Annotated in this window: 43 protein-coding genes and 3 pseudogenes (2 of these 46 only partly in view); 26 read left to right on the forward strand and 20 right to left on the reverse strand. The window is 62.1% G+C overall.

Annotated features, from left to right (window positions below; genetic code table 11):
* Positions 1–2,024 carry the 5' portion of a helix-turn-helix domain-containing protein gene (locus V5B40_RS02105; protein ID WP_332352925.1) on the reverse strand. Its footprint begins 70 nt before the window's first position, so 2,024 of the gene's 2,094 nt are visible here — the first part of the coding sequence; it begins with the start codon at positions 2,022–2,024; its stop codon lies off the left edge, out of view.
* Positions 2,025–2,370: 346 nt separating this feature from the next.
* Between V5B40_RS02105 and V5B40_RS02110 the strand changes: the two are divergent.
* A pseudogene (locus V5B40_RS02110) lies at positions 2,371–2,946 on the forward strand (AAA family ATPase); the annotation flags it as partial.
* A gap of 217 nt (positions 2,947–3,163) precedes the next feature.
* Here the strand turns inward: V5B40_RS02110 and V5B40_RS02115 are convergent.
* The 3 genes from V5B40_RS02115 to V5B40_RS02125 are packed head-to-tail and all read right to left on the reverse strand — an operon-like array spanning position 3,164 to position 5,462.
* Positions 3,164–4,453, reverse strand: coding sequence for a recombinase zinc beta ribbon domain-containing protein (locus V5B40_RS02115; RefSeq protein ID WP_332352927.1), 1,290 nt, complete (start codon positions 4,451–4,453; stop codon positions 3,164–3,166).
* Positions 4,454–4,480: 27 nt separating this feature from the next.
* Complete coding sequence (locus V5B40_RS02120; protein ID WP_332352929.1) at positions 4,481–5,305, reverse strand: recombinase family protein; 825 nt, start codon at positions 5,303–5,305, stop codon at positions 4,481–4,483.
* Entirely contained in the window at positions 5,286–5,462 is a 177-nt protein-coding gene (locus V5B40_RS02125) for a hypothetical protein (protein WP_332352931.1), read from the reverse strand. The genes V5B40_RS02120 and V5B40_RS02125 overlap by 20 nt, the downstream gene beginning before the upstream one ends.
* Before the next feature lie 351 nt (positions 5,463–5,813).
* Here V5B40_RS02125 and V5B40_RS02130 point away from each other — a divergent pair, with 351 nt between their 5' ends.
* Positions 5,814–6,113 carry a hypothetical protein gene (locus tag V5B40_RS02130; RefSeq protein WP_332352933.1) on the forward strand — a complete coding sequence of 100 codons (300 nt, stop codon included), beginning with the start codon at positions 5,814–5,816 and terminating at the stop codon, positions 6,111–6,113.
* A gap of 78 nt (positions 6,114–6,191) precedes the next feature.
* Here V5B40_RS02130 and V5B40_RS02135 read toward each other — a convergent pair whose 3' ends face one another.
* On the reverse strand, positions 6,192–7,481 hold the full coding sequence (locus V5B40_RS02135; protein WP_332352934.1) for an IS1380 family transposase: 1,290 nt from the start codon (positions 7,479–7,481) through the stop codon (positions 6,192–6,194).
* Between the two features lie 1,167 nt (positions 7,482–8,648).
* Between V5B40_RS02135 and V5B40_RS02140 the strand changes: the two genes are divergently transcribed.
* The 22 genes and pseudogenes from V5B40_RS02140 (at position 8,649) to V5B40_RS02230 (ending at position 32,248) form a co-directional block, all read left to right on the forward strand.
* Positions 8,649–9,707: a Gfo/Idh/MocA family protein gene (locus V5B40_RS02140; protein WP_332352936.1), complete on the forward strand. Its 1,059-nt coding sequence runs from the start codon at positions 8,649–8,651 to the stop codon at positions 9,705–9,707.
* A gap of 1 nt (position 9,708) precedes the next feature.
* On the forward strand, positions 9,709–10,284 hold the full coding sequence (locus tag V5B40_RS02145) for an acyltransferase (protein ID WP_332352938.1): 576 nt from the start codon (positions 9,709–9,711) through the stop codon (positions 10,282–10,284).
* A 261-nt stretch (positions 10,285–10,545) separates the two neighbouring features.
* Entirely contained in the window at positions 10,546–11,640 is a 1,095-nt protein-coding gene (locus V5B40_RS02150) for a DegT/DnrJ/EryC1/StrS family aminotransferase (protein WP_332353239.1), read from the forward strand.
* A gap of 120 nt (positions 11,641–11,760) precedes the next feature.
* The gene (locus V5B40_RS02155) at positions 11,761–13,257 is read left to right on the forward strand and encodes a lipid II flippase MurJ (protein WP_332352940.1); all 1,497 of its coding nucleotides are present in this window, start codon (positions 11,761–11,763) and stop codon (positions 13,255–13,257) included.
* On the forward strand, positions 13,257–14,207 hold the full coding sequence (locus tag V5B40_RS02160; RefSeq protein WP_332352942.1) for a D-glucuronyl C5-epimerase family protein: 951 nt from the start codon (positions 13,257–13,259) through the stop codon (positions 14,205–14,207). Before V5B40_RS02155 ends, V5B40_RS02160 begins: the two co-directional genes overlap by 1 nt.
* A gap of 9 nt (positions 14,208–14,216) precedes the next feature.
* Entirely contained in the window at positions 14,217–15,737 is a 1,521-nt protein-coding gene (locus V5B40_RS02165) for an O-antigen ligase family protein (protein WP_332352944.1), read from the forward strand.
* 4 nt (positions 15,738–15,741) lie between these two features.
* On the forward strand, positions 15,742–17,631 hold the full coding sequence (asnB, locus tag V5B40_RS02170; protein WP_332352946.1) for an asparagine synthase (glutamine-hydrolyzing): 1,890 nt from the start codon (positions 15,742–15,744) through the stop codon (positions 17,629–17,631).
* Positions 17,621–18,664 (forward strand): class I SAM-dependent methyltransferase, encoded by a 1,044-nt coding sequence (locus tag V5B40_RS02175; protein WP_332352948.1) that lies wholly within the window; start codon positions 17,621–17,623, stop codon positions 18,662–18,664. Before asnB ends, V5B40_RS02175 begins: the two co-directional genes overlap by 11 nt.
* A 130-nt stretch (positions 18,665–18,794) precedes the next feature.
* Positions 18,795–20,504 (forward strand): murein biosynthesis integral membrane protein MurJ, encoded by a 1,710-nt coding sequence (gene murJ / locus V5B40_RS02180; protein ID WP_332352950.1) that lies wholly within the window; start codon positions 18,795–18,797, stop codon positions 20,502–20,504.
* 72 nt (positions 20,505–20,576) lie between these two features.
* The gene (gene wecB, locus V5B40_RS02185) at positions 20,577–21,668 is read left to right on the forward strand and encodes a non-hydrolyzing UDP-N-acetylglucosamine 2-epimerase (protein ID WP_332353240.1); all 1,092 of its coding nucleotides are present in this window, start codon (positions 20,577–20,579) and stop codon (positions 21,666–21,668) included.
* Entirely contained in the window at positions 21,668–22,972 is a 1,305-nt protein-coding gene (locus V5B40_RS02190; protein WP_332352953.1) for a glycosyltransferase family 4 protein, read from the forward strand. The genes wecB and V5B40_RS02190 overlap by 1 nt, the downstream gene beginning before the upstream one ends.
* On the forward strand, positions 22,969–23,925 hold the full coding sequence (locus V5B40_RS02195) for a UDP-glucose 4-epimerase family protein (protein WP_332352955.1): 957 nt from the start codon (positions 22,969–22,971) through the stop codon (positions 23,923–23,925). The genes V5B40_RS02190 and V5B40_RS02195 overlap by 4 nt, the downstream gene beginning before the upstream one ends.
* A 53-nt stretch (positions 23,926–23,978) precedes the next feature.
* Positions 23,979–24,542, forward strand: coding sequence for a sugar transferase (locus tag V5B40_RS02200; RefSeq protein WP_332352957.1), 564 nt, complete (start codon positions 23,979–23,981; stop codon positions 24,540–24,542).
* 127 nt (positions 24,543–24,669) lie between these two features.
* Positions 24,670–26,607: a polysaccharide biosynthesis protein gene (locus V5B40_RS02205; RefSeq protein ID WP_332352959.1), complete on the forward strand. Its 1,938-nt coding sequence runs from the start codon at positions 24,670–24,672 to the stop codon at positions 26,605–26,607.
* A complete protein-coding gene (gene metG / locus V5B40_RS02210; RefSeq protein ID WP_332352960.1) occupies positions 26,604–28,709 on the forward strand; it encodes a methionine--tRNA ligase in 2,106 nt (701 codons plus the stop codon). Before V5B40_RS02205 ends, metG begins: the two co-directional genes overlap by 4 nt.
* Positions 28,710–28,715: 6 nt before the next feature.
* Complete coding sequence (locus V5B40_RS02215; RefSeq protein ID WP_332352961.1) at positions 28,716–28,967, forward strand: hypothetical protein; 252 nt, start codon at positions 28,716–28,718, stop codon at positions 28,965–28,967.
* Positions 28,968–29,073: 106 nt separating this feature from the next.
* Positions 29,074–30,357 (forward strand): acyltransferase family protein, encoded by a 1,284-nt coding sequence (locus V5B40_RS02220; RefSeq protein WP_332352962.1) that lies wholly within the window; start codon positions 29,074–29,076, stop codon positions 30,355–30,357.
* Positions 30,321–30,620: an SGNH hydrolase domain-containing protein gene (locus V5B40_RS25085; RefSeq protein WP_434735811.1), complete on the forward strand. Its 300-nt coding sequence runs from the start codon at positions 30,321–30,323 to the stop codon at positions 30,618–30,620. The genes V5B40_RS02220 and V5B40_RS25085 overlap by 37 nt, the downstream gene beginning before the upstream one ends.
* The gene (locus V5B40_RS25090) at positions 30,601–30,954 is read left to right on the forward strand and encodes a hypothetical protein (protein ID WP_434735812.1); all 354 of its coding nucleotides are present in this window, start codon (positions 30,601–30,603) and stop codon (positions 30,952–30,954) included. The genes V5B40_RS25085 and V5B40_RS25090 overlap by 20 nt, the downstream gene beginning before the upstream one ends.
* A pseudogene (locus V5B40_RS25095) lies at positions 30,842–31,174 on the forward strand (hypothetical protein); the annotation flags it as partial. The gene V5B40_RS25090 and the pseudogene V5B40_RS25095, both read left to right, overlap by 113 nt.
* Before the next feature lie 26 nt (positions 31,175–31,200).
* On the forward strand, positions 31,201–31,956 hold the full coding sequence (locus V5B40_RS02225; RefSeq protein ID WP_332352964.1) for an AzlC family ABC transporter permease: 756 nt from the start codon (positions 31,201–31,203) through the stop codon (positions 31,954–31,956).
* Positions 31,946–32,248 carry an AzlD family protein gene (locus V5B40_RS02230; RefSeq protein ID WP_332352965.1) on the forward strand — a complete coding sequence of 101 codons (303 nt, stop codon included), beginning with the start codon at positions 31,946–31,948 and terminating at the stop codon, positions 32,246–32,248. Before V5B40_RS02225 ends, V5B40_RS02230 begins: the two co-directional genes overlap by 11 nt.
* A 165-nt stretch (positions 32,249–32,413) precedes the next feature.
* Here V5B40_RS02230 and V5B40_RS02235 read toward each other — a convergent pair whose 3' ends face one another.
* The 11 genes and pseudogenes from V5B40_RS02235 to hyfB form a co-directional block, all read right to left on the reverse strand.
* Positions 32,414–33,880 carry a complex I subunit 4 family protein gene (locus V5B40_RS02235; protein ID WP_332353241.1) on the reverse strand — a complete coding sequence of 489 codons (1,467 nt, stop codon included), beginning with the start codon at positions 33,878–33,880 and terminating at the stop codon, positions 32,414–32,416.
* 25 nt (positions 33,881–33,905) lie between these two features.
* The gene (locus tag V5B40_RS02240; RefSeq protein ID WP_332352967.1) at positions 33,906–35,411 is read right to left on the reverse strand and encodes a complex I subunit 4 family protein; all 1,506 of its coding nucleotides are present in this window, start codon (positions 35,409–35,411) and stop codon (positions 33,906–33,908) included.
* Positions 35,408–36,964 (reverse strand): proton-conducting transporter transmembrane domain-containing protein, encoded by a 1,557-nt coding sequence (locus V5B40_RS02245; RefSeq protein WP_332352969.1) that lies wholly within the window; start codon positions 36,962–36,964, stop codon positions 35,408–35,410. The genes V5B40_RS02240 and V5B40_RS02245 overlap by 4 nt, the downstream gene beginning before the upstream one ends.
* Positions 36,961–40,260, reverse strand: a complete 3,300-nt coding sequence (locus V5B40_RS02250; RefSeq protein ID WP_332352971.1) for a DUF2309 domain-containing protein — start codon at positions 40,258–40,260, stop codon at positions 36,961–36,963. The genes V5B40_RS02245 and V5B40_RS02250 overlap by 4 nt, the downstream gene beginning before the upstream one ends.
* An 11-nt stretch (positions 40,261–40,271) precedes the next feature.
* Positions 40,272–41,813: a complex I subunit 4 family protein gene (locus tag V5B40_RS02255; RefSeq protein ID WP_332353242.1), complete on the reverse strand. Its 1,542-nt coding sequence runs from the start codon at positions 41,811–41,813 to the stop codon at positions 40,272–40,274.
* A 187-nt stretch (positions 41,814–42,000) separates the two neighbouring features.
* Positions 42,001–42,525, reverse strand: coding sequence for an NADH-quinone oxidoreductase subunit B family protein (locus tag V5B40_RS02260; RefSeq protein ID WP_332352973.1), 525 nt, complete (start codon positions 42,523–42,525; stop codon positions 42,001–42,003).
* The gene (locus tag V5B40_RS02265) at positions 42,525–44,087 is read right to left on the reverse strand and encodes an NADH-quinone oxidoreductase subunit C (RefSeq protein WP_332352975.1); all 1,563 of its coding nucleotides are present in this window, start codon (positions 44,085–44,087) and stop codon (positions 42,525–42,527) included. Before V5B40_RS02265 ends, V5B40_RS02260 begins: the two co-directional genes overlap by 1 nt.
* A gap of 4 nt (positions 44,088–44,091) precedes the next feature.
* Positions 44,092–45,549 (reverse strand): hydrogenase 4 subunit F, encoded by a 1,458-nt coding sequence (locus tag V5B40_RS02270; RefSeq protein WP_332352978.1) that lies wholly within the window; start codon positions 45,547–45,549, stop codon positions 44,092–44,094.
* Between the two features lies 1 nt (position 45,550).
* Positions 45,551–46,210, reverse strand: a complete 660-nt coding sequence (locus V5B40_RS02275; protein ID WP_332352980.1) for a formate hydrogenlyase — start codon at positions 46,208–46,210, stop codon at positions 45,551–45,553.
* A 1-nt stretch (position 46,211) separates the two neighbouring features.
* Positions 46,212–47,159: a respiratory chain complex I subunit 1 family protein gene (locus V5B40_RS02280; protein ID WP_332352982.1), complete on the reverse strand. Its 948-nt coding sequence runs from the start codon at positions 47,157–47,159 to the stop codon at positions 46,212–46,214.
* Positions 47,156–49,188: pseudogene (hyfB, locus tag V5B40_RS02285) on the reverse strand (hydrogenase 4 subunit B). Before hyfB ends, V5B40_RS02280 begins: the two are co-directional and overlap by 4 nt.
* A 323-nt stretch (positions 49,189–49,511) precedes the next feature.
* Between hyfB and V5B40_RS02290 the strand changes: the two are divergent.
* Together V5B40_RS02290 and V5B40_RS02295 are read left to right on the forward strand one after the other, a co-directional pair.
* Positions 49,512–49,712 (forward strand): CopG family transcriptional regulator, encoded by a 201-nt coding sequence (locus V5B40_RS02290; RefSeq protein WP_332352984.1) that lies wholly within the window; start codon positions 49,512–49,514, stop codon positions 49,710–49,712.
* 4 nt (positions 49,713–49,716) lie between these two features.
* On the forward strand, positions 49,717–50,010 hold the full coding sequence (locus V5B40_RS02295; protein ID WP_332352986.1) for an acylphosphatase: 294 nt from the start codon (positions 49,717–49,719) through the stop codon (positions 50,008–50,010).
* A gap of 18 nt (positions 50,011–50,028) precedes the next feature.
* Here V5B40_RS02295 and pbpC read toward each other — a convergent pair whose 3' ends face one another.
* From pbpC to V5B40_RS02315, 4 genes are all read right to left on the reverse strand, one after another.
* Positions 50,029–52,314: a penicillin-binding protein 1C gene (gene pbpC / locus V5B40_RS02300; protein WP_332352988.1), complete on the reverse strand. Its 2,286-nt coding sequence runs from the start codon at positions 52,312–52,314 to the stop codon at positions 50,029–50,031.
* A 96-nt stretch (positions 52,315–52,410) separates the two neighbouring features.
* Positions 52,411–52,707 (reverse strand): type II toxin-antitoxin system RelE/ParE family toxin, encoded by a 297-nt coding sequence (locus V5B40_RS02305; protein WP_332352990.1) that lies wholly within the window; start codon positions 52,705–52,707, stop codon positions 52,411–52,413.
* 10 nt (positions 52,708–52,717) lie between these two features.
* Positions 52,718–53,002 carry a CopG family transcriptional regulator gene (locus tag V5B40_RS02310; RefSeq protein WP_332352992.1) on the reverse strand — a complete coding sequence of 95 codons (285 nt, stop codon included), beginning with the start codon at positions 53,000–53,002 and terminating at the stop codon, positions 52,718–52,720.
* An 84-nt stretch (positions 53,003–53,086) separates the two neighbouring features.
* Positions 53,087–57,671 carry the 3' portion of an MG2 domain-containing protein gene (locus tag V5B40_RS02315; RefSeq protein ID WP_332352994.1) on the reverse strand. It continues 578 nt past the right edge of the window, so 4,585 of the gene's 5,163 nt are visible here — the last part of the coding sequence; its start codon lies beyond the right edge, outside the window; it ends in the stop codon at positions 53,087–53,089.

Raw genomic sequence — 57,671 nt, forward strand, 5'->3', positions numbered from 1 at the left:
AGCTTACGGCACAGCTGTTCTTGGGCATAACGGCGTGCGGGTTGCTGTAGCGGCTCCAGGCGAACGACCACCCAGTGTTCGTCACTGCGTACCCAGCCATGGCAGTTGAAAATCGCATAGAGCAGGTCCACCCGATCGCTATCCTTGGCATAGCTGTCGTCAAGCCAATCGAGAAGCTGGCGGCGCACGTTCCATACGGAACTCGTGACGAAGTCGAAGAGATTCTTGCCCTCGTTATCGATGGCGTTGAAGGAGCGGTAATCGGACAGCCCCGTGACATTGACGCGCTCGGGCAAGCGAGCCTTGTCAGCCTGGAGTTGTTTGAGTTGCGTTTCGCTCACGGCGATGGCCGCAGCAAGCCGCCGATGCCGACTGTTGTGGCGCTCACTTCCGTCCCGATTGAAGCTGGGTTGAGTCTTGGCCTGTTGCTTGTAAAGCTTGGCGAGATGGCCCTGGGTGCTCGCAATCTGCTGCGCAAGCCCTTTGATCTGGGGATTGGCGATGTCCTGTTTGTCGCTCTCGGCCAAGCCGAAACCCGGATGGTAATGATAGGGATGACGCCCCTTGAGGTGTTTGAAAGTGTTCTCCGAGGCGCCCCAGCGACTGAGCATCGCGGTCAGCACCTCTTGCGGCGACCACTGAAGGTCAGCGTCCCAGCAGAGCACGCTGATGCGGTGATTGGTACGCAAATTCCACAACACCACCCGACGCAGGTCGAACGTATGCGCCAGCTCGGCCATGCCGGTGTCGGGATCGGGATCGGGATCGGGATCGGGATCGGGATCGGTTTTAGGTGGGTAGAGGCACGCCTTGGTCTCTTCGAGCAGGCGATAATCCGTGCCGTTCATCGACACGCTGTGCGTGAAGTCTGCGGCCGGCAAGGCCCTGAGCCGCGCAGGATTGGCGTTCTTCTCCCAAGTGATGAAGGGGGTGCGGCGGCGCACGAGTTCGCTGAAAAAGCCCAGCCCATCGCCCTCACGGTCGAAGACCTGTACCGGCGGGGTTCCCAGGGACTGTTGTCGCGCATACTCGCCAAGCTTCAGAATCTGAGCGCGCAGGTCTCCCTTGCCCTCCTGAATGTCGAAATAGACGATGCGCCCCTGTTCGTCACAAGTGACCAGATTGGTCTGTCCGGGCATCGGCATCCGCCGCTGTGTATTCCAGGCCGCATGCACCTTGTCCTGTCCGGTATAAGGCAAGAGATGACCGTCCGTAAACCACAGCCGGGTGGCGACCAGGCCGCAGCGGATCTGATCGGCAAAAAACGCCTTCAACAGCGCCTCGGCCCGCGACTTGCCGGCGACGTCATGGAACCAGGACCACAGCGTGTCGAGAGCGGGTAGCCGCCCCAAGCCCAGGAGCCGTCCCGCCTCCTCGCGCCGCTCATGTTTGAGCTGCTCAATGGAGCGGATGTTACGCACCGCCATCAGCACGAACACCTGGAAGATGCGCCAACCGTTGCCGAACAGCTGGGAGAGTCGTTGCATCCACTGCCCTTGGCTCATCAGGACCAGCAAGACAGGGAAAATGCCGGCATAGCGGCTGGCTTCCCAGTCATGGTGTTCCGCATAGGGAAGCTCGATCACTGCGGCGGGAACCTGTTCCGGTGAGGCCTGCTCCGCGACTGTCTGGCGGCTCGGCTGATCGACACGCACGACCTCTTCGAGGGGCGCTTCCTCCAGCGCACACCGCGCCGCGGCTTCGCCATCCCACGCGAGTTCCTCTTGTGTTACTTCCGCGGTCAGCCTCTTCTCGGCACGCCGCAAAGCTTCGAGTTCGCGGGCCTTGGAGCCGGGGCGGCGTTTGTCAACATGCAGCCGACCTTGCCGTTCTTCGCTCACGCTGTGGCTCGGACTATAGCCATGCAGCAGGCCGGTCACCCCAAAGAGCCGATAGCACTCGCGATAGTTGTGCAGCGTCTGGCGACTGAGATTGAGCACCTCGGCCAAGCGCGTCTGGTTCAGCTTCCTCTGTAATAACTCAACCACCAGGAGGCGCCGCTCGGCCTTGTCGGCAAGATTCACCCGTTTGCTCAGACTGCCATGATGATAAAGGTCACCCTGGCTGCGAGGGCCACGCGGAAGGTGCAGACAATAGCCTCTGCCCAAGTCGAAACGGCCTTCCTGCTTAACCGCTGGTTCCAATAACTCGCTCTGCGTCACCCCTCACCCCCAGGTCCCCGCTGCCTGACGCGATTCTAGCATGAGATTTATGCTTATTGCACTTGTTATTGCGTATTTACAATAGGATATAAGCATCGTTGTCCAATAAACGTTTTCCGTTCCCGGCGTGACGAAGGTCCAAAAAACGACGATAAGGCTTTTGAATCACGCGGTTAGCGGGGCGTCTGAGTCGCAATTCCGGGAGGTCTGCTATCGCGAGATGGGCGACATCTTTGCCGTTCCCTTGCGCCCGCATAACCGCTGGGGTGGCTTCAAGGCCTTGCGTGAGGTGTGGTTCGCGCATCTGGAGACAATGCGAAGACGCGCGGTGCTGTTGGTCGACGAGGCGCAGGAGATGAGTCCGCCGGTGCTCTGCGAGCTGCGGCTTCTGGCCAGTGCGCGTTTCGATTCGCAGCCGCTCTTGTGTGTCGTGCTGGCGGGCGATGCGCGCCTGATCGAGAAACTGCGACGCGAGGAGTTGATCCCACTGGGCTCGCGCATTCGCACCCGGCTCGCCACCGAACACGCCAGCCGAGAGGAGTTGCTCGCCTGCCTGACCCATCTGCTTGCCGGCGCCGGCAACGCCAGTTTGATGACTCCGATGCTGCAGCAGACGCTGTGCGATCACGCCGCCGGCAATTACCGCATTCTGACGACACTCGCCGCCGAACTGCTCGCCGCCGCGGCGCAGCGTGACCTTCCCCAACTCGACGAGAAGCTTTATCTGGAGGTCTTTGCCCAACCCGAGAGGCCGGCGCCACGGCGTGCGGTGGCGGGTCGCTGATTTCGAGACTGACGACGTCCTTCGGCACTTCGAATCCCTCGATGGCGCGCCGATCGCTCTATTCGTGGGTGTTGGTAAATCCCTCGAACTGCGGCCGGAAGGGGGTCACGGGGACCGTGGAATAAATGCGGCACGTTTCATCGCCGCGTTTATGCCGCGAAAGCCCCTTGACGCCCTGGAGGGCGCCAACGCTCAAGGCAGTTGTCGGGGATGGGGGTTACATCCCCGACAACTGCCTCACGGCGAGTGCGCGGTCTGGGGCAGAGCCCCAGGATCTGGTCGTCTGCGCCGCTCTTGCCCGACCCTCGTCAATGATCGAGCAGCAATTGATGCGTAGCGCATATCCGCCGCAACCATCACCGTACGTGAACATCGGAACATCAGATCGGCTGACCGCACTCACCCATGGTGCATTGACGCAAGCCTGGGTCGCTGGCATGCGCCGCAGCCGGATCATCCGTAGTACGGTGGTCTGCGTGACGCTCAGGATTGCAGCCACCTCGGAAACGTTCAGTTCGCCACGGGTTTGCCGCTCGCCTTCACGATACACGGCGATCGCGTGATTATTTCGGGTAGCACACACGCGTACAGCGGTCCAGGTTTGACCATGAGGCGTATGTCTCCCCATTCGATTCAGGATCGAGGCGATCATCGAGTCCGGTTGAATCCGGGCCAATGAGCGAATCAGTTCGATCGTGTCGGTATCCATCACATACCGATGTTTGCCCGTACGGTTCTTCTCAAATCGCAGTTCCGTATGATCCCCGCCCTGCCAATGCAGCACCAAGCGAATGGCATTGTCCTCGGAAGTGGCAATGATATCCTTGAGTACCGTACGAAGCAGACGCTTCTTGATTTGCGGCGAACTGCCTGGGTGATCCCACAGGCAAGGCAAGTCCTCAGCCAATGCCAGCAACTCCGCTTTCGTCGCCGCTGTCACCGAGGTAGGCCGCTCGGTCTTTAGCGCGGCGAGATCTTGTTCAATCTGCGCTTGCACTTTCAGCGCTTCATTCCAACGCCGCTCAAGTTCCGCGGCGACCAGACGTTGCGCCGGGTCGACCACATCGTAGCGGCGCTGCGCCCGGTCGACCTCATAGCGCGCCTGTTCGAGCGCAAGCGCCTTTTGATGAACACGTTCATCGCTCGCGCCTTGCACATTCTCGATCGCCTCGATTGCCGCTCCAATCGCGTGCGGCCGCAAGCATCGGAGCACCTGCTCGGCGACCATGCGGTCGACACGCAGTCCGCCGAAAGTGACGCAACAGCTTTGCTCGTGATTGAGAACGCGCGCGGCGCATTGATAGCGAATGACACCTGGAGCTGGGTACTGCGTAGACAGCTTGCTGCCACAATGGCCGCAGCGCAACAGCCCCGAGAGCAAGGCACCGCCGCACTTGACCGATCCACGAACCATGGCGCCGACCCTATTTGCATTGTGAGCAATGACCGCTTGATTGCTTTGATAGTCCGCCCAGCTAATGTAACCCTCATGGTGATCATGAATCAATACCGCCCACTCTTCGCAGCGCAACGGCTATGTGCGGACGATGCGCTTGCGACCCTGCTCGATACGCACGATCGCCTTGCTGTGCCCGTAGGCGTACGCACCGGCGTAAATGGGGTTCTTCAGCAGACTCAACACCACGTGGTGGTAGCGAGCCAGCTTCCAGACGATGTAGCGTGCGTCCCCAGCACCCCGGAATGAGGGCAGGCTGATGTCTTGGCGTTGCAGCCAGAAGTAGAGCTGGCGAACGCTGCCCAGTTCGGCGAATTTGCGAAATACGAGATCGAGTGCGGCCCGCACGCGCTCATCGGGCTCTTTCTCGATGCGATTACCGGGGACGCGTACGTAGCCGACCGGTACCTGGGTGTACAACTCACCACGCTGGGCTTTTTGTTCTATAGCCGCGCGTGCGCGCTGGCGGAAGTTCGCCAGTTCCATCTCGCTGATCGTACCTTTCATTCCCAACAACAGCCGGTCATTGATGTGTGTGGGATCGTAAATGCCATCGGCGTCGATCAACAAGGCGCCAACCAGACTGCAGAATTCCAGCAGCGTATGCCAATCGCGACCATTGCGGGCCAGTCGGGAGGCGTCGATGCTGAATACGGCTCCGACCACGCCATCACAAAGCAAGCCCAACAATCGTTCAAAGCCGCGGCGATGCGTGCCCGAGCCGGAATGGCCCAGATCCTCGTCGATCACCTCAACCTCAATCCATCCGAGTGCGCGGGCACGGTCGGCCAGGCCGTACTGGCGGCGCTGGCTCTCCAGGTTATGCTGAACTTGTTCGGGTGTGGACTGGCGGATGTAGATACAAGCCCGTCGGGCCAGATGTTCAGCGCGGATCTTGTTCATTGACCGCCTCCTCGCCGATGACCTTGGCCAGCGTTTCCATCCAGAGCACCAGCAACTGCCTTGCTGTCTGCTGAACCTGTGGGGGCAGTGCTGGTGTGGGTAATCCTTCGGGTTCCTCGAACAGTTCCCGCTGCCGTATCGCTCCATGCCGCATCATGGTCTCCTTCAGACTCATCAGAAGCAAGCAAGGATAGGCAAGACGCCGTCAGGCGGCAAAGCTCGAGCAGAGCCGCAAGGGGTAGCTGCGCCTCACACACGATCACGGCCTGTGCGGCTGCCGGCTGCGTCATCCACACCGGAAACGATATTGGCATGCCGTTCGCCCGACGGACGATATAGCAGGGCTCGTCGTGCACATAGAACCGTCTGACGACGGGAAAGCGCTCACCGCAAAACGGATGAAAGCGGTAGGTGACTACGACTTCGGCTGGCGAGTGTTGTTGGGCAGAATGTCGCCCACTTCTTCAAACGGATCAAGCACCGTCTGGCACTGGAGCACCTCTCGGGCATGTCCTGGCTGGCCGCACAACAAGACTTCAGCGCTAAAATCCTCTGCGACAACATCAATGCTCTGGCCGTCCACGCCGCCAGTGAATCTCTCGATCCCAACATCTGCGCACGTTACTTCATCAACCGCGGCGACGCCTTCTCTCGTATCACCCAAATTCCGCGATCGCGTATGTGGCGGCGCAGCGACGGCGGATCGAGAGGCTCCGGAGACGTCCGAACGAGCGCGCAGGAAGGCGCGAAGCCACGGCGAACGCCCTCGGGTGTCGTCAGGCGGGCTGGCGAGATCCCTCTGGCATAATCGCGGCCGCTCGGGACGAACGGGACCGCCCGTGCCTCACCGCAGGGGTTTCGTTACCGCCGTGGAGGAAGCGAGGAACTACGGGCTGGGATTCGCCGTAGCGCAGGCGAAGCTGCGGGCGCGGATACGCTGGAACAGGTCGAGGTTCTCGCTGGCGATCTTCAATACCCAGGCGCCGGCATGCCGCACGAGCTTGCCCGGCAGGTGAAACAGGCGCCAGCGTACGGTGGCGACTTGATGGCGCTGCCAACCCTCGCCGAGAGCGGAATGCTTGAAAAGTACGAAGAGATTGTGCGCGATGACGCCGATGCGGAAGAAGGCGGCATTGGCGGCAAACGGCCCACAGGGCATGCGCTCCATGCCAAAGCCAATCTTCAGTTCCTTAATGCCGTTCTCGGACACCTCGCCGCGCTGCCGATACCAGATCAGGGTGTCGGCCGCCGATTCGACCCGGTTGCTGGCAATCACATGGTACTTTGGCGCATCGTCGAACAGTTCGGCCTGGCGCGGGTACTTCACGACAATCAGTCGGAAGGCTTTCTTCGTCTCGCCCATGCTGTGTACGGTCTCGGCGACAGCGCAGTCGGCATACGTTTTCCACGAGGTTTCGGGAATCTCGGCAATGGCCTGCAGGGTGGGTGCGTCCAACCGTCCGCCGATGGCGAAGGTCTTGCCGGTGTCTTCACAGTAATTGAAGAGGTCGGCTTGGTAACCGGCGGAGTCGAGACGAACCTGGGCAATGCGGTGTCCCTTCGGCAAGCGCGTTTCACACGCCTGGATGAATTCGAGGTTCTGCGTCGCCGGGGCGATGTTGCCTTCCCGAAACTCGTCGTAGATCACGACACCCGCTTCGGCCAGGTGACCGATCATCGGCATATAGCCCTGTTCACCTTTGTACGTGAAGTGTGCGGCTTCCTTCTCGGCCACGATCTGCGAGGCGTCTCCGTCCAGCGTGTGCGCCTTGATCCCGATCTGTCGAATGCGCGTCGCCACCGCTCGCCGGTTGATCCGATCCAGTCCGTCCAGTCCCGTGCCGATACCGGTCCGGCGCAACCAGTCCCCCACCGCGTCCGTGCTCGGCAAGACGTCCTGCTTGAGCACCTGGTTCAGCGCCGTGTCGTTCTTGAGCGTACGCAGGTCTTCCAGCGAACGTCCGCCACCTGTGAGCATCAGCACCAGTGGCGTGACAAAGGCATTCGCCGCATAGCCCCGCGCACTGCCTGGCTTGGGCATCTCAGTGGTCAGCCAGCGCTTCAGACCCAGGCCTCCGATGAACTCGCCGAACAGCGCCAGACCGGCATTCGCCGTCAGCCGCTCCTCCGTCGCTTCCACCTTGAACGGAAGCACAGTCTGTGCCAGTTCCCTCATCTTCCTGCCCCCCTGGATCACCCAACCGGTGCTCGTTTCGACACCGATAGTTTACCGGAAAGCCTGCAAATACGGCCCCTCCAAGGGATCTATGCGGTTCGAATCGCGGAATCTGGGTATCAAGCGTACCCTCGGACGCTGGCTCCTCCAGGGTCGAGATGCTCTCGAAAATATCACCTCCGTCTTCGACGAACTCATCAAGAACCTCGTCCGCATAAAACCAGACCGGTCATACCCCAGAAACTTCACTCAAAAGCCCCATCTTTCCCACGCTTACAAAAATGGAGTATGACTATGTTCTGGTAGGTTGAGAGCATTGGCCGTTGAGAGCCCCGTGGGGGCGCTGCCGCTAACGGTCATGACATGTCGAGACACCCCGGATCATGAAAGTCATGACCGCCCCCCCCTCTTCCCCCGGCCCTTCTCCCGCGAGGGGAGAAGGGCGTTTCGTGAGTCGCATACGCGACTTTCACATTAAGAAGTTGCTCGCTCTGCTCGCTCGTGCGACGCTGTGCTTCCTTCACGTTGATCACCATCTTCCGGATGATCAACCCGTTTCGGCCTTCGCCGACATCTTCTTTCGGCCTCGTCTCTCAGTGCAGACGCGCGCCTCGTTCAGGCTCATTCCGCGGTGGACCGGGCGGTCACTCTACATACACCTGCCACATGGTACAATCGCAGATGCCAAATGTACTAGGAGTGCCGCAACCGCATAGCTTGTTTCTCCCGGACTTTGAGAATTGAATTCATGGCCCCGTCAGTTTCGGAGTGCATGTCTGGCGGTGAGGCCGGCATAGATGTGGCGCGCAGTTCAGTTCGCGTTTCCAGTGTCGCCTTCAGGGAAACTATCCGGTTATTCGCAACAGCAAGGCGGTCTGGTTGGCGTGCGAACTGGGCGCGTGGGTAGGCAGCCTGGTGCTTTCGATTCGTGAGCTGATGCGCGTGACCGGTCCTCCTTCATGGTGCTCGGTTTCTAGCAGCTTATGGGACTGTGCCGTTTCTCCGCTGTCTGCCGCTTGTGGCTGCAGAAAGGGTCAATACCGTGTTTCTCGGGGCTTCCAGGATGCTGCCAAGCCGATTTGGCTCGCCGTCGAATGAAGCGTCCTTTCCCGCGCCATGCCGGAACCGACGCCGGCTTTTCGATATTTCCACTATCTGAGGATGTGAATGAGAAATTACTCTAGCGTATCTGGCCGCAAGATTCGCGTGGCGCTGATCGGTTGCGGACGTATAGCAGCCAACCACTTCTCGGCCATGGAGCAGCATGCGGAAAGCATCGAGTTCGTCGATGTTTGCGATGTTAACCGCAGCGCACTCGACAAGGCGGTCGAGCGTACGGGTGCTAACGCGCATTCGAGCCTCACCGAACTGCTCAAGACGACAGCGGCCGATATTGTCGTCCTAACAACGCCGAGCGGCCTGCATTCTGAACAGACAATCGAGATCGCGCAATCTGGTCGGCACGTGATGACCGAGAAACCGATGGCCACGCGTTGGCATGACGGCCTGCGCATGGTCAAGGCCTGCGACGATGCGCGCGTCCGGCTATTCGTTGTCAAGCAGAACCGTCGTAATGCCACGCTGCAATTGCTGAAGCGAGCGGTCGAGATGAGGCGTTTTGGCCGCATCTACATGGTCAATATAAATGTCTTCTGGACGCGGCCGCAAGAATACTACGACAGTGCAAAGTGGCGCGGAACCTGGGAGTTCGACGGCGGTGCCTTCATGAATCAGGCCAGCCACTATGTTGATTTGCTGGATTGGTTGATTGGCCCGATCGAAAGCATGCAGGCCTATACGGCAACTCTGGCGCGTGACATCGAAGTTGAGGACTCTGGCGTTTTAAGCGTGCGCTGGCGTTCCGGCGCTTTGGGGTCGATGAATGTGACGATGCTGACCTATCCGAAAAATCTGGAAGGGAGTATCACCATCCTTGGCGAAAAAGGTACGGTCCGAATCGGCGGTGTGGCGGTCAACGAAATACAGAATTGGGATTTTTCCGAAAAGCTTCCGGAAGATGAAAAGATTGCCACGGCGAATTACGAAACCACCTCGGTGTACGGCTTCGGCCACCCCCTTTACTACAAGAATGTGATCGACGTCATGCGTGGCGAGTGCGAGCCGGAAACGGATGGCCGCGAAGGGTTGAAAACGCTGGAGGTTTTGATTGCCGCTTACCTGTCGGCACGCGACGGCAAGCGGGTTGCGCTACCTCTGGATTACTGAAATGGCAGTTACTATTCATCCGTCGGCGGTTGTTGACCAGGGCGCGGTTATCGGTGACGGGAGTCGCGTCTGGCATTTTTCGCACATTTGCGCTGGCGCAAGAATTGGCAAGGAATGTTCATTTGGGCAGAATGTTTTTGTTGGCAACGATGTTTCAATCGGCAACAACGTCAAGGTCCAGAACAACGTATCGATCTATGATGCTGTCTGCGTTGAGGATGATGTCTTTTGTGGCCCGAGCATGGTATTCACCAATGTCTATAACCCGCGATCAGCCGTTACCCGCAAGGACGAATACCGTCTGACAACCGTGAAGAAAGGGGCGACACTCGGCGCTAATTGCACTATTGTGTGTGGTGTGACGATTGGCGAATACTCTTTTGTGGCGGCTGGTGCGGTCATCAATCGCGACGTGAGACCCTATGCGCTGATGGCCGGTGTTCCCGCCAAGCAGATTGGATGGATGAGTCAGCATGGCGAGCGACTCGGGCTGCCGCTCACTGGCACAGGAAGCGCACGGTGTTCAGCAACCGGCACGGAATACAAACTCAGTGGAGCAACGCTGCTTATAGAGTAGCTGTTGCTGTGGTCGGTGGGGGCGTTGAGTTTGTTATGGTGGTTCGGGTTCTTTGCCGCCTGCCCGTGCTGTGGGGCAGTCTGAACAAGGGGCGTGTTGTTGTGGTGCCAGTGTGGGTGGCCCATCTGCTGTTGTCAGATAATCGCTTCGTTTCTCGTCCGGCGAAACTGTGCTGGTGATTTTCTGTAAAGCTGCCGTCGTGGCCTTTCCTTGTCTAGCTTGTTGTTATAATCATCATCGCAATGAAAGAAAAGAATGAAAATCCAGTTTATTGACCTCAAGGCCCAGTATCGGGAGCTCAAGAACTCTATTGACAGCCGCATTCAGGCGGTGCTTGATCACGGTCAATACATCATGGGGCCGGAAGTTTCCGAACTCGAGGGAAGGCTGAGCGCCTATGCCGGCACAAAATACTGCATCAGTGTCGCGTCAGGCACCGAGGCACTGTTGATCGCTTTGATGGCTCTGGGTGTCCGGCAAGGGGATGAGGTTATTACCACGCCCTTCACCTTTGTCGCTACGGCCGAAGTCATCGCTTTGGTTGGCGCGACGCCAGTGTTTGTCGATGTCGAGGCGGATACCTGCAATATCGATAGCGACAAGATCGAGGCAGCAATCACAGCGAGAACCAGGGCCATCATGCCAGTGTCGCTCTACGGCCAGCCAGCGAACATGGACGAAATAAACGCCATCGCCGCGAAACACGGCCTTTGCGTGATCGAGGATGCTGCCCAGAGTTTTGGTGCCCACTACAAGGGCCGCAAGAGCTGCAACCTATCGACAATCGGTTGCACCAGTTTCTTTCCCAGCAAACCGCTGGGTTGTTATGGAGATGGCGGGGCAATTTTCACGAGCGACGACATGCTGGCGCAGGCGATGAAGGAAATTCGCGTTCACGGTCAGGAAAAGCGCTATGTGCACACGCGCGTTGGCGTTGGCGGGCGCATGGACACTCTGCAATGCGCTGTCGTGCTGGCCAAGCTCGAGCGCTTCGATTGGGAAGTCGCGCAGCGCTTGAGGATCGGTGCACGCTACAACCACTTGCTTTCTGGGAAGCTGCCAACGGTCACTCAGCGTCTCGACCGTAGCAGTGTATTCGCGCAATTCACGGTAATGGTTGAAGACCGGCAGCGGGTTCAAAACGCGTTGAGCGAAAATGGAGTGCCAACAGCAGTCCACTATCCCGTACCTCTGAATCTGCAACTGGCGTACAAGGATCTCTGTCGCAGCAGCGGTACGCTGGCTAATTCCGACCGTCTTGCCGATTGTGTGCTTAGCCTGCCGATGTCGGCCGATCTCGATGATGCGGAGCAAGACATTATCGTAGCGGCGCTCATCAAGGCGAACAGATGCTGACTCGGATGAACTCTCAGCGCTTCGCCGAGTTGGACAGCGCTTGCCAATGACAGCCTCGGAGTCTGGCCGGCTCTGGCTAGGCTCGGAGTTGCTTTCTGCCTGTCTGGAGCCTGCCGTTCAATGAGTACCTCCTTGATCATGCTGTGCTTTGTGGTCGCCAGCTTCCTGCTCGGGTTCTTGCGCGACATGCTGGTTGCCTGGAACTTCGGTGCCGGCTGGGCTGCCGATGCCTTGTTTGTCGCCTTGATGGTGCCGGTCTTCTTCGAGAATGTCCTGGGAATCGCCCTGCGCGACGCTGTCATTCCGCACCTCCATAGAATTCGGCTGCAAACGTCGTCGCTGATTCGCGAGCATGTGACCAGGTTGCAGCTTGGCGCCTGGGTGGGAAGCATTTCAGTAAGTCTTGTGGTTGCTCTTGGCGCCCCGCTGTGGATGGGAATGCTGGTGCCGGGCTGGAGTGCGAGCCAGATTGATGCGGGCCTGCCAGCTGTTCGTCTCGCAGCGGCGATGATCGCCGTGCAGAGCGTCTTGTATTTCCAGGCCGCGGTCCTGAACGTCGGCGGTCGTTTTGTGCTTCCCCTGTGGCGAACCGTACTCTTCAACGTTGGCGGAATTGGCGCGATGGTTTTCTTCCCGGGTAGCGTCTGGGTGGTAATATTGGGTATGTTGGCTGGGCAAATATTGCTTTTGCTGGTGCAGCAGGTGGTGCTTGATGTTCCCGGGCACGTTGTTGAGCCGCCGCGGCAGACCGAAGCACCTCAAAGAAGCTTTCTTTTTCACTTCACGCCCCTGCTTGTCGCCACCGGTGCTCAGCAAATAACGGTGATCGCAGAGCGCTTGTTTGCATCGCTACTTGAAGAGGGCAGTATTGCGCAGCTGTCGTTTGCCTTCCGTATTGCGACGATTCCGCTGACGCTTTTCTCACTTTCTTTCCTGACTATGTACTACCCGGCTTTTTCGACTACCTGGGTGAAAGGCGAGACGGCGAAGTTCCTTCTCCTCCTCCAGAAAGCCGCGACCATGGCGGTTATTTTCTTCGTGCCAGCCGCTGTCCTGCTGGCAGCGCACCCCTCGTCCGTCATCTCCTTGATACTTGAACGCGGGCAATTTGATGCGGCACAAACCGCGGCAACAGCGCCGTTGCTCGCATTGTATGCAATCGGACTTCCCGGAATGGGGCTGGCCTTGCTAGGTGGGCGCGTGCTTCTCGCCCAGGGGCGTGGGCGCGCCTTTATGGTAACTGCGCTCGCTTTTTGCCTTTCTACCGTGGCACTCGATTACCTGCTCTATCAGTCGATGGGCGCGAAAGGCCTTGCACTGGCTTTTACAATTGGCAGTTGGGCGCAGGCTGTTGCCGTCGGGTCTTTGATCGTCCGGCTGATCCCGATTGCCTTTTTGTGGCGGACGCCTGTGCGCTGGTGCCTGGCGGCAGCCTTGGTGCTCTGGGCTTTGGTAGCGCTGCCTGCACCACAGACTCTTGTTACTCTCTTCGGTTTTGGCCTGATTTCACTGGTGCTGCATTTTGCAGTCGTTGGAGCGCTCGGTGAGCGGAATATTTTTATGAGAAAATTCTGGCGTATTGAAAGCAACGACCATCTATCTGGAAAATCTTCCTGATGAAGCGCGTATTAATGACGATCGCACGTTATTTGCATCCTCGCGGGGCAGTTTCTTTCTGGCATACGAAGATCGGCCCAATTCGCTATGACTACAGCACTCTGGATGATTACTACATTGATCTGCGTGCGAAGACAAATTATGCGGGGCCATTTGACGCTGCAGGGATCCCGCTGCTCGACTATTTTGGTGCGATAGGCAAACAATACAACCCCTGTGCAATTGCACAGTGGGGGCTGGGAGGATTTCAGCGCTGGAAGCGAGGAGAAGTCGAGCACGCCGACCCGTTCTGGAAGGCTGCCGACTGGCTTCGCGAGAACCTCGACGTCGACTCGGCGGGTCGGGGTTTCTGGTGGTATCGCTTCGATTTCGACGCTTACGGCCTGCGTGCGCCGTGGCCCTCCGCGCTTGCTCAGGCGCAGGGTATTTCTCTTCTGCTGCGCGCCAGTCGGGCGGCGGGGGACGAGTCCTATCTGCTGGCTGCCAGGCAGGCCTGCGCAGCCATGCTGTCACCAGTATCCGAGGGTGGCTTGCTGCTCGCCGATAGTCAATACACGATGCTCGAAGAGGTGGTCGCAGATCGTCCAACGGCAATTCTTGACGGGATGGTTTTTGCGGTATTCGGACTCCAGGATTATTGTTTGGTTGTGGCGGATGATGCCGAGGCCAAGCTTGTTCTTGATGACTGCATGCGCAGCATCGCAGAATTGCTGCCACGCTACGATCTGGGGTACTGGTCACGGGCCGACCTTTACAGCGAGATTCCTCCAATGCCCGCCAGCCGTTTCTATCATGGACTTCACGTGGCCCAGCTCGAGGTCCTGGCCGATCTCACGGGCAACTCCGTCTTCGCCGAGTATGCACAACGCTGGGCCACCGTTGCGCGATCGTCGGTGAACCGACTACGCGCGTTTTTCAACAAGCTGGTGTTCAAGTTTCGCCATTACTGAGAACCACCCATGGAGTCTACTTCCAGATTTTCGCTGGCAATAGCGGTAGGCGCGGTATGCGCGCTGCTTGCGGTGCACTTCGGTGACGCGGCGCGATGGCCGGTGCTTTTTGGCGTAGGTGGGCTGGCATTTTGGGCTTTACGAGAACCGGCGACTGGTCTTCTTGCCAGCCTGCCGCTGGTGTTCATGATCCATCCCACACCGACAGAGCCTGGCTGGCGCGAGTTTGGATTTGTGATAGTCCTCGCTATCGGTGGTAGTGCTTCCTTGTGGCAGAAGCGGTCGGTTTTGCCTGGCTTCGCTCGCGAAGTTTGGTGGGTAATCCTTGGCGCTGGGACTGTCCTTGGCGCCAACATCGCCACTGCCGCGAGCCATGGCGTGCCTACGAGTGACTGGATGCGCGGCGCGATACCCTTCGTTTTCGTCTTGTCCCTGATCCCGGTTTTTCTGGAAGCACGCAGCAATGAAGTTTTCAAAGCCGCCTGGTTGTGGGCAGCAATTGTCACGGCGGGCTTGTTTTCATGGCATGTCGTGAGCTATTTCGTCTCCGAGCAGCTGTGGAACCCTTATTCCTACACTTTCGATAATGGGACGTGGACACGACTGGACGGCAACACCCTGAAAACCACCGTTGCGCCCGTATTCGAATTCAAAGCGCGGGTGACGCAGCTGGTTCAGCAGGCGACCGATGCGTTTCTTCCGCTGGGCTATGTCTGGGGCGTTTGGCTCGTTCTGTGGGGGCGCAGCCAGGTGATTCGAAGCGCAGGCTTCGCGCTCGTGATACTCTCAATCGTGGCCATGATTCTCACCTACACGCGCAGCATGTTGCTTGCCGCATGGGCCGTTGGCGGGCTCTTGATGCTCTTCGCGGCGTTCGCCGGTGCCTGGCGAAAAGTCGTAATAGCGGCTCTGATCACCGTGTTCACAGCGTCGGCAACGGTCGCCGTCTTTGATCTTGAGGACGTCTACTTGAATCGCATTTTCCTTCTGCGCCAGGCGCTGAACGCCGTGACCGAAAAGCAAGCGACGAGTAGCGGCCAGGAGGCGCCTCACGAAGAGCGAGGGGGGCAAGCCGGGGTTCTTCCGGGAAATACCGTTAACGATGCCAATGTCAATTCGCGCATGGAGGAGTACCAGACCGCCTGGAGCATGTTCTTGGAATCGCCGATCCTGGGGCAGGGCCTCGGCATCCGTCATACCATATCGTTCGAGACGGGTCACGGCGAGATGTTGACAGTCAGCGTGGGCTATGTACACAACTGGATTTTCTATGTTCTGATGGTCGGCGGCGGCGTTGGATTGCTGGCCTATTCGCTCATTCTCTTCGGGCCGGCAGTTCTTGTCTTCCGTTCGCTGGCGGACGATCGAGAACAGGCGCTGGCCATTATTGCGACGGTTATCGCACTGGCTTTATATGCATGCTTCTTCGCGGTTTTTCGTTTGATTTCCTTCAATCTGCTGCTAGGTGGGCTGTGGGGTCTGGCTCTCGCCATGCGCCAGGACCAGAAAGCCGTTGAGCTCAGGGCCTGAGACCATGTGTGGAATAGCTGGGGTGTATAGCCGTAACCTGGAAGTTCTCTCGCGGATCCAGGCCATGACCAAGGTTCAGTCCCATCGGGGTCCTGACGGGATGGGGCATCTCTTGCTTGGTGAGCAGGCCCGCCTGGGTGAACGAAGTGCGCCCGTTGCGCAGACCGGGGACTGGCTGGCGCTCGGCCACCGGCGTCTGGCCATCGTGGACTGCACTCCGGCCGGCGCCCAACCGATGGCTTCGGCAGATCGCCGTGACTGGATCAGTTACAACGGTGAGATCTACAACTACCTCGAACTTCGCGACGAACTCGTCGGCTTAGGCTTTAACTTCCGCAGCGGTACCGATACCGAAGTCATTCTGTGTGCTTACCGCGCGTGGGGTCTGGGTTGTTTCGAGCGCTTCAACGGCATGTGGGCGCTGGCGCTTTGGGACGGCGAACGGCGTCGCCTGGTTCTGTCCCGCGACCGACTCGGGGTGAAACCGCTGTTCTACGCGCAGAGCGCCGATGCGCTGGTTTTCTCCTCGGAGATAAAAGGCATCCTGGCGAGTGGCTGTGTCAAGGCGACCTTGAATAGGGATGTTGCCGTTGATTATCTGAAGTGGTCGATGGTTAACCATCGTCATGACAGTTTCTTCGCCGGCATTCAATCACTGCCACCCGGCCACTATGCGGTTGTTGATGACACTCTGCAGGTTCGCCCCGAGCCTTTCTGGTCGCTAGAGAGGCCTGGTGCGGAGACTGCTATCGACATCTCGGAAGCGAGTGTGCGCTTCGCCGAGTTGTTCCGCGATTCGGTAAAGCTACGCCTGCGTAGTGATGTTCCGGTGGGGTCTTGCCTATCCGGAGGGCTCGACTCTTCGGCAATCGTTTGTCAGGCGGACGAATTGCGCCCGGTCGCTGCGGGGGCTCTGCACACATTCAACGCTGCTTCCGAAGATCCGCGTTTTGATGAGCGTTCGTGGTGTGCTCTGGTCAACCAAAGCGTAGATGCCGCGGCCCATCATGTCTTTCCGAGCGGTGAGGAGTTCGACAAGGATCTGGATGCACTGATCTGGCACCAGGAAGAGCCTTTCACGAGTGCCAGCATCTACGCTCAGTGGGCCATCATGCGGGAGGCTCGGGCAAACAACATTCCCGTGTTGCTCGACGGCCAAGGCGCCGACGAGGGGCTTTGTGGTTACCGCAAGTTCTACCTTTTCTACCTTGGCGACCTCATCCGGCGTCGCCGTATCGGCCGCCTGTTGAGCGAAGTCTATTCTCTGGTCGTTCGTGGCGATCGCGGAATGTTGCGTTGGCGCGAAGGGGCACGTTATCTGCCTGCTTTCCTGCGCGGAAGAACTCCCTCGCTATCGGCGTTCCTGACGTCGAGCGGAAAAGCGCTATGGGATCGAAGCCAGCTGAGCCTAGGCGGCCGTACGTCGATTGCCGAACGTCAGGTCATGGACTTGACCAAGTTCAGCGTGCCCTCTCTGCTGCGCTACGAAGACAGGAATTCCATGGCTTGGTCGATAGAAAGTCGAGTGCCCTTCCTCGATTATCGACTGGTCGAGTGGCTCGTCAGTCTTCCCGCGGAAGTAAAACTTGCCGGTGGGCAAACCAAGGCGGTGATGCGGCAGGCGCTTCGAGGTCTGGTTCCCGACGCGATTCTCGACCGGCGAGACAAGATGGGCTTCGTGACGGCCCAGGAAGTGTGGATGCGCGATACGCTGCGTCCCGCCATTGAGCACTGTTTCTCGGACCCAGATTTTCCGCTGGCGGACCTCGTCAATCCGGCTGCGGTGCTGCAGGAGTACCGGGCCTGGCTACAAGGCAAGTCACGTTTTCCTCAGCGGGATTTCTTCCGGCTGTTTCTCCTTGCTCGCTGGGTGACGCGTTTCGATGTCAAGTGAGATCGAGATGGTTCTCGTGCCGGTGCCGGAATGCCCTTTCTGCGGCGCTCGCAGTGTGAGCGATTTCGATAGCGCAAGTGACACGCTGATGCCGGAGATCAATCGTTACCTGCCTTCGGATCACCAGGCGCTGCCCGTCGATCTGCTCAATGTTCGCCGACGTTGTTCGGCCTGTGGTCTGATTTTTCTTGCGCCGCGCCTGGACGCGAAGAGCCTGGCAAGGCTTTATGAGCTCTGGTACGGGTACGCCTATCGGCGGGTGATGAGCGATCCGGAGCATGTGGAAGAGCGACGAAGAGAGTTCGAGCGATACCACCTTCGCCTGCTCGAAGAACATTGTCCGCGTAAGGGGCGCCTTCTCGACGTTGGCTGTGGCAGTGGCCTTTTTCTAGGTATCGCCAAGCGCCACGGGTGGTCTGTTACCGGGGTCGAGCTCGATCCTGCGACAGTGGCCTGGGGCAAAGAGAACGAGGGGATTGCCGACCTGCGTTGTGGAGTCCTGGCCTCCGTTCTGCGTCCTGGCGAGGTATTCGATGCGATTACCCTGTTCGATTATCTCGAACATACGGACAGACCGGGCGCCGATCTCGATTTCCTGATCAGTCATCTGGCGCCAAGGGGCGTGTTGATGGTTCGCGTTCCGAATGCGGGGGGATGGCAGGCTCGCTTCATGGGGACACGCTGGTTGGCGGTGATGCCCACGCACTTGAGCTATTTCACTCGCCCAGTTCTCCATGGCGCGCTCACGTCGCATGGGCTTGAAGTGCGCTATCTGCGTGCGGGTAACTACAGAAGACAGTTGGACATCGCTCGTCAGCGGTTACGCTGGCTTCGTCGGCGCATTTACCAAGCTTCAGAGCGTGCAGTGCAATCTTCTGCCGACCATTGCGCTGCCTCTGTGCAGCCACCTGTCGGCAATCCGGGATCCGCTATGCTGCGCTGGATTTACAGCATTTTTCTTGAACAACTTGATCATGTTGGTGGCTGGTTTGGCAAGGGAAACAACCTCACCGTGATTGCTACCAAGAAGTAGCCGAGTGATTGTCGATAAAAACCCGATGCGGCGACAGCTGAGAAGGGTAGAAAAAATGAGTATCTGGAGGCGGCGGCTTGTGGCTTTGATTTCTCCTTGAAGTTGCTGGAGACGAAAACGGTCCGGGGCAATGACCATTCGTTCGGCGCGAAGTTTCTTGCCGAAAGAGAGGCAAAGCGTCGCAGAAAATGTGGGATTATCAGCATGCAGAATGACGATCTTTGTATGGCGGGCGTTTCAGGCCTTGGCTCATGTCTTGCCAAATAGGTGGCCGGCCATCGCGCAAAGGGTCGGTGAGCCAAGCATCTGGAGCGTGCACCCGGTCGGGCGCAGTTTAGCTATTGTGCGACACTTGATTCTTTCGGCGGGCATTATTTCTGCCTTGACCCTGTCGACCAACGTTCTCGGGTTTTTTCGCGAATTGTTGTTCGCACGCGCATTTGGAGTAGGCCAGGAAGCGGATGCCTACGTGACAGCCTTCTCCATTGTGGCCACCTGTTTCCTTGTTTTCTCTGCTGGCTCGCTGCAGGGGGCATTCATGCCGCGCTATCAGCAGGCAATCGTGAAGGCCATTCCGAGTCGGGCGCGCGGTCTCTGGTTGTACTCTTTGATCGGGCTCTGTCTCATCTTGGCAGTGATCGTTGTAACGATCACTCTCGGTGCCGAGAGTGTCGTTGCGTGGGTCGTTCCAGGATTTTCCGAGTTGGCAAGAAGCCTGACCGCACAGGTGCTCCGCTGGCTGGCTCCGATGGTATTTCTGTTCAGTCTTGGGGCCTTGATGCAGTCGGTCATGCATGCCAACCAGCGATTTCTTCTGCCTGCGCTGGTCCCCGCCTTGAACAATCTCGTGCTTATCGCCAGTCTGCTTCTGCTGGTGCCATCGTTTGGCCTGATTGCTTTCGGTTACGGGAGCGTACTCGGGGCTGCGCTCTGGTTGACATTGCTGCCTGGTGTTTTGACTCAGCTGCCAAAGGCGCCGGCGAAATTTGAACCGCGCGAGCTGCGTGCTCTCCTGCTGTCAATGCTTCCTCTGGTGATTCTGCTGTTGGCTGATCAACTGAGCGGACTGGTACAAAAAACGCTGGTCTCCGATCTGGAAACAGGCAGCATCGCGGTGCTCAACTACGCAGCCCGCTTAGAGGGGCTGCCGGTCGGGATTTTCGCCAGTGCAATTGCCGCGGCCTTCTTCCCTGCGCTGGTGGACGCGTTGGCTAGACGTGATCCGAAAGCCGTCGCAGAGCGCTTCTCTCTGGGGCTTGCCGGCACGTGTTTTTTTGCTGTGCCGGCAATGCTTTTTCTGATGGTCGAATCCAAACAGGTCGTCAAGGTCTTGCTTGAGCGCGGAGCGTTTGGACCGGAGGCCAGTTTGCGCGCTGCGCAGGCCTTGAGTTGGTATGCGTTGGGTCTGCTGCCGCAAAGCCTGATCGTCTTCCTAAACCGTGTCTACTTCGCCAACGGGGATACCCGTACGCCCATGGCTATTGGCGTGTTTACGGCTGCAATTCACGTCCTGTTTTGTTGGCTGCTTGTCAATCAGGTCGGCTATCTGGGGATAGCCATGGGCACGAGCCTTTACGCGTTCATGTACTGCATGTTGCTTCTCGCCAGACTCGGTTCGGTGATTGATGCGCCGCTTCGGCATATGTGGGCCGCGCTTTGGAGAGCTGCGGTGGCGGGCTTCGTGATGGTCCTGGTTCTCATGTTTTTTGATTTTACCGAGTCTATTTCCGGCTTTCTTCTTGCCTTGGCGGCCGGAAGTTCCGCATATCTTGCGGTAGCGCTTCTGCTACGAGATCCGGTCTTGGCAGCCTGGCGTATTACATCGGCGCTGAAAACATGAACCGGAAACGTGGTGGCATGCAAGCCGGGCATGGATAATGCCCAATGGTAAACATATGGAGATTAATTGAAAATGCTTAAATGTGTCACCGTTGTGGGAGCTCGTCCTCAGTTCATTAAGGCAGCGTCTGTGGCTCGACAGATGCATGGCAGAGCCGATATCCGTGAGGTATTGGTGCACACAGGCCAGCACTACGACAGCAATATGTCGGACATATTCTTCTCGGAGATGAAAATTCCGCAGCCTGATTACCATCTCGGTATTGGTTCCGGGTTGCATGGAAATCAAACCGGGAGAATGCTGGCGGCCATTGAGGACGTTCTCGTGAAAGAGAAGCCAGACCAGGTATTGATTTACGGTGACACCAACTCGACGCTGGCTGCGGCTTTGGCCGCGTGTAAGCTGCATATCCCGGTGGCGCACGTCGAGGCCGGTTTGCGCTCTTTCAATCGACGCATGCCGGAGGAGATGAATCGGGTACTTGCCGATCATGCGTCAAGTCTCCTGTTTCCACCAACGGAAACCGCGGTGAAAAATCTGCAGCGTGAGGGCATTTCCGGCAAGCATGTCATCAATGTCGGCGATGTGATGTACGACGCCGCGCTCTATTACGGGGAAATCGCGGTACAGCAGAGCAGGGTCCTGGAACAGTTTCAATTGGTGGCCGGCGGCTACGTGCTGTCGACGGTTCACCGGGCGGAAAATACCGACGATCCGGAGCACCTTCGGGAAATCTTCAGCGCTTTGGCCAAGGTATCCCGCGAAATCCCCGTGCTTCTGCCGCTGCACCCGCGGACCAAAGCAACGCTCAATAGCCTGGGATTAAAAGTTGAAGGGTCTGACCGCCTGCTGATCGTTGATCCGGTGGGCTATCTGGACATGGTGATGCTGGAGAAGTATGCGGCCCTGGTTGTCACCGATTCCGGCGGGGTTCAAAAGGAAGCCTTCTTTCACCGGGTGCCATGTGTCACGCTACGCAAAGAGACAGAGTGGGCCGAGCTGCTCGATCTCGGCTGGAATCGCTTGCTACCGCCAAGGAACGACGGGGAAATGGCCAGGGGGATACTCGCGGCGATCGGCACGAGCGGGCTCGAGAAGCGGGTTTACGGCGACGGTTACGCAGCCAACAGGATTGTCGATCATCTGATCGGGACAGAGGCTTGATGGATGACGACGCTTTACAGTCGGGCATGAAGCCTTTGCACCTCGTTTTTGTCGCCCATTTCGCCGGATCGCCAAGCCATGGGATGGTCTACGGACACTATTTCCTGGCTCGTGAATGGGTCAAGCTGGGGCATCGGGTGACCATCGTCGCCGCCGGCAGGGCGCACACACGCTTCCGGCAACCCGAACTGAGCGGGCGTGTCACGGAAGAGATGATCGACGGAATCCGCTACCTGTGGGTGCGCACGCCAGACTACGCGGCTGCGAGCCGAATGGGGAGGGTGTTCAACCTGCTCAGCTTCGTCGGGCAACTGTTGACCGTCAGACTCCCGGTTGGCGAGGTCGATTTGGTGATCTGTTCGTCGCATTGCCCCTTCGCCATCCATCCCGCGCGGTCGCTGGCGCGCCGGACCGGTGCGCGGCTGATCTTCGAGGTGCGCGACCTGTGGCCCCTGACCCTGGTCGAGCTGGGAAACGTTCGCCCCTCTCACCCTTTGATTCGTGCCATGCAATGGTCCGAGGACTACGCCTATCGTCACGCCGAGAAGGTGGTTTCGGTCCTCGCCGCTGCGCGCGATTACATGGTTTCGCGCGGGATGCGCGCGGACAAGTTTCATTTCGTACCGAACGGTGTCGATATGAGCGAGGAAATGGGAGCGAATCCGCTGCCGTCGTCGCATAGCGAAGTGCTCGAGGAGCTTCGCCGATCTGGTCGCTTTCTCATCGGCTATGCCGGCCGCGTCGGCGTGGCCAATGCGCTGCATTCCCTGATTGACGCGCTTGCGCGTTGCGGCGACGACTCCGTGCATGTCGTGATCCTCGGCGACGGGGCCTATGTGGCTGATCTGCGCGAGCGGACCCAAGCCTTGGGCGTCGCTGGCAGGGTGACATTTCTCGCATCGGTCGTTAAGGGGCAGGTCAATGATTTCCTCACTTACATGGACACTGCCTATATCGGGCTGCAGGGGCAGCCGCTGTTTCGCTTCGGCGTCAGCCCGACCAAGTTAAACGACTATATGCTTGCTGCTCGCCCGATTCTCTACGCCATCGACGCGCCGGGTGATGTGGTGGCGGAGAGCGGTGCGGGGGTCAGTTGCAAGGCCGAGGATGCGGATTCGATAGCCGACGGCATACGGCAATTGGTGGCTGCCGGACCCGAGGGGCGCAAGGCCATGGGGGAGCGTGGCCACGAATGGATAAAATTCAATCGGAGCTACTCCGTGCTGGCTGCTCGCTTCCTTGAAGCCGTTCTGCCAGAGACGCCTGTTGCGCTTCAGGAAAGCAGCGGCGGGAGGACGAGATGACTATTCTCATCACCGGCGCAAATGGATTTGTTGGACGGGCGCTGTGTTATCGCTTGGCTGCGGATCATGTCCCATTCCGCGCCGCCTGCCGGAATGTGGCCCAGGGCGACCTGCCGGCCTCCTGGGAAACGGCCGACGGCGTCTTGTCAGCAGAGCATGACTGGTGCGCAGCGCTTACCTCCGCGGCTGCCGTGGTGCACTGTGCCGCTCGCGTTCACGTCATGAAGGAGGCCGCGTCTGACCCCCTCACGGCGTTCCGACGCGTAAACGTCGAGGGGACGTTGAGCCTTGCCCGGCAAGCTGCAGCGGCTGGCGTTCGGCGCTTCCTGTTCATCAGCTCGGTCAAAGTCAATGGCGAGAGTACGCTGCCGGGGCACCCCTTTCGGGCCGATAGCGTTCCCGCGCCACTTGATCCCTATGGGGTTTCGAAAATGGAAGCCGAGCGTGCTCTGTTTTCGATGGCTCGTGAGACGGGGATGGAAGTGGTTGTCATCCGTCCTCCCCTGGTCTACGGTCCCGGAGTGAAAGCGAATTTCCTGGGCCTGATGCGTTGGCTGTGGCAAGGGGTGCCCTTGCCGCTCGGGGCGATCCATAACGCGCGCAGCCTGGTCGGCATCGACAATCTGGTTGACCTGATCGTCACCTGTATCGATCATTCGGCCGCGGCCAACCAGCGCTTCCTTGTCTCGGATGGCGAAGATCTCTCCACAACGAAATTGCTCCGTCGCATGGGTGAAGCATTGGGCAAGCCGGCGCGGCTGATTCCTGTGCCGGCCGCCCTGTTGCAGCTGGGCAGCAAGTTGCTGGGCAGGCCGGACTTGGCACGGCGCTTGTGCGCCTCCTTGCAACTGGACGTTTCGCAGACGCGCGACTTGCTCGGCTGGAATCCTCCTGTGAGCGTCGATGAAGGCTTGCGCCGGACGGCCGCGCATTGGCTGGCGATAAAGAGGTAGTGGTGAAGAAAGGTCGACCTGGCAAATGACCACCGAAGCTGATTGGTTGAGATATGGCTAAACGTTTGTTCGATTTCTTGCTGAGCATTGTTGCGGCGCTGCTTCTGGTGCTTCCAATCGCCACGATTAGCGTCCTCGTGCGCCTGACTTCACCTGGTCCGGTGCTGTACTGGTCTGACCGCGTGGGCAAGGGCAACGGCATCTTCAGGATGCCAAAGTTCCGCAGCATGCGACTTGGAACTCCTGCCGTGGCGACGCATTTACTGCACAACCCGGGCGCTTATTTGACCCCGATCGGCTCCTTCCTTCGCAAGAGCAGCCTGGACGAACTGCCTCAGCTCTGGAATATCCTGAAGGGCGAGATGAGCTTTGTTGGGCCGCGTCCGGCGTTGTTCAATCAGGACGACCTGATTGCCCTGCGCACGAAGTACGCCGTGCACGAGTTGCTGCCCGGCCTTACCGGCTGGGCGCAGGTCAATGGGCGGGACGAACTGCCGATTCCGGAAAAGGTGAAGCTGGATGCCGAGTACTGCCGTCGCCAATCACTCGGATTCGATCTGTATATTTTGTGGTTGACCTTCGTCAAGGTCGTGCGCCGCGATGGCGTGTCACACTGATGCGTCGCTTGGCCAGCAGCACTGCGCATCGGCAGGAGTGCTTGTTTTCGGAGGCGCGGCCGTTGGGACTTGGCGTCGTCACCGCTGACCGGGACGGACTACAGGCGTCGAAGGAGGCGGTGAGCAGATGATCAGGAAGTTTCTTTCTCTTTCACGCAGGCAGAAGCGGGCAATGGCCATGGCCACTGATCTGATCTTGCTGATTCTCGCCTTCTGGTTGGCTCTCGCGCTGCGCTTCGAAAGCTGGACGCCGGAGATTGCTCCCTACGAGTGGCAGATGGTTGCCGCTCCGCTGCTGGCGATTCCGATTTTCATTCGCTTCGGTCTCTACCGTGCCGTCATTCGGTTCATGGAGGACCGGGTGGTGTTCGTGGTCGCCGGTGGCGTGTCCCTGTCGGTCCTGCTGCTAGCCGCGGTGGCTGCCCTGACTCACAAAATTGACGTTTCGAGGGGCCTGCTGGCGATCTACTGGCTGCTGGCCGTGGTCTTTATCGGCTCAAGCCGCTTTTTGGCGCGCAGCTATTTCTTGCGCAGCGAGCGCGGCCAGGATTCGCGCGTACGGATCGCGATCTACGGTGCCGGTCGGGCCGGGACGCAACTGGCTTATGCTCTGCGTGCCGGTCGGGAGTATTTGCCGGTGGCATTCATCGATGACAACCCAATGCTTCGTAAAGCCGAAGTTGCCGGCTTGCAGGTGTATTCGCCGAAGCAGATGGCCAACGTCTTGCGGACCAAGGAAGTTGATGAAGTGCTGCTGGCGATTCCGTCGGTCCGACGCGCGCGCAGGGCCGAAGTGCTCGACCTTCTTGGTGGACTTCATTGCAAGGTGAAGATCGTGCCCGGCATGGCCGAAGTGGTGAGTGGGAAGATCGTCGTTGACGCGATCCGCGAGGTTGAAATCGAGGATCTGCTTGGGCGGGAGTCGGTTGCGCCCGACCCGCAGCTGCTCGGGCGATGTATTGTGGGCAAGGTGGTGCTGGTTTCCGGTGCCGGCGGCTCAATTGGTTCGGAGCTTTGTCGCCAGATCGTTCGCTTGCGGCCCGCACGCCTGATCATGATGGAGCTTTCCGAGCTTGCACTGTATGCAATCGAGCAGGAACTTGCGGCCTTGTGCAAGAGCCTCGAAACTCGCGTCGAACTCGTGCCGGTCATGGGTTCGGTCACGCAGCAGCACCGCAACCAAATGGTGATGTCGAGTTTTGGCGTACATACCGTCTATCATGCGGCAGCGTACAAGCATGTTCCGTTGGTGGAACATAACCCGATCGAAGGCCTGCGCAACAACGCCGTGGGTACACGGCGAATGGCGGAGGCGGCATTGGCGGCCGGAGTCGAAACCTTCGTGCTGATTTCAACTGACAAGGCGGTACGGCCAACCAATGTGATGGGGGCAAGCAAGCGGCTTGCCGAGTTGATTCTGCAGGCCTTGGCCAGGCGCGGGGGCAGCACGCGCTTTTGCATGGTCCGCTTCGGCAATGTGCTCGGTTCGTCGGGCTCAGTGGTGCCACTCTTTCGCAAGCAGATTGCCGCAGGTGGGCCGATTACGCTCACTCATCCCGACATTACTCGCTACTTCATGACCATTCCCGAGGCATCGCAACTGGTGATTCAGGCAGGGTCGATGGGACAGGGTGGCGAAGTCTATGTGCTGGACATGGGTGAGCCAGTCAAGATCATTGATCTTGCCCGGCGCATGGTCCGTTTGAGCGGGCTTGAAATGCGCGACGAGCAACATCCGGAAGGCGATATCGCGATTGACATCGTCGGCCTGCGCCCGGGTGAAAAGCTCTTCGAGGAGCTGCTGATCGGCGAGAACGTAGAGGGCACCTTGCATCCGCTGATCATGCGGGCCTACGAACACGAGCTTCCCTGGGAGCAACTCGTCGAGCCTCTGGCGATGATGGACAAGGCCAGCAGAGCGTTCGATTATGAGTTCGTCCTGAAGCTGTTGAGCTCGATCGTCGAGGAGTATACGCCGGCGCGCCACGGCGATAGGCCTTTTCCAGCCTGCCCGGAGCCCCTTTTGATAGAATGCCGCTTTGCCCCGCTTGCCCCCGCCCAATGAGCCGTCAGATCCTCGTCACTTCCGCCCTGCCGTATGCCAACGGCGCAATTCATCTCGGTCATCTGGTCGAGTACATTCAGACCGACATCTGGGTGCGCTTTCAGAAAATGCGCGGCCATGAGTGCTGGTACGTCTGTGCCGACGACACCCATGGCACGCCGATCATGCTGCGCGCCGAGGGCGAGGGGATCACGCCGGAGGCGCTGATCGAACGCGTGCATGGCGAGCACACGCGCGACTTCGCGGGCTTCCACGTTGCTTTCGACAACTACTACACGACCCATTCCGAAGAGACGCGTTCCTGCGCCAACGAACTTTACGCACGGCTGCGCGCCGCCAATCTGATCGAAACGCGAGTCATCGAGCAGTATTACGATCCGCTCAAGCAGATGTTTCTTCCCGATCGCTACATCAAGGGCGAATGCCCGAAGTGCGGCGCGCCCGACCAGTACGGTGACAACTGCGAAAGCTGCGGGGCAGCCTACACCGCGAACGAGCTGAAAAACCCCTATTCGGCGGTCTCCGGCGCCAAGCCCGAGCTCAGGCCGTCGGAGCACTATTTCTTCAAGCTTTCCGATCCTCGCTGTCAGGGTTTTCTGCGCCGCTGGACGCAGGGCGAAGGGCGCTTGCAGAGCGAGGCGGCCAACAAGTTGCAGGAGTGGCTGGGCGAGGTCGGCGAGAACAAGCTGACCGATTGGGACATTTCGCGTGAGGCACCGTACTTCGGTTTCGAGATTCCCGATGCGCCAGGCAAGTACTTTTACGTCTGGCTCGACGCACCGATTGGCTACATGGGCGCCTTCAAGAATCTCTGCGCTCGCGAAGGGCTCGACTTTGCTGCCTACTGGGGACCCGAGTCGACCGCCGAGCTCTATCACTTCATCGGCAAGGATATCCTCTACTTCCATGCGCTGTTCTGGCCGGCCGAGCTGCAGCACGCCGGCTACCGGACGCCGACCAAGGTTTTCGCGCACGGTTTTCTGACCGTCGATGGCGCCAAGATGTCGAAGTCGCGCGGCACTTTCATCACCGCCGAGAGCTATCTGGCGCAGGGTCTCAACCCGGAGTGGCTGCGCTACTACTACGCCGCCAAGCTGTCGAGCTCGATGGAAGACATCGACCTCAATCTCGACGACTTCATCGCGCGCGTCAACTCCGACCTGGTCGGCAAGTTCGTCAACATCGCCAGCCGTGCGGCAGGCTTCATCGTCAAGCGTTTCGCTGGTCAGCTCTGCCCATGCGATGAATCACTGCCGGCGATCGAGGCCATCCGCGGTCGCCGCAGCGTGATCGCCGATCACTACGAGGCGCGCGAATTCAGCAAGGCGATTCGTGAAATCATGGCCCTCACCGACGGCGCCAATCAGTACGTGGACAGCGTCAAACCGTGGGAACTGGCGCGTCAGGAAGGCCGCGAAAACGAGTTGCAGGCGGCATGTACCAATGCCCTCAACCTCTTCCGTCTGCTCGCCATTCTGCTCAAGCCGGTGTTGCCGGCGCTCGCTGCCAAGGTCGAAGCTTTTCTCAACGTCGCCCCTTTCGTCTGGGACGACGGCGACAGCGTGCTTGCTGCCGGGCACGCGATCAATCCCTATCAGCACCTGCTGACACGGGTCGAGAAGAAGCAGCTCGATGCGCTGGTCGAAGCCAACCGCGACTCGCTGGCCCCAGCACCACAGCCGGCGCCGCAAAAACATGCCGAGCAGCAGGAGAAAGCCGCCGCCGTGGCCGTGGCCCAGGCGGCCGTCGGAGCCGACGCCGGTCCGCATATCGGCATTGACCAGTTCCTGAACGTCGACCTGCGCATTGCGCGCATCGTCGAGGCCAGCCATGTCGAAGGCGCCGACAAACTCGTTCGCCTCGTTCTCGATATCGGCGCGCTCGGTACACGGCAGGTTTTCGCCGGCATCAAGGCCGCTTACGAGCCATCGGCGCTGGTCGGGCGAATGACGGTGATGGTTGCCAATCTGGCGCCACGCAAGATGAAGTTCGGCCTCTCCGAAGGCATGGTTCTCGCGGCGTCCGATGCGGATGGCCAGACCCCCGGCATCTTCCTGCTTTCGCCCGACGCCGGTGCGCAAGCCGGCATGCGCGTCAAGTAGGCCAGGATGTACGGCCGCAACCGTCCGCGCGTCACTCTGCGCGTGCTGTTCTTCGCGCTGCTCGACGCTGCCGGCATAGTGGTTCTAGCGAGCGGCGCAATGTGGCTGGTCAGAGGCCAGACGCTGTTCATCCCCGACTTCCCGACCAGTACGCCGGCTGCGCTGCTGACCGTCGTCGCTGGCGTCGCCCTGATGCTCTGGGCTACCGCGCAGATCCTCCGTGAGCTGATCAAACATCCGGACGGTGGACGGCGCTGACACGTCTTGATGTCTCGGCTGGCGAACATCCGCAGTTAGGGCATCGAGATGCAGCAGTTTTCGGCCTTGAATGGTCACCTGAGCACGCGATGAGATTGTCGTCCGAATGACCCAGCCAAGTCAGAAAACTCCCACCAAGTATCGTCCTGACATTGATGGCTTACGGGCCATCGCCATCATTGCCGTGGTTTTCTATCACGCAGGTTTCCCCGGCTTTCCCGGCGGCTTCGTTGGCGTTGACGTCTTTTTCGTCATTTCCGGCTTTCTGATCACTGCCCTGCTGTTCAACGAGGCCGCCGCTACCGGCCGCCTCGGCTTGAGCGCCTTCTATGCGCGGCGCGTCCGCCGTTTGCTGCCCGCTGCTCTGATTGTGGTCGCGGTGAGCTTGCTGCTTGGCGCCTTCGTAATGCCTCCAGCATCGGATGAGCAGCGTTCCCTGGCTCGTTCGGCAATGGCTGTGGCTTTTTTCGCGTCAAATTTCTTTTTCTTCACCACGACGGGAGGCTATTTTGACGCGCCGTCGTTCAGCATGCCCTTGCTGCATACGTGGTCGCTGGCAGTAGAGGAACAGTATTACCTGATCTGGCCTCTCCTGATGCTGCTGGTTCTCCGCTTTTTCCGAGGAACGGCCGCCGAATCCACGCTGCGCGTACGTGTGCTTTGGGCCCTGGGGCTGATGTCTCTGATATCGCTTGCCGTGTCCATCGGGATGACGCCAAAGCACCCGAGTTTTTCCTTTTACCTCCTGCCGGCCAGAGTTTGGGAGTTTGCCATCGGTGGTATCGTCGGACTGGCGGCGAGTGCCTTCTATGCGCGTCTGAGGTCGTGGGGGGAAGGGCTCGCAGTGCTCGGCCTGGTGCTGATTGTGTACTCCGTCGTGATGTTCAACGACGGGACGCCTTTTCCGGGGGCGGCGGCCATTATTCCGGTCGGCGGTACGGCTATGCTGATTTTCGGCATGACCGCGAATGAACATGGCATCGTGCGACGTTTGTTGGCTTCTCGGCCATTGGTGTTCATTGGCTTGTTGTCGTACTCGTGGTATCTGTGGCACTGGCCGTTATTGTCTTTTTATAGAACCTACAGCCTGGGTGCCAAGAGTCTGGCAGCAAATAGCTTGGCGATAGCCGCCGCCCTGGTGCTGGCCTGGCTTACCTATGTCTGGATCGAACGTCCGGCCCGGATGTATCGGAAAGGGCCTTTTCGCAGCATCCGCGCGACCTTGTTTACTGGCGGCGCCATTTGCCTGCTGACGCTCTCGCTGTCTGCCGGATTATGGGCGTGGCGTCATTATCAGCAGTCAGCTGACGCGTATCAGTGGATCAAACCGCGCGCGCTGATCGTCCTTTTTTCGTGGAAGCATGCTCGCAGCCTGAGCGTCCGCCGGTAGCCGATCTGCCGCTGGAAGAGTGCACTTACGGCCCGGACAAGCAGCACCCTAAACTACTCTTGTGGGGTGATTCGCACGCGCATCACTTGTGGCCGATGCTGACCGAGGCGTTTCCCGATGTTGCCGTGTATGAACTCACGATGCCCAGGTGTGTGCCGCTGGTCGGTCCTGAATCCGAGAAGTTGACTCGCCGTCCAAGTCCTGCAATGAGTTCAATCAGCGCGTCTTCAGGAAATTCTGGCATTGCGGGAAATCGGGCTTGAAGGAGTGGTTATTTCTGCGCGATGGCCAATCCACTTTGGTCATCGGAGTTTCGCCTGTATCGATCGACAGAACGGCGCCCTGGACGCTCATTCGGAAGTGATTGCGCAGCTACGCGCCGAAATGCAGACCAGTCTGGAGACGACTCTCAGTACACTTGAGAGTATCGGCCTGCGCGTCCTGGTGATCGCGCCGACTCCCACAGCTAGTCTATTCCGCGCCGCAATGCCTGGCCGTACGAGGAGAAGAGGACTGCAATACGCCGCGTGCACTCAACGACGAACTGTTGGTGGATACGACGGAGGCGCTGGCCGAGGTCGTAGCTCAGCATCGTGACGTACGCTTGATCCAAGTGATGGATTTCTTCTGTGACGCACAGACTTGTTATGCCTCGCGCGATGGAAAGAGTCCTCTACCACGACGACGACCACCTTACAAAAGCGACAGCCCGAGATCTCGGACGCCATCTGGCCGCCGATCTCGCCTGGGTACTGATGAGCCAGCCGCGCCAGCGGCCAGTGCCGATCGTGGTGGTCAGTCGGCAAGCAGCGACTGAGCGCGCCGCTCCCTCTGGAGTAAACCATGCCTAGCTCTTCGCGCAGCGCCGATTTTCGTCGCGGCGTCTTCGACATCCTCCCGGTACTCGCCGCGGCGCTACCGATCGGCCTGTTGTGGGGAACCCTGGCGGCTGGCAAAGGTTTCACGCCTTTCGAGGCCTGGCTGACCAGTGCCACCGTTTTTGCCGGTGCCGCGCAGTTTGTCGCGGTTGATATGTGGCGCGATCCGGTGCCGCTGCTGCTGATCGTGGTCACCACGTTTATCGTCAATGTCCGGCATCTGCTGATGGGCGCTTCGCTGCAGCGGCACCTCGGCAATTTTTCCGGCCCCGGTGGCCTCGTTGCGATGTTCCTGATGACAGACGAAAGCTGGGCCTTTGCCGAGCGCAAGGTGCTGGTCGAGCCGCTGCGGCCGGCTTACTACTTTGGTGTCGCCGTGCCGATGTGGCTGGTATGGACTTCCTCCTCGCTGGCCGGCGCCGTCGCCGGGCGCTCGCTCGGTGACCCGGCGGTCTATGGCTTCGATTTCGCCTTCTCGGCGCTGTTCATCGCCATTCTCGCCGGTTTCTGGAAAGGCCCGCGCACCGGCGCAGTTCTCGCCACGAGTGCGCTCGCCGCGGCAATTGCCAAGCTGACGATCCCGGGGGCCTGGTACATCGTCATCGGTGGCGTGGCAGGGGTCATCATCGCCGCGCTCTTGCACAGCGAGAAAGACATGGGCAAGGCGGGCAAGAGGCTGACGACAAAGCCGCTGACGACGTGGGCAGCGCATGAGCGATGATCTGCTCACCGTTGCGACCATCGTCGCCATGGCGGCCGCGACTTACCTTACCCGCATCGGCGGCCTCTATCTGATGCGCGGTGTCCGCGTCAAAGGGCGGCTCAAGGCAGCTCTCGACGCGCTGCCGCCGGCGGTGTTGATGGCCGTCATTGCGCCAACCGTGCTCGCCACCGGTCCAGCCGAAACCATCGCCGCGGCGATTACCGCTGCCGCGGCCATTCTACGGCTGCCGATGATCGCGGTCGTGGCCATCGGCGTCGTGGCGGTGGTCGCGCTCAGAGCTTTTTTCTGAGGTGACATTCCCACTGGCCTGACTCGATTGAGCTTCTCGTGGTCGGTATGGTCGGTATGGTCGGTAATCCGCTTGCATTCGCCGTAGATGTGCGCCGCCTGCCAGTTCCAGGTCCGAACTTCGCGCGCCTCGTAGCAAGGACGACGAGACATCGCCGAGCGGTCCCTACAAGCCTGCCAGCGCTGCCACCCAGGCCTCGGCCGTCGGCCGCAGTAGTTCCAGTATCGGCATTGGATACACGCCGACGGCCAGAATCAGCAGCGCGGGTACCAGCAGAACGGCTTTTTCGCGCGGCAACAAATCTTCACCGGCGGCGATCTCGGCGTTGCGCAGCGGCCCGAGGAAGGCGCGCCGGAAAGGTGCCAGGAAGGCGGCGGCAGCGAGCACCGTGCCGAACAGCGCCGCCAGGCCAGCGCCGGTATGGCTGTGCAGGGCGGCGACGATGATCAGCAGTTCGCCGGGGAAGCCGCTGGTTCCCGGCAGACCGATTCCGGCCAGGCCGAAGAGCAGGAAGAAGCCCGCTAGCAAGGGCATGCTGCGCATCACGCCGCCCAGCTGCGCGATGTCGGTCGAGCCGCTGCGGCGTTGCAGGAAGGCGAGCACCAGAAAGCCGCCACCGGCGGCGACGCTGAAGTTGAGCAGTTGCAGCAGCGCGCCCTGCAGCGCCGACGCCGAGAAGCTCGCCAGAGCGAGCACCACCAGGCCGACGTGCGACAGGCTCGTATAGGCCAGCATGCCGCGCAGATTGCTGTGTGCCATCGCCGCCACGGCGCCGTAGAGGATGGCCAGAGTGCCGCAGCCGGCGAGCAGCCAGTGCAGATCGCGGGCGGCGATCGGCGCTAGCGGGATGGCCAGGCGGATCAGCCCGTAGGCACCGAGCTTGAGGCCGACAATCAGCGCGGTGATTGCTGCCGGCGCGCCCATGGCCAGCGACGGTAGCCAGGTGTGCAGGGGCACCAATGGTACTTTGGCGGCAAAGCCGACGAGCAGCAGCAGGAAGACCACGTATTGCGTGGCGACGGGCAAGGGCGTCGCGAGCAGCGTGGGCAGGTCGAAGGCCAGCGTACCCGTACTCTCGGCATGCCCGAAGGCCATGGCCAGCAAGCCAAAGAGCAGCGGTACGCCGCTGGCCAGCATGACCAGGAAGTAGCGTACGGCGGCCGTCTGCCGGGCGGCGCCGACGCCCCACAGACTGACCAGGAAATACAGCGGCAGCAGCGTGAACTCCCAGCAGAAGAAGAACAGAATCGTGTCCAGTGCGCAGAAGACAGCGAGCGTCGCTGCTTCCAGCAAGAGCAGCAAGGCGAAGTACAGGCCGGGCGAAAGTGGCGCAGCCGCGGCGCGAATCCGCCAGCCGGCGATCACTGCGCCGCAGAAAAGCAGGGCCGTGGCCGGCAGGAAGAGCAGCGAAATGCCATCGACGCCGAGTACATAGCCGATGTTCAGCCCGACTATCCAGTTCGCCGCATCGATCAACTGGAAGCCCGTCTGCTCGCTGTCGAAGGCGGCGACGATCAGCAGTGACAGTAAGACGGTCAGCAGCGTCGTGCCCAGCGCGATCCACTGCGCCCACGGCGCACGCCGCAGGAGCGCCGTCGTCAGTGCGCCGCCGATCGGCAGCGCCAGAAGCATGCTCAAGAGAGGGAGGGAAGCCAGCTCAATCATGGGTGAAATAAGCGGCGAGCGCCTGGGTCGCGCTGTCGGTCAGGTGCAGCCAGGGTTCCGGGTAAAAGCCCGCGACCAGCAGCACCAGCAGTGCGGCGCCGCCGACCGCGTACTCCATGGGACTGGTACGGGCGATGCGGCGCGCCGGCAGGTCCTTCGGCCGCGGCGCCAGAAAGGCGCGCTGAAAAGCCCACAGCAGGAAACCGGCGGCGGCGACGTTGCCGAGTGCGGTGGCGATGGTCGGCAGCGCGCCGAAAGCCTGGATCGACGCTTCCAGGACCAGGTGCACGGCATCGAAACCCGGCGTTCCCGGCATGCCGAGCAGCGCCAGGCCGCCGACCAGGAAGGCGATGGCGATGAAGGGGACGCGGTCGAAGAGGCCGCCGAGGCGGTCGAGATTGGTGGTCCCGGCGCGGCGGTAAACGTAGCCGATCATCAACAGCATGACCGTGATCGCCAGGCCGAAGTTGACCGCCAGCAGCAAGGCACCCTGTACGCCGGCCGGGTGCAACGTGAATAGACCGATGACGATCAGGCTGGTGTGGCTGACGACGGCGAAGGCCATCAGTCGGCGCAGATTCGCCTGCCGGAAAGCGAGCACTGCGGCGTAGAAGACGCCGACCATGGCGAAGGCGACGACGTAGGGCTGCCAGATGATCACTGCCTCGGCGGTCAGGGGCAGCAGGAAGCGCGCCATGCCGTAGATGCCGACCTTGACGCCGAGCAGGAGCACCGGGCCGACGGCGATCAGTCCATAGCCGGCCGAATTGGGCAGCCAGCCGTGCAGCGGAAAAAGCGGTGTGCGGATGGCCAGCCCGTAAAACAGCAGATAGAAGGCCGCCGACTGGTATTTGCTGATCTGTGGCGTTGCCAGCAGGTCGAAGAGATCGAAGCTCCAGCGCTCGCCGAGGGGGTTGGCGTCGGCATGGCTCCAGACGAGGACCACGGCACCGGCGATGAAGAGGCAGCAGCCGAAGAACTGATATTGCAGGAAGCGCGACAGTGCCAGCTTCTCTTCGCTGGCCGAAGCCCAGCGCCAGAGCAGATAGCCGATCAACGCCAGCTGCAGCGCCGACGCGGCGGCAAACCAGAGCAGGTTCATGGTCGTCAGCATGCTCATCAGAGAGGCCTCGATGAGCAGCAGCACGCCGAGCAGGTGTACCGGGGTGACCTGTTGGCGCGCCATGCCGTAGAAGGCGAGCAGCACGCCAAGCAGCGCCGTGAGCAGGATGAAAAGCACGCTGATGCCGTCGGCGGCGGCATGATAGGCGAGCAGGTCGAGCCGTTCGGCGAACTGCATGACGCTGCTCGAGACGTCGATGCGCCGATAGAGGTCGAGCGCCAGGAACAATTCAGCGACCGCAAACAGGCGGCCGACGGCGACCGCCAGGCGAGCCTTGCGCAGGAGCAACAGCGCCACGGCGCCGAGCAGCGGCAGCAACTGCAGCATCGCCAGCAGCGGGTAGCCGGCCAGCGCCGCCCAGTGCACTTCATTCATAGAATCACCACTATCGTCGCCATCACCATCAGCATCAGGTAGCGCGGTTGTTCGAGCAGCAACTCGATGGCATCCGCGTAGCGGCCGATACGGCGCAGTGGTTTCATCATCGAATCGTTGCCGCGCAGCAGCAGACGGTTCTCGATGCGCTGCAGCCATTCGGCAAAGGCGAACAAGGCGCGACCGGCGAAGCCGTGGCCGCCAATCAGTTCGTCCGTAGCCGTGGCATGGTTTGTGGCGACTTCGTGATCGGCGCGTGGCGTGCCCAGCAGGGGATCGATGACCTGTTCGTCGAGGCTGCGCACGTCCCGGCCCAGCGCCAGCGTCGGGCGGCTCAGCAGGCTGCTCGCCAGTGCCTCGATCCAGAAGCGCTGCAGCGCCGCGCTATACAGCCAACTCTGCCGGCCCAGCCACTTCGGCACCGGGCGCGCCGGGCGGCGGACCAGATGCATGTAGGACGGCGCGAGCAGAAACTGGTAGGCCCGCCAGGCGGCGTGCAGGCCGGAGTAGCTGGCGGCCAGCCAGAACAGGCCGAAGCCGCAGAGCGCGAACATCAGACCGACCTGGGTCACCGTCGAGAAGATCAGCGCCGACTTGACGTCGCTCTGCACCAGGGCGCAGAGCCCGCCGTACAAGGCCGTGGCCAGACCGACGACGAGCAGCAGCGCCATCATGTCGGGCACCTGCAGCAGCAGTCCCTGCAGACGACAGAGCAGGAAAACACCGGCGTGCACCATCAGCGAGCCGTAGAACACCGCCGACGACGGTGTCGGCCCTTCGAGCGCACGGGCGATCCACGGCGTGAACGGCAGCTGCGCCGACTTGACCACCGCCGCGAGCACGAAGCCGGTGGCCAACAGGCGTGCGCTGACCATGCTCAGCGTCCCGTCGCCGCTCAGCGCGGCCCATTCGACGCTGCCCACCGACCATACCGCGAGGCCGATAGCGAGCAGGAAGCCGGCGTCGCCGATGCGGTTGACGACGAAGACGAAGAGCGCGTTGGCAGTCGCCACGGGTCGCTCCCAGGCGTAGGCGATGAGCAGCCAGGAGCTGATGCCGGCCAGCTCCCAGCCGACGAAAGCCAGCACCGCGTTGCCGGCCAGGACGATCAGCAGCATGCCGGCGAGAAACAGGCACATGCCGAGGAAGAAGCGCGGGAAGGCGCGCTCGCGGTGCAGATAGGTGGCCGAGAAACGCAACGCGATCCAGGCGATCAGTGCCACCAGCGTGGCCATCGGCAGGCTGTAGGCGTCGAGAGCAAATGACAGGCCAACCTGCGTCAGGCCGATCGCCAGCCATTCGCCGCTGCGCAGCGTCTCCGGCACGCCGTCGAGCAGTGCCGCCAGGTCGAAAAGCAGCAGCAGGAGCAGGGCGCCGAGCGCCGCGCCGCTGGCCAGCCCGGCGGTCAGCGGCTCATGGCGGTCGCCGTGCTGTCGGCAGAAGAGCATGCGCATCCCGATCGCCGCCGCAGCGAGGAGTGGCAATAGCGGTACCAGCCACACCAGACGCATGCAGTCGGCGAGCATGCCGAGCATCCCTTCGAGCGTGTTCATGCCGCCGCCACCCGAGGCTGCCGCAGCAGGGCGGGCGGCAGGGCTTCGTGCCGGCCGGCGAAGCAGTCGAGCGAGCGCTCGATTTCGGTGATGCGCGGCGTCGCTTCCGCGGTCGGGTCAGGGTGCCAGGCCTGCCAGCCGCTGGCCGGATCGAAGAGGTGAATGGCCCCGCTTTGCGGGTGCTTGGCGGCCAACACGACCCAGCCGTTGCCGACCAGTTCCTGCATCGGCGGCTGCCGCTGGTAGATGGAGGTGAGCAGTTCCGTCGTCTGCTCGACGACGACCAGCAGGCGCATCGGTTCGTGGATCTCGATCATTTGCAGCGGCAGGCCGGTGCGCAGGTCCGAACTGGCACCCTGCATGACGCCGAACAAGCCCGCCAGGTTGTGCATCACCTTGCTGCCGCAGCCGAAGCCTTCGTTATCGACCGTCGAGAAGTAGTACTCGAGGTTGATGCCAGCGCCAACCGGGCCGGCGGCAAGCAGGGTCGCTTCGAGGATGCTGCCTTCGAGGTCGGGCAGCGGATCGTAGGAAATCAGAAACACGCGGCGATCGAAAAAAGCGCGCCGGCTCATCGTCCGGCGACCGATGAAGGCGCTGGCAATGGTGGCATGGCCGAGTTCGGGTCGGGCCTGCGCGATATCCTGGCAGCGCTCGGCGAGATGCTGTCGTGCCCGAGCGGGCGAGGGAGAGCGCGGCGCCGAGGCAAAGCGGCGGCAGCGCTCGACGGCGTGCAGGCTGGTGGCCTGCGCACAGTCCCGGCGCATGGCCGCGAAAGCGTCCTGGTGGCTGGCCGGCAGATGTTCGAGGTCGTACCAGAGGTAGCTCTCGTCGCAGGTATTGTGTTCGGCAGCGACGAAGACCGTCGTCGCGGGAATCTGCAGGCCTTGTTCGGCAAGCCGGGCGCGAATCGTCGGGCGGTTGGCCAGGGCCGCAAAAACGCGCGCATTCGGGCCGCCGTGCCGGCCGGAGCAGGCGCCGCAATCGTAGGCCGCCAGATGCGGGTTGTTACGACTGTCCGAACCGTGGCCGACGATCAACACCAGTGGCGCGAAGTCCCCGGTCAGACCGATGCTGCGCAGGAAGCCGCCGACGCGCGCGACCTGTTCTTCCTCGCTGAAGCCCGGGCGAGGCTCTTCGGCAGTGGCAATGCGACAGGCTTCGCTGCCTTCGGCAGTCAGTTGTAGCGTCGCTGCCAGAGGCTGGTCGAAGGTGTCGCGCTGGCGCGCGAGCGCCGCACCGAAGCGCGCCGGCGCGAGGGTTCTGGCGAGCAGAGCCAGCAAGGCGACGGGGGCGGCGGCGGCGGTCAGCAGCGCTGCCTGCAGCCAGCCGCGCCGGCTGCCCTGATGCAGGCGCTCGCGCCAGGCGAGGCGCAGCTTCCGGCGCCGCTGATGCGCTTGCTGTGCCGCCTCGCGGCCGCTCGGCACTTCTTCGCGAATGGCGTTCGTCGGTCGTACGACGATCGGGCACAAGGCGCTTGGCGCCTCATCGTCGAGGCCTTGCCAGAGCATTGGCACGCCAAAGAAACCGGCGGCGCCGAAAGTCTCGAAAGCCGGATTGACTTCTTCGAGGTGGCGGCGCGAACCTTCCTCGCGATCATCCATGCAGAACACGAACTGCGCTTCGGCTTTGCCGGCCAACGCCGCGGCGCGGCCGTGATTGGCAGCCAGCGCAGCGAAGATCTGCTGCCGATAATGGTGTTCGTAGGCCAGCAGCCAGACCTGTCCACGCTGGTCGCGGCTCAACGAAGCGGCACAGTCGAGCAGGGCCTGCGCGTCGGCCGAAGCGATCTCGCGCAGTTGCCGCCCGCCCAGGCCCAGTCGTTGCGCGAGAACGAAAAGCGGCCAGGCCGCCAGCGTCGTTTGCTCGTCCTCGAAAAGCTCGCCGTCTCGCGGCGCCGAAGAACCGCAAGCGGAAAGTGAGGAAAGCGAGGACAGGCGGGTCGCAAATTCCCGCCAGTTGGCTGGCGCGTCGCTCGCCGGCGACGCCAGACAGGGGGTCACCGCTTCAAGCAGGTCTTCGCTCAGTCCTTGCTTGCCGAACGCGTGTCGTACCTGCAACTCGGCGGCGTTGGCGGCGAAATAGTCCCCCAGCGTCGCCAGGCTGAGCGGCAAATCCCAGATGCGGCGAATCAATTGCTCGCCGTAAAGCCGTTCGAGTACCAGCCGAACGGCCAGGAAATCGGCCAGTGAGACCGGCGGCTCACCGGCGCGCGGATGCGCTTCGCGCCAGCAGCACATACCGGCCCAGCCGGGCAGTTCGAGCACCAGCCGTTGCAGATAGGCGTCCCAGCTCGCGTCCTGAATACCAAGTTCCAGTAGCTCGCCAATGATCGTCAGCAGCGGGTCGTCCGGCAGTTGCGCAATTTCTTGCCGTGCGCCGACGAATTCGTCAAGTTCCCAGGTCCAGTCGCTGGCAGCACTCTGCCGCCACGCGGCATAGAAGCCCTGCGTCAGCGCCGCGTTTCGCCACGCGGCAAGGCCCTGATCCAGGTGCGCGCCGAGATGGCGAATCAGGCTGGCGTGCAGCGTGTCGCGGAGATCTTCGCCGCTCAGGTGGGCGAGCAGGGTGGCCAGGGTCCAGCGCTCGCCGAGGCCTGTGCTCAGTTCCTGCCACAGTGCGCTGGCGGCTTCTGGAGCGGGCTGACCACTCGGCGCTCCCGGCCATTGCGGCCACTCGTCAGCGGCCGCGCTGGCCAGCCTTGGCCTTGCGATGGGCCCTGGCTGCAGAGCACAGGCGGCGGCCCAGAGATCGCTCACCGCCGCCGCTTCGTCGAATCCTTCAGCCTTGGCGGCTGCCAACAGCACTTGCCGCGTCGCCGCGTCGAGATCGCTTTGCCAGCGTGCGAAAGCCGCGTGTTCCTCGCCATGCCAGCGAATCTGCGCCGCTGACAGTTTGCTCGGCGCATGGCGCAGCGTCGCCTGCAGGATTTCCCCACGGCACAGTTCGCGGCTCCCGACGGCGAGCAGCTTCTCGTCGCTACGCGCTGCCGGCAATTGCCGCAGAGCGGCGTCGAGGTCGCTCGCCGTTACTCGCCCCTGCCGGTAGAGATCGCGACAGCGGTCTTCGTCAAGCCAGGTCTTGGCGCCGGTCAGTCGCGCGGCCTCGCTGCAAGCTTCGGCAAAGGGCAGGTGCTGAAAAGCATGCAGGGTGTTGTGATGGACGAAATCACGCAAGGGCGCCTGTGCCGGCAGGACGTGTTCGAGCTGGGTCAGACAGCGTCTGATCCGCGCCCGGGCGTCAGTCGACGTCGCGTTTGCGCTGGCCGCTTCCGGCGCTAGGAGGGGAGTATTCATCCGCTGCGCACTCAGCCTCCGAACTGCTGCGCCAAGCGGGCGACCGAAGAGGACATCAAGCCGAGCAGCGGCGCCGGGTAGAACCCGATGATGACGATCGCGGCGCTCAACACGCTGGCGGTCACCGTCTCGCTGCGGGTGAGGTCGGCGAAAGTCGCGACGCCGGCGGCTGCCCCGGCGAAAGGCCGCTCAGGACCGGTCGACAGCCGGCGAATGGCGCGCAGGGCGTAGGCTGCCGAGATCAATACGCCAATCGACAGCACCGCCAGCCAGCCGCCCCAGCGACCGTAGGCGCCGATCAGTACCTGCAGCTCGGCGATGAAGCCGGCACTCCCCGGCAGGCCGACCGATGCCAACAGGGTGAGCGTGATGAACACCGCAAAGCGTGGTGCCGTCCGGTTCAGCGAACCGTAGGCCGCGAGCTCGCGCTGATGGGTGCGCTCGTAAAGCAGGCCGATGAGCATGAACAGCAGCCCCGCCGCCAGTCCGTGCGCCACCATCTGTGTCACCGCGCCGTTCAGCCCGGCTTCGTTGAGGGCGGCGATACCGAGCAGCACGACGCCCATGTGCGAGATCGAGGAGTAGGCAATCATCGCTTTCAGATCGGTCTGCCGCCAGGCGAGGACTGCACCATAGATCAGGCTGAGCAGCGCCAGGAGCGCCAGCCAGTCCTGCAGCGCCTGCGCCGCTCCCGGGAGCGTCCATACCGCGCGGATCAGGCCGTAGGCGCCCATTTTGAGCAGGATTCCGGAGAGCAGGACCGAGATCGGACTCGGTGCCTCGACGTGCGCCAGCGGCAACCAGCCGTGCAGCGGAACGATCGGCATCTTGACGCCGAAGCCAAGCAAGAGCCCGAGAAAGACCAGAATTTGCGTTTTCTGCGGCAATTGCGCGCTGCCGGCGGCCATGTCGTCCATCGCGAAACTGTGCCCGGGGGCGACGTCGTAGAGCAGCAGCAGCGCGATCAGCATGAACACCGAGCCGCCGAGCGTGTACAGGACGAAGTTGAGGGCCGCGCGGTGACGATTGGCTCCCCCGAGACGGTCGATGAGGAAAAACAGGGGGATCAGCGTCAGTTCCCAGAAGACATAGAACAGCGACCAGTCGCGCGCGGCAAAGACCATCAACATCGAGGTCTCGAGGCCCAGGATCAGCGAGAAGTAGAGCTTGGCGCCGTTGCGCACGGCGGTCGAGGTGAAAATCGCGACGAAACACAGGACCGTTGCCAGCAGCAGCATCGGCAGCGAAATCCCGTCGACACCGAGCGCCAGGTTCGAGCCAACGCGCGGGTTCCAGGGGCGGGTCTCGAAAACTGGATGTCGCCGATTGGCGGGTCGAAGTCGAGTAGCAAACGCAGGCGCAAGAGCACCGTCGCCGCGGCCACGCTGCTCGCGACATGGCGCAGGAGGTCGACTCTGCGACTCGGCAACAGCAACAACAGACCCGCCCCGAGGAGTGGCAGCAGCAACAGCACTTTCAGCATGGACACGTGGCGGCGCCTTATGGCGCGGCAGCTCCCCCCCGGAATTGTTTTTCTCGCGGGGAGTGATTATGCCATCATCGACGAGGGTTTTCGCCTCGTGAGTTGTCCTTCAAGCTGCGGCAGCGAACACCAGCGAGGCGATCAGCCGAAATCTTCGCCTCCGTGGCCGACGCCAAACGCTGTTCGAAGTCCCCCGCCACGGCGTCTACGGCCTTTACGCGATGCTTGGCACTTGCCGATGCAGGGCTGCTGCGTCTCTATCCTGGCGAACTCCTGCATCGTCGCACCGCGGTCAGTATCCCGCGCAGGATCTCGAGTGGCGGCGGCGGGCAGCCGGGCACCGCGAGATCGACCGGAATGACATTGGCCACACGCCCGCAGCTGGCGTAGCTGTCGCCGAAAATTCCGCCGTCACAACCACAATCGCCGACGGCAACGACCAGCTTGGGGGCAGGAGTCGCATCGTAGGTGCGGCGCAAGGCGAGCTCCATGTGCCGTGAAACGGGTCCGGTGACCAACAGCATGTCGGCGTGACGTGGGCTGGCGACGAACCTGATGCCGAGTCCTTCGATGTTGTAGTAGGGGTTGTTGAGGGCGTTGATTTCCAGTTCGCAGCCGTTGCAGGAACCGGCATCGACCTGGCGAATGCTCAGCGCCCGGCCGATAATGTCCAGGAGTGCGTGCTGAATATGCTCACTTTCCACGCGCAAGTCATTGCTGAACTCGGGTGGCGCTTCACTGCGGAGGCCGTTTTTCGCGATCTGTTTGACAATGCGCCACATCAGAGGTCGTGTCCCGAGTAGCTGAGGTTGAAGGACTTGTTGATCAGCGGAAAATCAGGAACGATGTTCCCCATGACCGCGTGTTCCAGTACCGGCCAGTTCTGCCAGGATGGGTCGTGGACGTGACAGCGGCGGATACAGTTGGCGCCCTGTGCGCCATCCCATTCGAGAGCGACGAAGATCTCGCCGCGCCAGCCTTCGACCCAGCCGGCGCCGAAGGCCCGCTTGCTCGGCAGCCGCAGTTCGCCGCGCGTCGGGCCGTCCGGAAGTCGGGCAAGCAGCACGCGAATAAGCCGCAGTGATTCCAGAACTTCGTCGAAACGCACGCTGACGCGAGCGGCAACGTCGCCCGTGCGCTGCGTCGCGATGTTTACTTGCAACTGCTCGTACGGCGCCCAGGCCTGATCGCAGCGCAGGTCCGCGGCCTGGCCGCTGGCGCGACCCGCGAGGCCGGTGAGCCCCAGTTGATTGGCGAGTTCCGGCGATACCTGACCGGTGGTGAGGAAACGGTCCTGCAGGCCGGCATGCTCGTCGTACACGCGATGCAACTCCCGCACTTCACGCTCGATCAGCTCGCACTGGCCGACCAGGCTGGCGGCAGTCGCCGGAGCGACATCGGTCGCCACCCCACCCGGGACGATACAGTCCATCATCAGACGGTGACCAAAAACCTCATTCGAGAGGCGAAGCCAGTCTTCCCTGAGGCTTGAGAACTGGGCCAGCCCGAAGGCGAATGCCGCATCGTTGCCGAGTGCGCCGAGGTCGCCGAGGTGGTTGGCTACCCGCTCGCGTTCGAGCAGCAGCGCGCGCAGCCAGGTGGCGCGCCCGGCAAGCTGGCAGCCGGCCAGAGATTCCAGCGCCATGCAATAGGCCCAGGCGTAAGCGACAGTCGAATCACCCGAAATCCGCCCGGCCAGCCGATGCGCCTGGAGCGGGGAAAGCTCGGTAAAACGCTTTTCGACCCCTTTGTGTTTGTAGCCCAGACGTTGCTCCAGGCGCTCGACCTTCTCGCCGACGACGGAAAAACGGAAGTGCCCCGGCTCGATGATCCCCGCATGCACCGGTCCGACAGGGATCTCATGCACGCCGTCGCCTTCAACGCGAACAAAGGCATAGTCGGTCACTGCTCTCGGCGTGGCGGCGCCTTTCTGCGCAGTTTCCCGACGTAGCGGCAGGTAAGCCTCTGGCCAGGCACCGTGGTTCAGCCATGGTCGTCGATCGCTAGCGCTTTCGGCTACGACGCCGAGCAGATCGGCCGCCGCCCGCTGCATGCGGCCTGCGCAGGGAAACAGTGGCACCAGGTCGGGATAAGTGCCAGCCCGCTCGGCGAGCGGCAAATCGAGCCACAGCAGACCTTCCCCAAGCGCATAGGCCGACGATATGGCCAGGCCGCCAGACGCCCCCTGCGTGCGATCGGACGCCCAGAGAGCAACTAGCCGACCGCCGGTCTCGGAAATTGCCCGCGCAACTACCTGCCAGGTTTCGGCGCGCACTGTCGCGCGCCACATCGGCAGGGGTGCCGGCAGGCGTTCGCAATCGAGATTGAAGCCGGCGATTCGCATCGCCTCAACCGCCCATCATGGCGGCTGCCTGACGATACCATTCGTGCAGGTACGGCGGGATGTACAAGCCCAGCATCAGCCCCAGACCAAGGTGCGCGAACACCGGCAGCAGCGCGGGCGCGTGGCCCAGGGTCTTCTTGAGGGAGGTTTCGCCGAAGACCATCGGCTGGACGCGGCTGAAGACGGCGGCGAAAGCCACGCCGAGCGCCAGCAGCAGAAACGGTGTCGCCCAGGCGTGGTCGCGCATGGCCGTCGTGAGGATCAGGAACTCGCTGGCGAAAACGCCGAAAGGTGGCATGCCGAGAATGGCCAGCGAGCCGAGCATCATCCCCCAGGCAAGCCGCGGACTGACCTTGATGAGACCGCGGATGTCCGCCATGTTCTGCGTTCCGGCCTTCTGTGTGGCATGCCCAACGGCAAAGAAAATTGCCGACTTGATCAGTGAATGCACCGTCATGTGCAGCAAGCCGGCGTAGTTGGCAATCGCGCCGCCCATGCCGAAGGCGAAGGTGATCAGTCCCATGTGCTCGATCGAAGAGTAGGCAAACATGCGCTTGACGTCCTTCTGTCGTGACAGGAAGAACGCCGCCACCACCACCGACAGAAGCCCGAAGCCCATCATCAGCTGTCCGGCGAGGGCGTTTCCCAGCGCCCCGTCGGTGAGCACCTTGCAGCGCAGGAGGGCATAGACCGCGACGTTCAGCAGCAGGCCCGAGAGCACGGCGGAAACCGGCGTCGGCCCTTCCGCGTGCGCATCCGGTAGCCAGTTATGCATGGGTACCAGTCCGACCTTGGTGCCGTAGCCGATGAACAGGAAAGCGAAAGCGAGGGTGATGATGGTCGGATCGAGCTGTGTCTTGACCGCGTCGAGATTGGTCCACAGCAGGGCGCCAACCTGGGTGCCGATCACCTTTTCAGCGGCCATGTAGAGGAGGACGGTGCCGAAAAGGGCCTGGGCGATACCGACGCCGCAGAGGATGAAGTATTTCCATGCCGCTTCGAGACTGGCTGCGGTCCGGTACACGCTGACCAGCAGCACCGTGGTCAGCGTCGCCGCTTCCATGGCCACCCACAGGATTCCCATGTTGTTGGTGGTCAGGGCCAGCAACATCGTGAAACTGAACAGCTGATACATGCTGTGATAGAGCCGCTGCCGCTGCGCTGTCATTTTGCCGTGGTCGTGCTCGATACGCATGTAAGGCCGCGAGAAGATGGCCGTGGTCAGTCCGACAAAGCTGGTCAGGGTGACCAGAAAGACGTTCAGCGGGTCAACGAAGAACTCGTGCTGCCAGGCGAACAGCGGCCCATCCGAGATGACCTCGACGGTCAGCAGGCAGGTAGCGATGAAAGTCGCGAGGCTGAACGCGACGTTGATTTCGCGCGCGCTGTCGCGCTGCCCGGTAAACGCCAGAACCAGACTGCCAAGCAGCGGAATGCCGAGAACATAGAACAGCGTTGCCAAGTCAGTCCTCCTTGAGCTTTTCGAGGTGGCTGATGTCGAGACTGTCGAATTGCTCGCGAATCTGGAACATGAAAACGCCAAGAATCAGAATGCCGACCAGTACGTCGAGAGCGATGCCGAGTTCAACGACCATCGGCATGCCGTAAGTGGCCGAAGTGGCGGCGAAGAAGAGGCCGTTTTCCATCGACAGGAAGCCGATCACCTGCGGCACGGCTTTCGCACGGGTAATCATCATCAGGAACGAAAGCAACACGCAGGCCAGCGCTATGCCAAGCGTGCCGCGGGCAATAGTTGCCGACAGCCTGGATATCGGCAGCGCCAGGTCGAAAGCGAAAATGACGAGCACGATGCCGATGATCATCGTCGTCGGTATGTTGATCAGCGTTTCGACGTCCCAGCGCACATTGAGGCGATTGATGACCCGATGTAGCAGCAAGGGGATCAGAATCACCTTGACGACCAGAGTGATGCCGGCCGACAGGTAGAGGTGCGGTTGGTCCGTCGCGTAGCCGACCACCAGCGTCGCCGCAACCAATGTTGCACCTTGCGCGGTGAACAGGTGGATCAGCGACAGAATCCGCCGCTGCGAGATCATCGCGAAAGCCAGGATCAGCAGCGTTGATGCCAGGAGATTGATCAGCTGGGCGACGAAATCGCTCATCTCACGTACGCACCAGGATGTGCACCAGCATGCCGATGACTGCCAGCAGGAACGCGGTGGCGAGAAATTCCGGGACGCGAAAAATGCGCATCTTGGCGCTGAGCGTTTCGAGCAGCGCGAGCAGCACGCCGCCGATGGCCAGCTTCAGGATCAACGCCGGCATCGCCAGCAGCAGCGCCAGCGGCGCCTGTGCCGCGGCGACGCCCCACGGGAAGAACAGCGCCAGGCCGATGCACGAATAGGCAAAAAGCTTCAGACTCGCGGCCCACTCGAGCAGCGCCAGATGGCGACCCGAATACTCCAGGATCAAGGCCTCGTGAATCATCGTCAGCTCGAGGTGCGTTGCCGGGTTGTCGACCGGCACGCGGGCGTTTTCGGCCAGTGACACCATGGCGAAGGCGACGCCCGCGAAAGCCAGACTCGGATAGATGGCCAGATCGCGATGGGCGAGCGTCTCGACGATGGTGGTCAGCGAGGTCGACTTGGAGATCAGCGACGCCGAGAAGAGCACCATCAGCAGCGCCGGTTCGGCCAGAAAACCGATCAGCATTTCACGGCGAGCACCGAGCGTGCCGAAAGAGGTCCCGACATCCATCGCCGCGAGGGATATGAAGACTCTCGCCACCCCGAGCAGACCGACCAGGGCAATCGTGTCTGCTGCCGGCGACAGCGGCAGTTCGGTCGACAGCGTCGGGACGATCGCACAGGCCAGCGCCATGCACCCGAAAACGATATATGGAGCGCCGCGGAAAAGTGGGGACGCATGTTCGGCAAGCACCGATTCCTTGTTGAACAGCTTGTGCAGCATGTGGTACGGCTGCAGCAAGCCCGGCCCCGACTTGTTCTGTAGCCAGGCGCGGTTTTGATTGACCCAGCCACTGAGCAGGGGTGCCAGCAGCAGCGCCATGACGATCTCGAGAAACTGCGAGAAAACGCCGAGCCAGGTCATAACGTGACCACCAGCAGCACGGTGATCAAGGTCAAGAAGCTGTAGAGGAGATACACCGCGATCCGCCCCTGTTGCAAGAGACCGATCAGCTGTGCCAGACGCTCGACGGCGGCGGCCACCGGCAGGTAGATCCAGTGCCAGAAGGGGTCGGTGACGCTGACGCGATAGCGCGGCGCGGCATCGAAAGCGGACGGCAGCTCGCGCTCCCAGCGAAAGAAGGGTTCGAAGATCTGTCGAATCGGCTGTCCGAAGCCTTCGGCGGTATCCTGCATGCGCGCGTTTTGCCAGGGGAATCCGCAGTCCCAGGGCGGCGAGCGCCGCAGGCGACCGTGATAGAAGAGACGCACCAGCAGGAAGGCGAGCGCGAAGCTCGCAGCGACGCCGAGCAGGAAAATTGCCGGTCCGTAACTCGCGCGCTCGATCGCCACCGGCGCCAGCAGCCAGCTGTTGGCGCCGACGGTCCTGGCGAGACCGGCGCCCACCAGCAACTGCGTCACCGGATCGATGAGGGTGATGAACTGGACCGGAAACAGCCCGAGCGCCAGGCAGCCGGCGACCAGCCAACCCATGCCGATGCGCTCCCAAGGCCCGGCGTCGTGCGCTTGCGCCAGTTTTTCTTCGCGCGGCTGGCCGAGGAAAATGACGCCGAAAAACTTGACCATGGTATAGCCAGCGAGCGCCGCGACCAGTGCGATCAAGGCGGCGACCACGGGAATCAGCATATTGAGGAATGAACTCGGCAAATCCGGCGAGAAGAGGAAACTCTGCAGCAGCAGCCACTCCGAGACAAAGCCACCAAAGGGCGGCAGGCCGGCGCTGGCCAGAACACCGATCAGCATCGCCCAGGCCACCCAGGGCATATAACGGATCAGGCCACCGAGCTTGCCGAGGTTGCGCTCAAGGGTAGCGTGCAGCACTGCTCCGGTGCCGATAAAGAGCAACCCCTTGAAGAAGGCATGGCTGGCGACATGGTAGAGCACCGCAGTCAACGCCAGTGCCGCCATTACCGGCATGTTCTGGGTAGCGAACAACACGCCCAGGCCGATGCCGGTGAACAGCAAACCAATGTTCTCGATCGATGAATAGGCCAGCAGGCGTTTCATATCGATCTGCACGGCGGCGAAGACGACACCGAACAGGGCGGTCGCCAGGCCGACCGCCAGCAGCACCAGGCTCCACCACCATATCGGCGTACCCAGCAGATCAAAAATAACGCGCAGCAAACCGTATATCGCGGTCTTCAACATGACCCCGCTCATCAGCGCAGAGACCGGCGACGGCGCAGCCGGGTGAGCCTCGGGAAGCCATACATGCAGCGGTACGATGCCCGCCTTGGCGCCGAAACCGAACAAGGCCAGCAGGAAAGCGAGCGACGCACGGTCGGCAGGATGGCCTGCGAGCGCATATTGGCGAAAGTGTAGTCGCCGGTATTCGCCTGCAGGATGCCGAAGCACAACAGGATGCCGATAGCGCCGACATGCGCGATAAGCAGGTAGAGGTAGCCGGCACGCTGAATCTCGACGATGCGGTGGTTGGCGGTGACCAGGAAGAAGGACGACAGGGCCATCGTCTCCCACATCACCATGAAGGCGTAGGCATCGTCGGCGAGAACGACCAGCGCCATGCTGGCCAGAAAGACGTGGTATTCGAGCGCCAGCAAGCCAGGCGGCGTTCCTTCGCCGGTGCGGAAGTAGCCCGCCGCGAAGGCCGACACACCGGCCGAAACGCCACCGATGATCATCAGGAAGAATGCGGACAGGCTGTCGAGGCGAAGATGGAAGGGCAGACCTGGCAGGCCGATCGGCAACACGGCGACTTGCGGCGAGATGACCATCGCGCTCAGAGCGACGCCGAACAACAGCAGGCCGAATGCCCCGCCGACAGGAAACAGGACTCTCGCCACCAAGGCCAGGCGGTGCAAGGCGAACATGCCTGCCACTCCGATCAGCAGCCAGGCAGCAACGACCAGCAGGACCCAGTCCAGATGCACCCAGGTGCTTGGATCAAGGAAGACGCCGCTGCTGATCATCGGCAATGAGCGGCCCGCAGTTCCGCGCCGACACGGCTTGCGCGTGCCCACGTCGTCGCGTGCGCGCCAGGGCCAGCGGCAATGGCTTCGCATGCCAGGGGAGACAGCACATCGCGACCACTACGGATGGCGAACAACATGGCGTCCAGGTCTCCAGGAAACGCTTGAGAAAAACGCACAACGAGGGGTTCGAAGACTTTTGAGACGTCGGTAGGCGCTGCACGCATCAATTGCCCAGCTTTCTTCGGTGCGAATTACATAGTAATTATATTCGCTACTGATACAATTGCAATTGTAATTTAACTCACATACAAAGCGCTGATATGGAAAATCGTACGGCACGCCTGACCATTCTCGTCGACCCGCTCAAGAAGCAAATCTTCGAAGAGATCTGTGCGGCTCATGATCTGACGCCTTCCCAGGTGGTCAGGAAACTGATCCGTCAATACATTCTTGAAAACGCCGGCGACCGGGAACTTCCTGAGTGGCTGAAGGCACGGTCATCGTCCGACGGAAGCGCCTAGCCCGATGGGTGATGAAGTTTGCCGAAATTTGCGTATTCACGGCCGCGTGCAGGGCGTTGGCTACCGTTGGTCCCTGGTTGTCGAAGCGACAAGGCTTGGGCTACGCGGCTGGGTGCGCAACCGCCGCGATGGTAGCGTCGAAGCGCTGGTCAGCGGCTCGCTCGAGGCGGTCGACGCACTGCTCGTCTGGGCCCACCGCGGGCCATCAATGGCCCGCGTCGATCGCGTCTTGTGCAACGAAGGGAATGCCGGCGAATTGGGCAGCCACTCCGGCTTCGTCCAGATTGCTACGCGCTGAGCAAAAGTCTTGCGGCGCTCAGCGCACGCTGACTTCGACACGATCGTAACGACCGGCGTCGTCCATGACCGTGATCTGGTAGCGTCCGGCATCGCTGAAGCGCTGCTGCAGGGCGCGACCAGCCGCTACGCGGCCGATCTGGCGGCCGTTCAGGAACCAGATCAGTTCTTCCTGGCCGCCGCGTGCTTCGAGGCGCAGCTCGGGCGCCGGGCCGTTGCCGGCGCGGCGGATGGTGGCGCCGTTGCTGATGCCGACGATGCGCAGGCCGCCTTCCGGCGCGCGTGCGCCGACGCAGTCCGGCGCCCAGTCAGGGGGCAGTGCGCGGGCTCGCGTCGCCGCATCGAGCCAGGGTTCGAGGGCGGCTGGCCAGCGCGCCATGTCGACGGCCGTCATCTCGCCTGCGGCACAGGCCGCGCGGACGCGTAGGCCGCTGGCGGCGTCGCGGTAATCGGTATAGCGCGCGCTGCCGCCGCGCAATCGGTCGGCGAAGGTCGGCGGCGCGGTGTCGTTGAGAATCCAGGCCGTTCGTTCCTGATGGCAGAGCTCGGGCGGCGTGCGGTCGCTGCGCGTGCCGAGTGGCCAGCAAATGCGGGTCGCAGCTACGTTCGGCGGCGGCGTGCGCGGCCCTGGCGGGGAGTCGTCGACGACCGCAAAGACGTCGACCAGCAAGGGTGCCGCGATGTTGGCGCCGAAGAAGCCGGGGTTCGGCGTGCCATCGGGGCGGCCGATCCAGACGCCGACCGTAAAGCGGTCGCTGACGCCAACTGCCCAGGCGTCGCGGAAACCGAAGCTGGTGCCGGTTTTCCAGGCGATGCCACGGCGTGCGCCGACGCCCTCGTTGAGCTGCCGCGCGACCGGGCCACCCGCTTCGAGGATGTCGCGGATGATGAAGGCCGCGCCTGCGCTCATCATCCGTGCTTCCTCGAGCGGCGCGTCGGCAAAATAGCGCGGCTGGCCGCTGACCCCGGCGCGCGCCAGCGCGGTATAGGCGCCGACCAGGCCTTCCAGGGTCACCGCCGTGCCGCCAAGGATGACACTCAGATTGGCAGCTGCGCCGCGCGGCAGTGCCAGCTTCAGGCCGCCGCGGCGCAGCAGGGAAACGAAGCGCTGCGCTCCGAGCCGTTCGAGCACTTCCACCGCGGGTACATTGAGCGACTTGTGCAGGGCTTCGGAGACGCTGACCGGGCCGCTGAAGTTGGCCTGGAAATTGCCCGGCTGATAACCCGAGAAGGACTGTGGCACGTCGGCGAGCAGCGATTCGGAATGGGTCAGTCCTTCGTCGAGGGCCAGGCCGTAGAGGAAGGGCTTCAAGGTCGAACCGGGCGAGCGCGCCGCCTGCACCATATCCACATGCGCAAAGCGCGCGTCGTCGCTGAAATCGGCGGAGCCGGCGTAGGCGCGCACTTCGAGCGTCTGGTTATCGACCACCAGTGCTGCCATCGATACGCGTGGCGGCAGCAGCGGCAGCCTGGCCGCAAGCAGGTATTCGACCGCTTGCTGCAGGCTCGCGTCGATGGTGCTGTCGATGCGCGCCACCTGCGGTCGCAGTCGCCGCAGGCGTTCGGCGAGCAGCGGCGCGAGGAGCGGCTCGCGGATGCTTTGCGCGATCACCGGTTCCTGACGGGCGTCGGCGATCACCGCCGCGCCCCAGCGCGATTGCAGGCGATCGAGGACCTTGTCGCGCGCCTGCCGGGCAGCTTCCGGGTAGCGGTCGGGGCGCAGCCGCGAAGGGGCTTGCGGCAGCACGGTGAGCAAGGCCGCTTCGGATTCGCTCAGGCGTAGGGCGGCTTTGCCGAAGTAGGCACGGCTGGCTGCTTCGACACCCTCGACGACGCCGCCCATGGGCGCGAACGTCAGGTAGATTTCCAGAATCTCGCGTTTCGAGAGGCGCAGTTCGAGCTGTAGCGCGCGCGCGATCTGGCGCAGCTTGCCGGCAGCACTGCGCGAGGGCGAGTCGGGTTCGAGCAGGCGCGCCACCTGCATGCTCAGTGTCGAGCCGCCGGAGATAATCTGCCCGTGTCGCTGCCATTGCCAGGCGGCGCGCAGCAGCGCCCAGGGATTGACGCCGGGATGCCACCAGAAGCTGCGGTCCTCGTAGGCGACCAGCGCTTCGATGTAGCGTGGCGAGACGTCTTCGACGCCTACCGGGTGGCGCCAGATGTGCTCGCGGTCGGGGAAGGCGCGCAGTGGCGTTCCGTCGCGGGCGACCACCAGTTGCGCCTGTGGTCCCGACTGACCGCCGGGCAGGGGGGGCGGGAAAAGTTGGTCGGCGATGAGGAGTGCGGCCAGCAAGCCGGCGAGCAACCACCGCCAAGCCCCGGGCGATGGTAATGGCAGCTTGCTGCGCGTAGCAAGGGTCACGATCAGGCCAGAGCAGGCGCTTTGTGCAGGGCTTGGCGCTCAAGCTCGCGCATAGCCGGCCTCCCGTTGGCTGCGCACGGCGAGGACAAAAACGGTGTCGACTGCGGGCGCATAGACGTACAGCGCCAGATAGCCACGCGAAGAACGCCCCATCACCAGTTCGCGCTGGTCGCCATTGACCGGTCGGCCAATCAGCGGGTTATGTTCCAGGACGCTGATCGCGGCGATGATTTCGCGCAAATGCGACGCGGGGTCGGCACCCGCGTAGCTGGCGAGACGATCAAGGATGCGCTCGAAGTCGTCGCCGACCTCCGGCGCGAGTTCGATGCGTGACATTCTTGGCCCGCTAGCCTGCCAGCTTGCGAGCTGCCGGGCGCTTCAGCGTATTGCCGGCCAGGCGCTCTTCAAGATAGGCGCGCATTTCCTGCCAGGGAATGGCCTGGCCCGAAGCCAGGATGCGCGCATGGCGCGCATCGGCCAGCGCAGCGAAATCAGCGCGCAGTTCGGCCTGTGCCGCCTTCTCGGCGATGGCTTCGAGAATGAAGCCATGCGCGCTGGTGCCGGCGCGCTCGGCCGCCGCCACAACACGGGCTTTCAGCTCGTCTGGCAAGCGAATCGTCGTCGTGGACATGCTTGTCTCCTGTCGAATCAGAGGTCTGAGCCAACTGTAGCACATTCGTGCTACAGAACCTTTCCAGCCTGCTCCCTCGGCGGCCTATCGGCTCTCGGTTCGATCATCCTTGCCATCGCTCACCAGCAAGGTCTCGCCACCCCCTGCCAGGCCGTAGATCTGCGGCTGGTACATGTCTTCGGCGTAGGTCGGTGGTAGCACGAAGCGCCCCGGCGTAACGACGCGCACGCGGTAGAAGAACTGCATCTTGCCGGCGAGTCTGGCGGCAACGACGAAACGGTCGTCGCGGAACTCGACATGCTGGATGCTGTTGTGCTGCATTGCCTGGCGTGGATCGACGCCATCGATGGTGATCACCGACTGCTCGCCCTGGACGATGTTGGCGTTCTCGATTTCGAGACCGGCCGGGATGTAGTCGACGACCAGGCCGTTGACGTAGCGTCCGGCGCTGTTCACCTGCAGGCGAACAATCGCCGTTTCGCCGACGCGCAGTGGACGCTCGCCGAGCGGCTTGCCGTCGGCAGAGAACCAGTCGCGGCGCAGATCGAAGTCCGTGCGGCGTGCGGAGGGCATGCTCACCGGGTTGCCGGCGAAGTTGAGCTCGGCGACGAGGGCTTCGTGGCCGGGGTTCCTGATCGTCACTCCTGCCGCCAGCTGCTCGGCCGACAACGGCAGGTACTGCGTTCCCTGGCCACCGATCGCCTGCGCCTGGCCTGCCGAGAGGAATTCGCTGCGCCATTCCCTGGCCGTGTCGGTAGCGAAGCTGCGCCCGAGGAGGAACAGCGCCATTTGTTCCTGCGTGCTGTAGCTGCGGTGGCTGAGCATTTCGCCAGCGACCTGGGCAAGCAGGTCCTCGCGTCCAGCCGGCGTCAGCCCATGCTTGTCGAGCAGCACGTACATCAACGCCCAGTCGCGCAGATTGCTGCCGTAGTCGCCCCACCAGGCGCCGTGTGGGCCGGCACGTCGCTTGCGCAGGCCGGCGGCGATGGCGCTGTTTGCGCGTGCCTCGTCGCCCATCAGCTTGAGCGCCAGGCCGAGATGGACCAAGGCCAGCCCGGAGGGTGCGGCGGCCTGCGTGTCGGCCAGCTGGCGCAGTGTCGACAGCGGCGCCCTGCCCTGACGGGCGAGGACGTAGGCGCCGTAGGCGAGCACCGCGAAACGGCCGGAGCCGGCATAACGGGGGTCGTTCCAGACCGAGTTCTCGTTGTAGGTGACGGCGCCTGTCGGCAAGCCGGCGACGCCTTCCTGCAGGCCCTTGAGGAGGAATTCGACGGCGCGTTTCTCGACTTCGGGCGGCACGTTGAAGCCCTGTTCGCGCGCGTCAATCAGGAAGTTGCTGACGTAGGCCGACAGCCAGTACTGGTACTCGGAGAGGTTTCCCCACAGGCTGAAGCCACCGTTTGGCGCCTGCATGCCGGCCAGCCGGGCGATGGCCTTGTCGAGCATTTCGGCCCGCTCGGCCTGGGTGAAGGGTTTGAGCGCGAACTTCCGCGCCGCCGCCGCGTCGATGAAGACGTGCGGATAGGCGCTGCTGGTCGTCTGCTCGGCGCAGCCGTAGGGGTAGCGCAGTAAGCCCTGCACGGCGTTGCGCACGTCGATCGGCGGCTGGTTCGAGATGGCCAGCGTCGCGGCCACGGTCTGCCGCAGGAAGCCGCCCAGCTCGGCGTCGCGGACTTCGATGCTTTCGCCGGGAGCGATGGAGAGCCGCTTGAGCACCGTCTGGCGTGGGGTCGGGGCCTGTATCTGTAGCGGGAAGCGGCGATTGATCTTGACGCGCGGGCTGTCGACGCGCACCTGTATCTCGGTCAGGCCAAGGGCGCTACCGGCCTCGATCGGGATGCGCAGGCTACGCTTCTGCTGATCCTGGAGCCAGAACTGTTGCTCGCCATCCTGGATCAGCAGGCCGTCGGCGTTGCTGACTGCGAGGCTGATCTGCTGCGCGCTGCCGGCCAGGTTCTGCACATCGAGTGCCAGCACGGCGCGGTCACCGACCGAGAGGAAGCGTGGCGTCGCCAGTTCGACGATCAGCGGCGCGGCGACGGTGACCTCGGCTTCCTGCCAGCCGAAGCGCTCGCCGCTGGCGGCGACGGCCATCAGCCGCAAGCTGCCGTTGAAATCGGGGACCGGCAGCGAAACCTCCGCCTGGCCATTTTCGTCGAGCATGACCGGGCCGCTGAAGAGGTCAAGCAGTCGCACTTTCTTGGGTAGGCTGCGCGTCGGCTGCGGCCCGGCGTCGCCGCCGAACTTGAGCTTGCCCCGGTCGCCGGCCATCTTCTCGATGACCCGGCCGTAGATGTCGTAAGCGTCGGCCCCGTAACGCAGCTTGGCAAAGAAGAAAGCGAAGGGATCCGGGCTGGTGAAACGGGTGATGTTGAGAATGCCGACATCGACCGCTGACAGGGTCAGCAAGGTTTTTTGCCCCTTGGCCTCGGGAACGCTGATCCTTACCTTCAAGGGTTGCTCAGGCTCCATTTTTTGCACTGCCTCGAGGCTCACCGCCAGCTTGCGGCTGTCGCGGTCGAGTGGCAGGTGCACCAGGCCGAGGGCCCGAGCGGGTGTGACTTTTTCGTCCTTGCCGCCGGGACGCAACACCATCACCGCGACGTAAAGGTCATGCCGTTGCCAGGCCTTGTCGATCGGGATGGCGATGCTCCCGCCGTCGGCGCCGATCGTCAGGCGGCGTGCCCACAGTCCACGCTCGCCTTCGACGGTGATCAGCGCTTCGCCGGCGTGCGGCGGGGTGATCGTCAGGCGCGCCGTTTCACCGGCCAGGTAGGCGGGCTTGTCGAGTTTGAGCGTCACCCGGTCGGGGCGGACGCCTTGCGTCTCGTCGTCCTTGGCCGACCAGCCGGCGTAGAAGCGGAAGCGCGTCGTCTGGCCGGTTTCGGGGTCGAAAACTTCGACGCGGTAGCGACCGTACTTGACTGGCAGGCTCAGCATGCCGCGTCCGCCGGCAGGCACCGAGACCTGCGTCGTGGCCACCAGTTCATTGCCTTCGGTGAAACCCGAATGCCAGCCACGCTGGTCGTCGAAGCGCCAGTAGTAGTGCCTGTCCTCGCGGAAAAGCCGTACCGGCAGTGCCGTTCCGGCGAGCAGGGCGGCGTCGGCATTGGTGCGCACGACTTCGAATTCGGCCGCCGCGCCCTCGCGCGCGTAGTCGCCGACGAACATCGGTCGTAGTCCGACCAGGACCGGTGCCGGCCAGAAGACGCGTTCGATGCTGCGGATCACCGGCCGGCCGCCGCTTTCGAGCAGGCTCAACGTGGCGCGCACGGTGAACGGCGAATGCCGGGCGACGATCGCCTCCAGGTCGACCTCGATGCTCGCCTGGCCCTTGTCGTCCATGCTCGTTTCCGGCAGTTCGCTACGCGACTTGATGCTGTCCTCGTCGGCATCACCGAAGACGAATCCTGGCAGCGTCTGCGCCAGCGGATTGCGGTTGCGTGCGCTGGTCACCGCGCCGAGCAGCTGGTTTCCGGCCGCCGCGGCACCGTACAGGTAACGGCCGCTGACGTCGATCGGCCAGGTCGAGGTCTCGTCGCTCAGCCTCTCGCTGGCGGTGCTCAGTTCGAGCTTCATTCTCTCCGGCAGGAATTCTTCGACGGCGAAAGGCATGCGCGTGCTGGCCATCCTGGCAGCCGGGTCGGCACGCAGTTCGAGTTGCCAGGAACCGGTGGCGGCGTCGACCGGAAGCTCGATGGCGCGCTGGTAGTAGCCGGCGAAGGCCGGGTCGGGTTGCCAGGTGGCCGTCCACTGGGCCTTGCCGTCGGGGCGGCGAAGAATGGCCTGGATCGGTTGTGGGGGGACGGGATGGCCGTCAGCATCGCGGGCCATTACCGAGACCTCGAAGTGCTCACCCGGCCGGTAGAGGTTGCGACCGCTGTAGGCAAAAAGGCGCAGCGGTACGTAGGGCATGCCGGCGATATCGAATTCGGCGAGATCGAGCGCCGCTTCGCGCAGCGTGATCAGCGACATCTGGTCGCCGTCTCTGGCCATCAGCACGCGCGCGCCGGCCGGTTTTTCGGCAAAGCTGACGCGGCCGTCAGCGTCGCTCTCGGCGCGTGCCAGGGTCTTGCCCTGTTTGTCGACCCAGCTCACTTCGACGCCCGCGCGCGCCTTGCCGTCGGTCAGCGAACTGATGTAGGCATCTGCGCCACTGGCGTACTGGCGAAGGTGCAGGCCGAGATCGCTGACGTAGAAGTAGGTCGTCTGGTAGTCGCCGCGGAAACGATTCGGTTGCGACATCACCGCCACGTAGACCCCGGGTTCGCGGAGCGCCGGGATGCTCTCGACCGGGATGAAGGTGACGTGGCGGCGATCGGCCTGCTGTTCGGTCAGAAAGCGGCCGACGAAGGCGCTGCTCGTCAGCTTGTGCAGCTGATCGAGATCCCAGTAGCTGACGGCCCCCTTGAGGCGCGTGCCGCGCTGGTAATGGTCGTGGCCGTCATTGTCACTATCATCATCGTCGCGAGCCTGCTCGCTGCTGGTCGCTCCGTGGGCGACGACTTTTTCGAGGAAGCGAGCCAGTTGATCGGGCTTGACCTTGAGGAACTGGATGTCCACTTCGGGCACATTGACCGTGGTCACCGGCAGCCCGCCGTTCTGCGCTGCCGGTAGAACCATGCCGCGGCTGGCGAAGTAGAAGGCCGGCGGAACAGCTGCGGTACGA

The sequence above is a fragment of the Candidatus Accumulibacter meliphilus genome, assembly GCF_036625345.1.
In the GTDB taxonomy this organism is placed as follows: Bacteria; Pseudomonadota; Gammaproteobacteria; order Burkholderiales; family Rhodocyclaceae; genus Accumulibacter; species Accumulibacter meliphilus.

Coding starts and splice junctions, on each gene's coding strand:
- V5B40_RS02120 (WP_332352929.1), bottom strand. CDS start 5,305: ATGAACAAGATCCGCGCTGAACATCTGGCCCGACGGGCTTGTATCTAC.
- V5B40_RS02125 (WP_332352931.1), bottom strand. CDS start 5,462: ATGATGCGGCATGGAGCGATACGGCAGCGGGAACTGTTCGAGGAACCC.
- V5B40_RS02130 (WP_332352933.1), top strand. CDS start 5,814: ATGTCCTGGCTGGCCGCACAACAAGACTTCAGCGCTAAAATCCTCTGC.
- V5B40_RS02135 (WP_332352934.1), bottom strand. CDS start 7,481: ATGAGGGAACTGGCACAGACTGTGCTTCCGTTCAAGGTGGAAGCGACG.
- V5B40_RS02140 (WP_332352936.1), top strand. CDS start 8,649: ATGAGAAATTACTCTAGCGTATCTGGCCGCAAGATTCGCGTGGCGCTG.
- V5B40_RS02145 (WP_332352938.1), top strand. CDS start 9,709: ATGGCAGTTACTATTCATCCGTCGGCGGTTGTTGACCAGGGCGCGGTT.
- V5B40_RS02155 (WP_332352940.1), top strand. CDS start 11,761: ATGAGTACCTCCTTGATCATGCTGTGCTTTGTGGTCGCCAGCTTCCTG.
- V5B40_RS02160 (WP_332352942.1), top strand. CDS start 13,257: ATGAAGCGCGTATTAATGACGATCGCACGTTATTTGCATCCTCGCGGG.
- V5B40_RS02165 (WP_332352944.1), top strand. CDS start 14,217: ATGGAGTCTACTTCCAGATTTTCGCTGGCAATAGCGGTAGGCGCGGTA.
- asnB (WP_332352946.1), top strand. CDS start 15,742: ATGTGTGGAATAGCTGGGGTGTATAGCCGTAACCTGGAAGTTCTCTCG.
- V5B40_RS02175 (WP_332352948.1), top strand. CDS start 17,621: ATGTCAAGTGAGATCGAGATGGTTCTCGTGCCGGTGCCGGAATGCCCT.
- murJ (WP_332352950.1), top strand. CDS start 18,795: ATGACCATTCGTTCGGCGCGAAGTTTCTTGCCGAAAGAGAGGCAAAGC.
- wecB (WP_332353240.1), top strand. CDS start 20,577: ATGCTTAAATGTGTCACCGTTGTGGGAGCTCGTCCTCAGTTCATTAAG.
- V5B40_RS02190 (WP_332352953.1), top strand. CDS start 21,668: ATGGATGACGACGCTTTACAGTCGGGCATGAAGCCTTTGCACCTCGTT.
- V5B40_RS02195 (WP_332352955.1), top strand. CDS start 22,969: ATGACTATTCTCATCACCGGCGCAAATGGATTTGTTGGACGGGCGCTG.
- V5B40_RS02200 (WP_332352957.1), top strand. CDS start 23,979: ATGGCTAAACGTTTGTTCGATTTCTTGCTGAGCATTGTTGCGGCGCTG.
- V5B40_RS02205 (WP_332352959.1), top strand. CDS start 24,670: ATGATCAGGAAGTTTCTTTCTCTTTCACGCAGGCAGAAGCGGGCAATG.
- metG (WP_332352960.1), top strand. CDS start 26,604: ATGAGCCGTCAGATCCTCGTCACTTCCGCCCTGCCGTATGCCAACGGC.
- V5B40_RS02215 (WP_332352961.1), top strand. CDS start 28,716: ATGTACGGCCGCAACCGTCCGCGCGTCACTCTGCGCGTGCTGTTCTTC.
- V5B40_RS02220 (WP_332352962.1), top strand. CDS start 29,074: ATGACCCAGCCAAGTCAGAAAACTCCCACCAAGTATCGTCCTGACATT.
- V5B40_RS02225 (WP_332352964.1), top strand. CDS start 31,201: ATGCCTAGCTCTTCGCGCAGCGCCGATTTTCGTCGCGGCGTCTTCGAC.
- V5B40_RS02230 (WP_332352965.1), top strand. CDS start 31,946: ATGAGCGATGATCTGCTCACCGTTGCGACCATCGTCGCCATGGCGGCC.
- V5B40_RS02235 (WP_332353241.1), bottom strand. CDS start 33,880: ATGCTTCTGGCGCTGCCGATCGGCGGCGCACTGACGACGGCGCTCCTG.
- V5B40_RS02240 (WP_332352967.1), bottom strand. CDS start 35,411: ATGAATGAAGTGCACTGGGCGGCGCTGGCCGGCTACCCGCTGCTGGCG.
- V5B40_RS02245 (WP_332352969.1), bottom strand. CDS start 36,964: ATGAACACGCTCGAAGGGATGCTCGGCATGCTCGCCGACTGCATGCGT.
- V5B40_RS02250 (WP_332352971.1), bottom strand. CDS start 40,260: ATGAATACTCCCCTCCTAGCGCCGGAAGCGGCCAGCGCAAACGCGACG.
- V5B40_RS02260 (WP_332352973.1), bottom strand. CDS start 42,525: ATGTGGCGCATTGTCAAACAGATCGCGAAAAACGGCCTCCGCAGTGAA.
- V5B40_RS02265 (WP_332352975.1), bottom strand. CDS start 44,087: ATGCGAATCGCCGGCTTCAATCTCGATTGCGAACGCCTGCCGGCACCC.
- V5B40_RS02275 (WP_332352980.1), bottom strand. CDS start 46,210: ATGAGCGATTTCGTCGCCCAGCTGATCAATCTCCTGGCATCAACGCTG.
- V5B40_RS02280 (WP_332352982.1), bottom strand. CDS start 47,159: ATGACCTGGCTCGGCGTTTTCTCGCAGTTTCTCGAGATCGTCATGGCG.
- V5B40_RS02290 (WP_332352984.1), top strand. CDS start 49,512: ATGGAAAATCGTACGGCACGCCTGACCATTCTCGTCGACCCGCTCAAG.
- V5B40_RS02295 (WP_332352986.1), top strand. CDS start 49,717: ATGGGTGATGAAGTTTGCCGAAATTTGCGTATTCACGGCCGCGTGCAG.
- V5B40_RS02305 (WP_332352990.1), bottom strand. CDS start 52,707: ATGTCACGCATCGAACTCGCGCCGGAGGTCGGCGACGACTTCGAGCGC.
- V5B40_RS02310 (WP_332352992.1), bottom strand. CDS start 53,002: ATGTCCACGACGACGATTCGCTTGCCAGACGAGCTGAAAGCCCGTGTT.